The sequence below is a fragment of the Bradyrhizobium sp. SRS-191 genome, assembly GCF_024586915.1.
Taxonomy (GTDB): domain Bacteria; phylum Pseudomonadota; class Alphaproteobacteria; order Rhizobiales; family Xanthobacteraceae; genus Bradyrhizobium.
This window is the reverse complement of the sequence record NZ_JANBVS010000004.1, coordinates 228,295-285,280: the sequence shown is the minus strand read 5'-3', so window position 1 is coordinate 285,280 and position 56,986 is coordinate 228,295. Positions and strand designations below refer to the sequence as shown.

General features: G+C 65.8%; 53 protein-coding genes (2 of these 53 running past the window's edge). 20 read left to right on the top strand and 33 right to left on the bottom strand.

Going from position 1 to position 56,986, the window contains the following annotated elements; translation table 11 throughout:
- On the top strand, positions 1-1,509 hold the 3' portion of the coding sequence (locus NLR35_RS10090; RefSeq protein WP_257166408.1) for a feruloyl-CoA synthase. 354 nt of this gene lie to the left of the window's left edge; 1,509 of the gene's 1,863 nt are visible here — the last part of the coding sequence; its start codon lies off the left edge, out of view; it ends in the stop codon at positions 1,507-1,509.
- 181 nt (positions 1,510-1,690) lie between these two features.
- On the top strand, positions 1,691-3,676 hold the full coding sequence (locus NLR35_RS10085) for a cache domain-containing protein (RefSeq protein ID WP_257166407.1): 1,986 nt from the start codon (positions 1,691-1,693) through the stop codon (positions 3,674-3,676).
- 15 nt (positions 3,677-3,691) lie between these two features.
- Here the strand turns inward: NLR35_RS10085 and NLR35_RS10080 are convergent, their stop codons facing one another.
- The 7 genes from NLR35_RS10080 to NLR35_RS10050 form a co-directional block, all read right to left on the bottom strand.
- Entirely contained in the window at positions 3,692-4,690 is a 999-nt protein-coding gene (locus tag NLR35_RS10080; RefSeq protein WP_257166406.1) for an ABC transporter ATP-binding protein, read from the bottom strand.
- Positions 4,690-5,700 (bottom strand): ABC transporter ATP-binding protein, encoded by a 1,011-nt coding sequence (locus NLR35_RS10075; protein ID WP_257166405.1) that lies wholly within the window; start codon positions 5,698-5,700, stop codon positions 4,690-4,692. Before NLR35_RS10075 ends, NLR35_RS10080 begins: the two co-directional genes overlap by 1 nt.
- Positions 5,700-6,641, bottom strand: a complete 942-nt coding sequence (locus NLR35_RS10070) for an ABC transporter permease (RefSeq protein ID WP_257166404.1) — start codon at positions 6,639-6,641, stop codon at positions 5,700-5,702. Before NLR35_RS10070 ends, NLR35_RS10075 begins: the two co-directional genes overlap by 1 nt.
- On the bottom strand, positions 6,607-7,566 hold the full coding sequence (locus NLR35_RS10065) for an ABC transporter permease (protein WP_257166403.1): 960 nt from the start codon (positions 7,564-7,566) through the stop codon (positions 6,607-6,609). Before NLR35_RS10065 ends, NLR35_RS10070 begins: the two co-directional genes overlap by 35 nt.
- A gap of 41 nt (positions 7,567-7,607) precedes the next feature.
- On the bottom strand, positions 7,608-9,401 hold the full coding sequence (locus NLR35_RS10060; protein WP_257166402.1) for a peptide ABC transporter substrate-binding protein: 1,794 nt from the start codon (positions 9,399-9,401) through the stop codon (positions 7,608-7,610).
- Between the two features lie 259 nt (positions 9,402-9,660).
- Entirely contained in the window at positions 9,661-11,454 is a 1,794-nt protein-coding gene (locus tag NLR35_RS10055; RefSeq protein ID WP_257166401.1) for a peptide ABC transporter substrate-binding protein, read from the bottom strand.
- 137 nt (positions 11,455-11,591) lie between these two features.
- Entirely contained in the window at positions 11,592-11,849 is a 258-nt protein-coding gene (locus NLR35_RS10050; protein ID WP_257166400.1) for a hypothetical protein, read from the bottom strand.
- A 132-nt stretch (positions 11,850-11,981) separates the two neighbouring features.
- Here NLR35_RS10050 and NLR35_RS10045 point away from each other — a divergent pair, with 132 nt between their 5' ends.
- Positions 11,982-13,490 carry a diguanylate cyclase gene (locus NLR35_RS10045; RefSeq protein WP_257166399.1) on the top strand — a complete coding sequence of 503 codons (1,509 nt, stop codon included), beginning with the start codon at positions 11,982-11,984 and terminating at the stop codon, positions 13,488-13,490.
- 40 nt (positions 13,491-13,530) lie between these two features.
- Here the strand turns inward: NLR35_RS10045 and galU are convergent, their stop codons facing one another.
- Positions 13,531-14,412 (bottom strand): UTP--glucose-1-phosphate uridylyltransferase GalU, encoded by an 882-nt coding sequence (gene galU, locus NLR35_RS10040; protein WP_257166398.1) that lies wholly within the window; start codon positions 14,410-14,412, stop codon positions 13,531-13,533.
- Between the two features lie 217 nt (positions 14,413-14,629).
- Here galU and NLR35_RS10035 point away from each other — a divergent pair, with 217 nt between their 5' ends.
- Together NLR35_RS10035 and NLR35_RS10030 are read left to right on the top strand one after the other, a co-directional pair.
- Complete coding sequence (locus NLR35_RS10035; protein ID WP_257166397.1) at positions 14,630-16,036, top strand: lytic murein transglycosylase; 1,407 nt, start codon at positions 14,630-14,632, stop codon at positions 16,034-16,036.
- A 148-nt stretch (positions 16,037-16,184) separates the two neighbouring features.
- A complete protein-coding gene (locus NLR35_RS10030; protein ID WP_257166396.1) occupies positions 16,185-17,999 on the top strand; it encodes a DUF459 domain-containing protein in 1,815 nt (604 codons plus the stop codon).
- A gap of 113 nt (positions 18,000-18,112) precedes the next feature.
- On the opposite strand, the gene NLR35_RS10025 is transcribed toward NLR35_RS10030, so the two are convergent.
- The 3 genes from NLR35_RS10025 to NLR35_RS10015 all read right to left on the bottom strand — a co-directional run bounded on the left by NLR35_RS10025 (position 18,113) and on the right by NLR35_RS10015 (position 20,554).
- Entirely contained in the window at positions 18,113-18,481 is a 369-nt protein-coding gene (locus NLR35_RS10025; protein WP_257166395.1) for a CsbD family protein, read from the bottom strand.
- 76 nt (positions 18,482-18,557) lie between these two features.
- Complete coding sequence (locus NLR35_RS10020; RefSeq protein WP_257166394.1) at positions 18,558-19,292, bottom strand: SDR family NAD(P)-dependent oxidoreductase; 735 nt, start codon at positions 19,290-19,292, stop codon at positions 18,558-18,560.
- Between the two features lie 122 nt (positions 19,293-19,414).
- Complete coding sequence (locus tag NLR35_RS10015) at positions 19,415-20,554, bottom strand: PQQ-dependent sugar dehydrogenase (protein ID WP_257166393.1); 1,140 nt, start codon at positions 20,552-20,554, stop codon at positions 19,415-19,417.
- A 136-nt stretch (positions 20,555-20,690) separates the two neighbouring features.
- Here NLR35_RS10015 and NLR35_RS10010 point away from each other — a divergent pair, with 136 nt between their 5' ends.
- Together NLR35_RS10010 and NLR35_RS10005 are read left to right on the top strand one after the other, a co-directional pair.
- Positions 20,691-21,470 (top strand): SDR family NAD(P)-dependent oxidoreductase, encoded by a 780-nt coding sequence (locus NLR35_RS10010; RefSeq protein WP_257166392.1) that lies wholly within the window; start codon positions 20,691-20,693, stop codon positions 21,468-21,470.
- 134 nt (positions 21,471-21,604) lie between these two features.
- Positions 21,605-22,492 (top strand): TauD/TfdA family dioxygenase, encoded by an 888-nt coding sequence (locus tag NLR35_RS10005; protein WP_257166391.1) that lies wholly within the window; start codon positions 21,605-21,607, stop codon positions 22,490-22,492.
- A 352-nt stretch (positions 22,493-22,844) separates the two neighbouring features.
- Here the strand turns inward: NLR35_RS10005 and NLR35_RS10000 are convergent, their stop codons facing one another.
- Positions 22,845-23,495 (bottom strand): YqgE/AlgH family protein, encoded by a 651-nt coding sequence (locus NLR35_RS10000; RefSeq protein WP_257166390.1) that lies wholly within the window; start codon positions 23,493-23,495, stop codon positions 22,845-22,847.
- 137 nt (positions 23,496-23,632) lie between these two features.
- Here NLR35_RS10000 and NLR35_RS09995 point away from each other — a divergent pair, with 137 nt between their 5' ends.
- The 3 genes from NLR35_RS09995 (at position 23,633) to NLR35_RS09985 (ending at position 26,778) form a co-directional block, all read left to right on the top strand.
- Positions 23,633-24,472, top strand: coding sequence for a protein-disulfide reductase DsbD domain-containing protein (locus NLR35_RS09995; RefSeq protein WP_257166389.1), 840 nt, complete (start codon positions 23,633-23,635; stop codon positions 24,470-24,472).
- 94 nt (positions 24,473-24,566) lie between these two features.
- Positions 24,567-25,943, top strand: a complete 1,377-nt coding sequence (locus NLR35_RS09990) for a lipopolysaccharide biosynthesis protein (RefSeq protein ID WP_257166388.1) — start codon at positions 24,567-24,569, stop codon at positions 25,941-25,943.
- A 175-nt stretch (positions 25,944-26,118) separates the two neighbouring features.
- Complete coding sequence (locus NLR35_RS09985; protein ID WP_257166387.1) at positions 26,119-26,778, top strand: L,D-transpeptidase; 660 nt, start codon at positions 26,119-26,121, stop codon at positions 26,776-26,778.
- A 46-nt stretch (positions 26,779-26,824) separates the two neighbouring features.
- Here NLR35_RS09985 and NLR35_RS09980 read toward each other — a convergent pair whose 3' ends face one another.
- The 14 genes from NLR35_RS09980 to cysG all read right to left on the bottom strand — a co-directional run bounded on the left by NLR35_RS09980 (position 26,825) and on the right by cysG (position 39,518).
- Entirely contained in the window at positions 26,825-27,376 is a 552-nt protein-coding gene (locus NLR35_RS09980; RefSeq protein ID WP_257166386.1) for an RNA 2'-phosphotransferase, read from the bottom strand.
- A gap of 9 nt (positions 27,377-27,385) precedes the next feature.
- Positions 27,386-27,637, bottom strand: coding sequence for a SemiSWEET transporter (locus tag NLR35_RS09975; protein WP_006614646.1), 252 nt, complete (start codon positions 27,635-27,637; stop codon positions 27,386-27,388).
- Positions 27,638-27,882: 245 nt separating this feature from the next.
- Positions 27,883-28,674, bottom strand: a complete 792-nt coding sequence (locus tag NLR35_RS09970) for a 3-hydroxybutyrate dehydrogenase (RefSeq protein WP_257166385.1) — start codon at positions 28,672-28,674, stop codon at positions 27,883-27,885.
- A 5-nt stretch (positions 28,675-28,679) separates the two neighbouring features.
- The gene (locus tag NLR35_RS09965; protein ID WP_257166384.1) at positions 28,680-29,855 is read right to left on the bottom strand and encodes a patatin-like phospholipase family protein; all 1,176 of its coding nucleotides are present in this window, start codon (positions 29,853-29,855) and stop codon (positions 28,680-28,682) included.
- Positions 29,856-29,968: 113 nt separating this feature from the next.
- Positions 29,969-30,484, bottom strand: coding sequence for a CAP domain-containing protein (locus NLR35_RS09960; RefSeq protein WP_257166537.1), 516 nt, complete (start codon positions 30,482-30,484; stop codon positions 29,969-29,971).
- A gap of 384 nt (positions 30,485-30,868) precedes the next feature.
- Positions 30,869-31,906, bottom strand: coding sequence for a sulfate/molybdate ABC transporter ATP-binding protein (locus tag NLR35_RS09955; protein ID WP_257166383.1), 1,038 nt, complete (start codon positions 31,904-31,906; stop codon positions 30,869-30,871).
- Positions 31,896-32,798, bottom strand: coding sequence for a sulfate ABC transporter permease subunit CysW (gene cysW, locus NLR35_RS09950; RefSeq protein WP_257166382.1), 903 nt, complete (start codon positions 32,796-32,798; stop codon positions 31,896-31,898). The genes NLR35_RS09955 and cysW overlap by 11 nt, the downstream gene beginning before the upstream one ends.
- A gap of 9 nt (positions 32,799-32,807) precedes the next feature.
- Positions 32,808-33,641 (bottom strand): sulfate ABC transporter permease subunit CysT, encoded by an 834-nt coding sequence (cysT, locus tag NLR35_RS09945; protein ID WP_257166381.1) that lies wholly within the window; start codon positions 33,639-33,641, stop codon positions 32,808-32,810.
- Between the two features lie 45 nt (positions 33,642-33,686).
- Positions 33,687-34,676, bottom strand: coding sequence for a sulfate ABC transporter substrate-binding protein (locus tag NLR35_RS09940; RefSeq protein ID WP_257166380.1), 990 nt, complete (start codon positions 34,674-34,676; stop codon positions 33,687-33,689).
- 203 nt (positions 34,677-34,879) lie between these two features.
- Entirely contained in the window at positions 34,880-35,605 is a 726-nt protein-coding gene (locus tag NLR35_RS09935) for a phosphoadenylyl-sulfate reductase (RefSeq protein WP_257166379.1), read from the bottom strand.
- The gene (locus NLR35_RS09930; protein WP_257166378.1) at positions 35,602-36,120 is read right to left on the bottom strand and encodes a DUF934 domain-containing protein; all 519 of its coding nucleotides are present in this window, start codon (positions 36,118-36,120) and stop codon (positions 35,602-35,604) included. The genes NLR35_RS09935 and NLR35_RS09930 overlap by 4 nt, the downstream gene beginning before the upstream one ends.
- On the bottom strand, positions 36,107-37,762 hold the full coding sequence (locus NLR35_RS09925) for a nitrite/sulfite reductase (protein WP_257166377.1): 1,656 nt from the start codon (positions 37,760-37,762) through the stop codon (positions 36,107-36,109). The genes NLR35_RS09930 and NLR35_RS09925 overlap by 14 nt, the downstream gene beginning before the upstream one ends.
- A gap of 10 nt (positions 37,763-37,772) precedes the next feature.
- Positions 37,773-38,087, bottom strand: a complete 315-nt coding sequence (locus NLR35_RS09920; protein ID WP_257166376.1) for a DUF2849 domain-containing protein — start codon at positions 38,085-38,087, stop codon at positions 37,773-37,775.
- On the bottom strand, positions 38,088-39,518 hold the full coding sequence (gene cysG, locus NLR35_RS09915; protein WP_257166375.1) for a siroheme synthase CysG: 1,431 nt from the start codon (positions 39,516-39,518) through the stop codon (positions 38,088-38,090). It abuts the gene before it with no gap.
- A 204-nt stretch (positions 39,519-39,722) separates the two neighbouring features.
- On the opposite strand from cysG, the gene cysD reads away from it, so the two are divergent.
- Positions 39,723-40,547, top strand: coding sequence for a sulfate adenylyltransferase subunit CysD (gene cysD / locus NLR35_RS09910; RefSeq protein WP_257166374.1), 825 nt, complete (start codon positions 39,723-39,725; stop codon positions 40,545-40,547).
- 16 nt (positions 40,548-40,563) lie between these two features.
- Entirely contained in the window at positions 40,564-42,480 is a 1,917-nt protein-coding gene (gene cysC, locus NLR35_RS09905; RefSeq protein WP_257166373.1) for an adenylyl-sulfate kinase, read from the top strand.
- 277 nt (positions 42,481-42,757) lie between these two features.
- Here cysC and NLR35_RS09900 read toward each other — a convergent pair whose 3' ends face one another.
- Positions 42,758-43,759 carry a cytochrome-c peroxidase gene (locus NLR35_RS09900; RefSeq protein ID WP_257166372.1) on the bottom strand — a complete coding sequence of 334 codons (1,002 nt, stop codon included), beginning with the start codon at positions 43,757-43,759 and terminating at the stop codon, positions 42,758-42,760.
- A 297-nt stretch (positions 43,760-44,056) separates the two neighbouring features.
- Between NLR35_RS09900 and NLR35_RS09895 the strand changes: the two genes are divergently transcribed.
- Together NLR35_RS09895 and NLR35_RS09890 are read left to right on the top strand one after the other, a co-directional pair.
- Positions 44,057-44,425 (top strand): hypothetical protein, encoded by a 369-nt coding sequence (locus tag NLR35_RS09895; RefSeq protein WP_257166371.1) that lies wholly within the window; start codon positions 44,057-44,059, stop codon positions 44,423-44,425.
- Positions 44,426-44,608: 183 nt separating this feature from the next.
- Positions 44,609-45,343 (top strand): hypothetical protein, encoded by a 735-nt coding sequence (locus tag NLR35_RS09890; protein ID WP_257166370.1) that lies wholly within the window; start codon positions 44,609-44,611, stop codon positions 45,341-45,343.
- A gap of 109 nt (positions 45,344-45,452) precedes the next feature.
- On the opposite strand, the gene NLR35_RS09885 is transcribed toward NLR35_RS09890, so the two are convergent.
- A complete protein-coding gene (locus NLR35_RS09885) occupies positions 45,453-45,938 on the bottom strand; it encodes a hypothetical protein (protein WP_257166369.1) in 486 nt (161 codons plus the stop codon).
- 105 nt (positions 45,939-46,043) lie between these two features.
- Here NLR35_RS09885 and NLR35_RS09880 point away from each other — a divergent pair, with 105 nt between their 5' ends.
- The gene (locus tag NLR35_RS09880; RefSeq protein ID WP_257166368.1) at positions 46,044-46,496 is read left to right on the top strand and encodes a hypothetical protein; all 453 of its coding nucleotides are present in this window, start codon (positions 46,044-46,046) and stop codon (positions 46,494-46,496) included.
- 146 nt (positions 46,497-46,642) lie between these two features.
- Here the strand turns inward: NLR35_RS09880 and NLR35_RS09875 are convergent, their stop codons facing one another.
- A complete protein-coding gene (locus NLR35_RS09875; protein ID WP_257166367.1) occupies positions 46,643-47,245 on the bottom strand; it encodes a Uma2 family endonuclease in 603 nt (200 codons plus the stop codon).
- 116 nt (positions 47,246-47,361) lie between these two features.
- Positions 47,362-47,661, bottom strand: a complete 300-nt coding sequence (locus NLR35_RS09870; protein WP_257166366.1) for a hypothetical protein — start codon at positions 47,659-47,661, stop codon at positions 47,362-47,364.
- Positions 47,662-48,633: 972 nt separating this feature from the next.
- On the opposite strand from NLR35_RS09870, the gene NLR35_RS09865 reads away from it, so the two are divergent.
- Entirely contained in the window at positions 48,634-50,796 is a 2,163-nt protein-coding gene (locus tag NLR35_RS09865; protein ID WP_257166365.1) for a malate synthase G, read from the top strand.
- A 67-nt stretch (positions 50,797-50,863) separates the two neighbouring features.
- Here the strand turns inward: NLR35_RS09865 and NLR35_RS09860 are convergent, their stop codons facing one another.
- On the bottom strand, positions 50,864-51,019 hold the full coding sequence (locus tag NLR35_RS09860; RefSeq protein ID WP_008960435.1) for a Thivi_2564 family membrane protein: 156 nt from the start codon (positions 51,017-51,019) through the stop codon (positions 50,864-50,866).
- Between the two features lie 175 nt (positions 51,020-51,194).
- On the opposite strand from NLR35_RS09860, the gene NLR35_RS09855 reads away from it, so the two are divergent.
- Positions 51,195-53,288 carry a methyl-accepting chemotaxis protein gene (locus tag NLR35_RS09855; RefSeq protein WP_257166364.1) on the top strand — a complete coding sequence of 698 codons (2,094 nt, stop codon included), beginning with the start codon at positions 51,195-51,197 and terminating at the stop codon, positions 53,286-53,288.
- A gap of 13 nt (positions 53,289-53,301) precedes the next feature.
- On the opposite strand, the gene NLR35_RS09850 is transcribed toward NLR35_RS09855, so the two are convergent.
- Positions 53,302-53,961, bottom strand: a complete 660-nt coding sequence (locus NLR35_RS09850; protein ID WP_257166363.1) for a DUF2865 domain-containing protein — start codon at positions 53,959-53,961, stop codon at positions 53,302-53,304.
- 15 nt (positions 53,962-53,976) lie between these two features.
- A complete protein-coding gene (locus tag NLR35_RS09845; protein WP_257166362.1) occupies positions 53,977-54,720 on the bottom strand; it encodes a L,D-transpeptidase in 744 nt (247 codons plus the stop codon).
- Positions 54,721-54,946: 226 nt separating this feature from the next.
- Here NLR35_RS09845 and NLR35_RS09840 point away from each other — a divergent pair, with 226 nt between their 5' ends.
- From NLR35_RS09840 to NLR35_RS09830, 3 genes are all read left to right on the top strand, one after another.
- The gene (locus NLR35_RS09840; RefSeq protein WP_257166536.1) at positions 54,947-56,065 is read left to right on the top strand and encodes an AI-2E family transporter; all 1,119 of its coding nucleotides are present in this window, start codon (positions 54,947-54,949) and stop codon (positions 56,063-56,065) included.
- A gap of 81 nt (positions 56,066-56,146) precedes the next feature.
- Entirely contained in the window at positions 56,147-56,518 is a 372-nt protein-coding gene (locus NLR35_RS09835; RefSeq protein WP_257166361.1) for a YqjD family protein, read from the top strand.
- A gap of 97 nt (positions 56,519-56,615) precedes the next feature.
- Positions 56,616-56,986, top strand: partial view of a hypothetical protein gene (locus tag NLR35_RS09830; RefSeq protein WP_257166360.1) — the 5' portion only. The gene runs 73 nt beyond the window's last position; 371 of the gene's 444 nt are visible here — the first part of the coding sequence; the start codon lies at positions 56,616-56,618; its stop codon lies beyond the right edge, outside the window.

Genomic DNA, 56,986 nt, shown 5'->3' with positions numbered 1-56,986 from the left:
CATGTCGGCATTCCCGTCTGCGCGATCTCGCCGGCCTACTCGCTGATGTCGACCGACCACGAGAAGATCAGGGCGATGATCCGCCTGCTCGATCCCGGCGCCATCTTCGTGGCTCGGCACGGCCCGTTCGCCCGCGCGCTGGCCGCGATCGAGGGCCTGCACCGCGCGGTGATCATCAGCGGGGATGGCGAGGGCACGAGCTCCGTGCCGTTGCAGGTCATGCTCAGCACGAAGCCCGGCCCGGAGGTCGACCGCGCCTTTGCCGCGGTCACGCCGGATACGATCGCAAAACTGCTGTTCACCTCGGGCTCGACCGGGCAGCCGAAGGCGGTGATCAACACGCACGGGATGCTGACCATGAGTCAGCAGGCCAAGGGCCAGCTATGGACCTTCCTGCGCGAGGTCGAAGGCGGCCCCGTCATCGTCGACTGGCTGCCCTGGAGCCACACCTTCGGCGCCAACCACAATTTCAACCTGGTACTCGCCCATGGCGGCTCGATCTATATCGACGGCGGCAAGCCGGCGCCCGGCCTGTTCGAGACCTCGCTCGCCAATCTCAGGAGCATGGTGCCGACGATCTACTTCAACGTTCCGCGCGGCTTCGACATGCTGGTCGCAGCGCTGAAGGCGGACGAGGATCTGCGAAAGAAGTTCTTCTCCGGCGTGACATGCATCCTCTATGCGGCCGCGGCGCTGCCGCAGAATCTGTGGGACGCGCTCAACGAGATGAGCCTGGCCTCGGTCGGCCGCCCTGCCCCGCTGGTCTCGGCCTGGGGCGCCACCGAGACGTCGCCGCTCGCGACCGACTGCCACTTCTTCGCCGAGCGCGCCGGCAATATCGGCGTGCCGATTCCCGGCACCGAGCTCAAGCTGGTGCCATCAGGCGAGAAGCTCGAGGTCCGCGTGCGCGGGCCGAATGTGATGCCGGGATATTGGAAAGCCCCCGAGATCACCGCCGTCGCCTTCGACGAGGAAGGTTTCTACAAGATCGGCGACGCCGTGAAGCTGGCCGACCCGGATCATCCGGAGCGCGGCCTGTTCTTCGACGGCCGCATCACCGAGGATTTCAAGCTCTCTTCCGGCACCTGGGTGAATGTCGGCGCGCTGCGCGTCGCCGGCATTGCCGCGCTGGCGCCGCTTGCGCAGGACATCGTGATATCAGGCCACGGCACCGACGAGGTGCATTTCCTGATCGTCCCGAACATCGCAGCCTGCCGCGTCACGGCCGGCTTGACCGACACCGCCACGGCCGGCGACGTGCTGGCGCATGCCTCCGTGCGCGGGGCCATCGCGCAAGGGCTTGCCAAGCTACGTGCCGAGGCCGTCGGCTCGTCGCGCTACGCGACGCGCGCGCTGCTCATGGCGGAGCCGCCGTCGCTCGATGCCGGCGAGATCACCGACAAGGGCTACATCAACCAGCGCGCGGTGCTGATGCGGCGCGCCAGCCTCGTCGCAAGACTGCAGGATGACACCGCGCCCGACGTGATCAGGCCAAGTGACGACGACTAATGAGTAGCCGCGCAGCGCATTTTGATGCAGAGATGCACCTGTTTTCCTACGAAATCCCGTAGAACTACGTGCCGGACAATCTGTATTCGGCATGATGCTACCACGGGCACTTAACCGGGCATCAACTGCGAAACCTTAAAATCATTCGCAATCAGCCCTCGTCTCGTGCCCAGGACCATCCATGGCTCAGCCGCGCTTCTCTCTCGCGCTCCGCATCTATGCGATCATCGGCTTGTCCTTCTGTGGACTCATCGGGCTCGCTGCAACGCAAAGCCAGAACCTCGAGACCGCACTGAAGGACCAGCGGCAGAGCGAGCTGATCCATCTGACGCAAACCGCCGTCAGCATCGCCCGCGAGGAATATGACGCGATCGCGCGCGACAAGGTGACGCCCGAGGTCGCGCAGAAGAAGGCGGCGGAACGGATCGGCAAGCTGCGCTACGGCAGCGGCGATTACTTCTGGATCAACGACATGGCTCCGAAGATGGTCATGCATCCGATCAAGCCGGAGCTGAACGGCCAGAGCCTCGCCGACAACAAGGACCCGACCGGCAAGCGGCTGTTCGTCGAGATGGTCGATGTCGTCAAGCGTCAGGGCGCCGGCGTCGTCGACTACATGTGGCCTAAGCCCGGCAAGGATGCGCCGCAGCCCAAGATGTCCTACGTCGCCGGCTTCGAGCCCTGGGGCTGGATCATCGGCACCGGCGTCTATGTCGACGATCTCGAGGCTCAGATGTGGGACAGCAAGCGCGCTGTGTTCATCGCCGCCATGCTGGTCATGCTCGTCATCGGATCGATCACGCTGATCATCGCGCGGCGGATGTCGTCCGCGCTGGCCGCGATGGGCGGCGCGCTGACCGAGCTGGGCCATGGCAATTTCGACATCAAGCTGCCCGGGCAGAACCGCAGCGACGAACTCGGTGACATGGCGCGCTCGATCGAGCAGTTCCGGCTGAAGACCGAGGAGAAGGCGCGGCAGACCGCGATGCTCGAGGACGAGCAGCGTCAGGTCGCCGAGCGCATCAAGTCCAAGGCGCTGCAGGAGATGGCGGAAGCGGTGGAGCAGGCCGCGAGCCAGGCCGTCGGCGAGGTCGCCGAAGGCACCGGCCAGATGGCCGGCAACGCCAAGTCGATGACCGACAGCGCCCTGACCCTGGAGCGGAATTCGAGCAGCGTCGCGGCTGCCGCCGAGCAGGCGCTCGCCACCACGCAGACGGTCGCCAAGGCATCGTCACAGCTCGCCGCCTCGATCTCGCAGATCTCCGGCCAGGTGAACTCATCGCGCGAGCTGACGCGCAAGGCCGTGGCCGCCTCGTCCGATGCGCAGGCGACGATTGCCAAACTGTCGGAGGCGGCGGACAAGGTCGGCGCCGTCACCAGCCTGATCAGCGAGATCGCCGGCCAGACCAACCTTCTGGCGCTCAACGCGACCATCGAGGCCGCCCGCGCCGGCGAGGCCGGCCGCGGCTTCGCCGTGGTCGCCTCCGAGGTGAAGTCGCTGGCCGAGCAGACGGCGAAAGCAACCAGCGAGATCGCGCAGCAGATCGCGGAGATCCAGGACTCGACGCGCGCCTCGGTGACATCGATCGGGGCGATCGGCGAGGTCATCCGCAACGTCGAAGCGGTATCCTCAGGTATCGCCGATGCGATCCAGGCCCAGAACAGCGTCACCGTCGAGATCTCCCGTACGGTCGAGGAGACTTCGGCGGCCGCGCGCGAGGTCGCGAGCCAGATCGCCGAGGTCTCGCGCGAGGCGAGCGAAGCCGGCCGCCGTTCGACCGACATCCGCGACGGCTCGACCACCGTCGCCGAGAAGGTGCAGCGCTTGCGCACCGAGCTGGTGCGCGTGATCCGGACCTCCACCGCCGACGTCGACCGCCGTCTCTCGACCCGGCTCAACATCAATCGTCCCGGCACGCTGCAGGCGAATGGCGAACAGATCAGCATGTCCGTGCGCAATTTGTCGCTCGGCGGCGCACTGCTCGAGCAGATTCCGGTCCGCCTGTCGGTCAACACACCGGTCATGCTCGCGATCGCCGGGATGATTTCCGACCTTCCGGGGACTGTCACACGCGTCGGCGATCGCACCGCGCTGGTGCAGTTCACGCTCAACCCGGAGCAGACCGCGCGCCTGACGGCCCTGATTTCGGACCGTCAGGCGGCGTGATCCGCCAAGTCGACCTCAGCGGAAATGGCAGGCGACGAGATGCCCCTCGTCGCTCGCCTTGAGCGGCGGCACTTCCTTGCTACAGACATCCTTCGCGATGGGGCAGCGGGTGTGGAAGTGACAGCCGGACGGCGGATTGATCGGGCTCGGCACCTCGCCCTTGAGCCGGACGCGCTTGCGCTTGACGCTGGGATCGGGGATCGGCACCGCCGATAGCAGCGCCTCGGTGTAGGGATGCTTCGGCGTCGAATAGAGCTGGCGTGACGGCGCGGTCTCGACGATGCGGCCGAGATACATCACGGCGACACGCCGGCTGATGTGCTCGACCACCGAGAGATCGTGCGCGACGAACAGATAGGCGATGCCGAACTTCTGCTGCAGGTCCTCAAGCAGGTTGATGACCTGAGCCTGGATCGAGACGTCGAGCGCCGACACCGGCTCGTCGCAGATGATCAGCTTGGGCTCGACCGCGATCGCCCTGGCAATGCCGATGCGCTGGCGCTGGCCGCCGGAGAATTCATGCGGATAGCGCGTCATGTGGTCGGCCTGCAGGCCGACGGTCTCCAGCAGATGGACGATACGCTCCTCGTAGTGCCGGCGCGATTTCGCGAGCCCGTGAATCGTCAGCGCCTCGCCGATGATGGCGCCGATCGTCATGCGCGGATTGAGCGAGGCGTAAGGGTCCTGGAAGATGATCTGGATGTCCCGGCGCAACGCACGCAGGCTCTCGCCTGACAACGAGATCACGTCCTTGCCTTCGAAGTTCAATTCGCCCGAGCTCGGCTCGATCAATCGGAGCACGCAGCGCCCGGTGGTCGACTTGCCGCAGCCGGACTCGCCGACCAGGCCGAAGGTTTCGCTCGGTTCGATGTGGAAGTTGACGCCGTCGACCGCGCGCACGCTGCCGATCTGGCGCTTCAACAAGCCGCCCTTGATCGGAAACGCCTTGGTCAGGTTGCGCACGGTGAGCAGCGGCGCCGGTGCGGTGGCGGGAGCAGCGACAGCTTCGGTCATCACGACAACGTCTCTTCGGCGCGGATGCACGCCACCTTGTGGCCGGGCTCGATCTCGCGCAGCTCCGGCTGCGCGCGCCGGCACTCGGGAATGGCAAAGCCGCAGCGCGACGCGAAGCGGCAGCCTTCGGGCGGATTGACCAGCTTCGGCACGCTGCCCGGGATGCTCTCCAGCCGGCTCTTCTTGACCGCGGCGAGATCGATGCGCGGGATCGAGCGGATCAGGCCCTGCGTGTAGGGATGGCGCGGATTGGCGAACAGCCGATCGACCGGCGCTTCCTCGGCGACCCGGCCGGCATACATCACGACGACGCGCTGCGCGACCTCGGCCACGACGCCCATGGCGTGGGTGATCAGCATGATCGACATGCCGAGCCGCTCCTTCATGTCGAGCAGCAGGTCGAGGATCTGCGCCTGGATCGTGACGTCGAGCGCGGTCGTCGGCTCGTCGGCGATCAGGAGCTTGGGATTGCACGACAGCGCCATCGCGATCATCACGCGCTGGCGCATGCCGCCGGAGAAATGATGCGGATAGTCGTGCACACGGGCTTTCGGATTCGGGATCTGCACCAGCGCCAGCATCTCCGCCGCGCGATCCATCGCCGCTTTCTTGGACAGGCCCTGATGCAGCCGGATCACCTCGGCGATCTGGTCGCCGACCGTGTAGACCGGATTGAGCGACGTCATCGGCTCCTGGAACACGATCGCGATCTCGCTGGCGCGGATGCGATTGAGCTCCGACGTCGGCAGCGGCACGAGATCGCGCCCCTGCCACAGGATCTGGCCGCCGGCGATGCGGCCGGGCGGCATCGCGATCAGCTTCAGCACCGACATCGCGGTGACGGTCTTGCCGGAGCCGGACTCGCCGACCACACACAGGGTCTCGCCACGGTTGATCGTGATGTCGACGCCGTCGACGGCCTGGACCTGGCCCTCGTCGCTGTTGAAATAGGTCTTCAGCCCCTTGATCTCGAGGAGCGGGGCCGCGTTGGCGTGCACTTGCGCGTCCATCACATCACCTTCCGCGGATCGAGCGCATCGCGCAGGCCGTCGCCGATGAAGTTGATCGCGATGACCGTGAGGAAGATCGCGCCGCCGGCGAACAGCGCCCAATGCGGCGCGATGTCGAGATAGTCCTTGGCGTCGAACAACAGCCGGCCCCAGGTCGGAATATCCGGCGGGAAGCCGAGGCCGAGGAACGACAGCGTCGACTCCGCGATGATCGCCGCCGCCACGTCGATGGTGCCCGCGACGATCACCGGTCCGAGCGCATTCGGCAGGATGTGACGGACGATGAGACGGATATTCGACGCGCCGAGCGCGCGTGCGGCCTCGACGAATTCCTTCTCGCGCAGCGACAGGAATTGCGCACGCACCAGACGCGCGACCGGCATCCAGCGGAAGCCGCCGATGACGAGCACGATCAGCACGAACACGCCGCCCTCCGGGCCGAGCCAGCCTTTGAGGAAGTCGCGGAACAGGTAGATGATCAGCAGCAGCAGCGGCAGTTGCGGCAGCGACAAGAACAGGTCGGTGAGCCACATCAGCGCGGCGTCGACCGGTCCCTTCGCGGTGCCGGCAAGCGCGCCGACGACGATGCCGACCAAGAGTGCCACGCCCATCGCGGCGAAGCCGACGGCGAGCGAGATACGGCCGCCATAGATCATGCGCGCCAAGAGGTCCTGGCCGAGATCGTCGGTGCCGAACGGGTGCTCCCAGGACGGCGGTGACAGCCGTGCGGTGAAGTCGATCTCGTTGATCGGAATGCGCCACAGGAACGGGCCGAGCACGATCGACAGCGCGAGCAGCAGCAGCACGACGATGCTGGCCGCCGCGAGGCGGTGACGAAGGAAGCGGCGCAGCGCGTCGCGGCCCGGCGAGAACCGCCGTTTCGGCGACGCGGCCGCCGACGCCGCCTCAACGGAAGGAGATGCGTGGGTCAAGCCAGCCATACAGAATGTCTGCGATGAGGTTGAAGAGGACGACGAGGCAGGCGAACACGAAGGTCACCGCCATGATGACCGGCGTATCATTGGCGAGGATCGCGCTGATCAGGAGCGAGCCGATGCCGGGAATGCGGAAGATCTGCTCGGTGACGATGGCGCCGCCGAACACGGTCGGCATCTGCAGCGCCACCAGGGTCACCACCGGGATCAGCGCGTTGCGCACGACGTGCTTGACGATGACCTTGCGCTCGTCGAGGCCCTTGGAGCGCGCGGTCGTGACGTAGTCGAGCTTGATGACGTCGAGCACGGCCGAGCGCACATAGCGCGTGTATGAAGCGGCCTGGTAAAGGCCCAGCACCGTGATCGGCATGATGGCCTGCTTGATACTCTCCCACCACCATTGCCATCCCGTCGCCTGCAGGTCGGCGCGATAGACGAACGGCAGCCAGCCGAGATTGACGCTGAAGATCAGGATCAGCAGCAGGCCGGTAAAGAAGGTCGGTAGCGAGAAGCCGATGAAGGCGAAGGTGTTGGCGATCTGGTCGAAGATCGAATAGGGCCGCCGCGCCGCCAGCACGCCGACCGGCAGCGCGACCGCGAGCGCGAGGATCTGCGCGGTGCCGACCACGTAGAGCGTGGTCGGGATCCGCTGCAGGATCAGCGTGTCGACGTTGACGCGGCTGGCGAACGAGAAGCCCCAATCGCCCTGGAACATGGCGACCAGCCAGCGCACATAGCGCACCAGCACGGGATCGTTCATCCCAAACTTGATGCGCAAGGCCTCGCGCACCTCGGGCGGCACGTTCGGATTGCTCGCGAGCTCGCCGAACGGATCGCCCGGCGCCAGCGCGAGCAGCACGAACAGGATGAGGCTGATGCCGAGCAGGCTCGGCAAAGCGACGATGAGGCGCCTGAGAAGGTAGTTTCCCATCGCTCCACCACTACGATGTCTGGCTGGTCATGCGGGCCGCGTCAGCTCGCCCGATGCCAGGTTGCGATGAACGCGAGGTCGTTGTCCCAGCCGCTCTTGTACAGGACCATGCCGTTCTTGACCCCGATCACATTGAGACGGTTGATCTCCGGCAGCACGTAATTGTCACGCACCACGAGGTCGTTGAGCTTGACGAAGTGCGCGGCGCGCTTGACGGGATCGAGCTCGCTCTGGGCCAGCTTGTAGGTCTCGTCATACTCTTTGTTCTGCCAGCGGCAGACGTTGCGGCCCTGCCACTTGTTCTCCTTGGTGGCGCATTCCCACGAGGTGAACTGGTTCATGAAGAACTGCGGGTCGGCCTGCGGCATCGTCGTCTGGTACATCTGCATGTCGCAGTAGAAGTGCGAATAGGTGTCGGGGTTGGCGACATCGGAGGAGAAGAACACCGAGGCCACGACCGACTTCAGCTCGACATCGATGCCGGCCTTCTGGCAGGCCTGCTTGATGATCGCCTGGTTCTTCTGGCGCGGGCCGTTGATCGAGGTCTGGAACACGAACTTCAGCTGCTTGCCGTCCTTCTCGCGAATGCCGGAGGAACCCTTTTTCCAGCCGGCGGCGTCGAGGATCTGGTTGGCCTTCTCGATCGAGAACTCGAAGGCGTTGTTCTTCGAGCGGAAGCGCTCGGGATTGTTGAGGAAGTTCGGGGTCGCGACGCCGGCACGGCCATAGATGAACTTCTGCACCGAGGCGCGGTCGATCAGGAGGTTGAGCGCCTTGCGCACCTCGGGATCGGAGAACAGCGGATGCTTGGTCTTGAGGCTGGCGCGCTCGCCGTCGACCTCGGTGTTCGGATCGGTGACGTTGAGGCCGATATATTCGATGTGGCCCGTCAGCGTGAGATCCGCCTTGCCCTGGCCGCCGGCTTCGAGCTTGACGAGGATCTCGTCCTCGACCTGCAGATTGTAGGCGTAGTCATACTCGCCGGTCTGCAGCACCGCGCGCGCCGCCGACACCGCATCGCCGCCGCCCTTGATCTCGACCGTGTCGAAATAAGGCTGCGTCGCAACGTGGTAGTCCGGGAAGCGCTTGCCGGCGACGGTGTCGCCCGGCTTGAAGTCGACGAACATGTACGGGCCGGTGCCGACCGGCTTCAGGTTCGCCGGCGCCTCGCGCGACTTCGCGCCGATATAGTCCGCGAAGTGATGCTTGGGAATGATGCAGCCGAACGAGGCCACGAAACCGTCGGCCCAGAACGGCGTCGGCTGCGGGAAGATCAGCTTGACGGTGAGATCGTCGATCTTCTCCATCGCCTTGATGTTCTTGTAGCTGCCGATCGAGACCGCCGAGGTCTCGGGATTGTTGGCGTATTCCCAGTTGAAGATCACGTCATCGGCGGTGAACGGCTTGCCGTCATGCCATTTCACGCCGGGCTTCAGCTTCCACGTCACGGACAGACCGTCCGCGGCGAGACCGCCGTTTTCCTTGCTGGGGATCTCGGCCGCCAGGATCGGAATGAGGTTGCCGTCCTTGTCCCAGCCGGCGAGCGGCTCATAGAACAGCCGGCAGGCTTCCTGGTCCTTGGTGCCGATGGCGAAATGCGGATTGAGCAGCGTCGGCGCCTGCCACAGCAGCAGCTTGAGCGGACCGCCGCCGCCGGCCTTGGTCGGCTTGTAGGGAATGGCGTCGGCGGCAACGGCGATGCCGGAATAAGAGAGCATCGCGCCGGCCATCGGCGCGGTGAGCCCCACGGCAATCATCCGCTGCACAAAATCGCGCCGCGACAGGCGCCCCGCTTTGACATCAGCGATCTGGTTACGGAGATCACGCTCGTTCATTCAATCGGCTCCAAGGTGGTGCTGATGCCAAAAAAACGCGCCCCGCGATGCATCAGCGCGGAGCTGCACAAAATTGGATCAGCCTTCGAAGCGACTGTCAAAGCAGAATCCGGGCCAATTTCGCAAGAAGGAATGGATGGATTGTCGCACCTTCGCGGTGCGACAATTTTTGCTGCAGAGCAGCCCCGGAAAATGGAACTACGCCACTACCGTAGCTCAGCATCAGCTCGCTGCGCGCGCCCACGGTGCGGGCGAGCGCTCAGCTTTCGCGATACCAGTTCGGCAACTGCCAGAGATCGTTGTCCCAGCCCGACGAATGAGTCTGCAATCCCTTGCGGACGCCGCTGACGCGGGGACGGTTGAGCTCCGGCAGCACATGACGGCCGGCGCAGACCAGATCGTTGAGCTTGATGTAGAGCGCGGCGCGCTTCACCGGATCGAGCTCGCGCAGCAGCTCATTGTAGAGATCGTCATACTCCTTGTTCTGCCAGCGCGAGACGTTGCGGCCCTGCCATTTGTTGGCCTTGGTCGCGGCCTCCCAGGAGACGTACTGGCTGAGGAAGGATTGCGGCTCCGGCGACGACATCGTCATCATCAGCATCTCCATGTCGCAATAGAAATGCGAGTAGGTGTCGGGATTGGCGACGTCGCTGGAGAAGAACACCGAGCCCACGACCGACTTCAGCTCGATCTCGATGCCCGCCTTCTGGCAGGCCTGCTTGATGATGGCCTGGTTCTTCTGCCGCGGTCCGTTGGTCGAGGTCTGGAATACGAACTTCAGCTGCTTGCCGTCCTTCTCGCGCAGCCCGCTCGCGCCCTTCTTCCAGCCGGCGTTCTCGAGAATCTGGTTGGCCTTCTCGATGTTGAACTCGAACGTCGTGTTCTTGGAGCGGTAGCGCTCGGGATTGTTGACGCAGTTCGACGTGGCGATGCCGCCGCGGCCATAGATGAACTTCTGGATCGAGGCGCGGTCGATCAAGAGATTGATCGCCTCGCGCACCGCCGGATCTGAGAACAGCGGGTGCTTGGTCTTGAGGCTCGCGCGCTCGCCGTCGACCTCGACATTGGGATCGGTCGCGTTGAGCATGATGAATTCGAGATTGCCGGTCGCCACGATCTCGGCGAACCCGGTGCCGCCGGCCTCGAGCTTCACCAGGATCTCGTCCTCGACCTGCAGGTTCCAGGCGTAGTCGTATTCCCCGGTCTGCAGCACCGCGCGCGCCGCCGACACGGCGTCGCCACCGCCCTTGATCTCCAGCGTGTCGAAATACGGCCGGTTCGGCACGTGGTAGTTGGGGTTGATCTTGCCGGTCAGCATGTCGCCCGGCTTGAAGTCGACGAACAGATAGGCGCCGGTGCCGACCGGCTTGAGATTGTTCGGCGCCTCGCGCGACTTCGCGCCGATATAGTCGCCGAACAGATGCTTCGGGATGATCGCGCCGCGACCGCCAACGAACGCCGTGAACCATAGCGGCGTCGGCTGGGCGAACACCAGGCGGACCGTGTGATCGTCGATCCGATCGATCGTCTTGATGTCCTTGTAGTCGGCGATGGTGACCGCCGACGTCTCCGGATTGGTGGCGAACTGCCAGTTGAAGATCACGTCGTCAGCGGTGAACGGCTGGCCGTCGTGCCATTTGACGCCCGGCTTGAGCTTCCAGATCACCCAGGTCCCGTCTGCGGCGATGGTGCCGTTGGCCACGCTGGGGATCTCCGCGGCGAGCACCGGCACGAGATTGCCGTCGGCATCCCATCCGGCCAGCGGCTCATAGAACGCGCGCGCGGATTCCTGGTCCTTGGCGCCGATGGCGAAATGCGGATTGAGCAGGGTCGGTGCCTGCCAGAACAGGAGCTTCAGCGGTCCGCCGCCGCCCGCCTTGGTCGGCTTGTAGGGAAAGTCCTGCGCCGCCATCGCGACCCCGGAATGCGCCAGCATCATGCCCGCAAGCGGCGCGGTGAGCCCGAGCGCGAGCATCCGCTGCACGAAATCGCGGCGCGAGAGCCGCCCATCCTTGACCGCAGCAATCTCGTGACGCAGGTCCTGTTCGTTCACTGTCGTTCTTCTCCAAAGCAGTAAAGTCTGTGATGCAGTTGAAGCGCGTGGGCGTCGTGCTTCGAGGTTCCGCGCCGCACGGCTATACGTCTGAGCCGATAGGCATGATCCGGGCCATTTGCCGCAGTCGCGGCGGCTCAGCGCGGCGGCTTCAGCTTGCGGAAGCGGACGCCGGTGCCGTCGGGCAGCCGGGTGGCGACATAGCCGGCCGCGAGGCAGGCCTCGCGTTGCGGCATCTTCTCCTGCGGACTCCGCAGGCTGTCCCACCACGAGGCGCGGTGCGACGCCCGCGGCAGGCTGTCGCCGATCAGCTCCTCGATCTCGTCGAGGCTGAGCACCAGCTCGGGACGGGTCTGCCGCTTGAGGTAGTCCCTTAGGGCGTCATAGTCGGGCAAATTGCAATTCCATCTCACTCGGCAGCCAGGGCGGGACGCAGCCACGACCGCCACCACTCGTTAACCTAACATGAGTTACTTCGAAGTATCCGTCAGTCTACGGACGGGACTCCACGGGGACGGGACGAGCCGATGCGCTGGACACGCCGAACAGGCCGGGCAAAGCCGCCTTGGCGTCTCTCGGCGCGCACGCTCGTCACCTGCTCCATCTCCACCATCATCGGCTTCTCCGCCATCTGCGCCAGCGTCATGATCGACCTGCGCCGCGGCGAGGAGGTGCGCGCCCGGCAGGCGCTGGAAAACCTTGCCGCCGGCATCGGCGCCGACATCAGCCGCAACATCGAGCTGTACGATCTCTCGCTGCGCGCCGTCGCCGCCAACATGTTGCTGCCCGAAATCGACGAGGTCAGCAAGCCGATCCGTCACCTGATCCTGTTCGACCGCGCCTCCACGGCGAAGAATTTCGGCGCCATCCAGGTGTTCGACGCGAAAGGCCGCCTAGCCATCGACTCGGCCACGCTCGATCCTTTGCCTGACGATCACAGCGACGCCGCGTTCTTCCAGGTTCATCGCGACCGCGCCGACGCCGGCCTGTATGTCAGCCGCCCCGCCGAGCATCAGGGCCGCACCGCCATCGTGCTGAGCCGCCGCATTTCCGCGCCCGACGGCCGCTTCGCCGGCGTCGTCGCCGGCTCGATCCGGCTGAGCTATTTCCGTGACCTGTTCAGCCAGCTCTCGCTCGGACCGGGCGTCGGCATCACGGTGTTCGGACGCGACGGCACCATCATCGTGACGGCGCCCTTCGATCAAGCCGCCATCGGCCGCAACCTCGCACGCGCGCCGGACGTGACCCGCACCTTGAGCGAGCCGAGCGGCTGGTCGAGCAGCTCCGGCGCGTTGGACGACGTGCCGCGCCTCCTGGTCTGGCGCAATGCCGGCGGCCCGCTGGTCGTGGTTGCCAGCCGGTCATGGGATAGCGTGTACGCCGTCTGGCGCAACGAGGCGGCGCAGATCGGCGCCCTGATGCTGGCGCTCATCGTCTTCGTGCTCGCGGCCACGCAGGTCGCCGCACGCGAGATTCAGCTGCGCGCGAAGGTCGAATCCAGGCTCGAGCGGCTCGCGACCACCGATCCGCTCACCGGGCTGAAGAACCGGCGCAAGTTCGACGAGACGATCGAGATCGAGTGGCGGCGCGCACTCCGTGCCGAAACGCCGCTGGCTTTGCTGATGATCGATGCCGATCACTTCAAGTGCTACAACGACACCCACGGCCATCAGGCCGGCGACCAGGTGCTGGTCGGCATCGCCGTCTGCATCTCGGATTCGGTGCGGCGGGCCGGCGATTGCGCGGCGCGCTATGGCGGCGAGGAGTTCGCGGTGCTGCTGCCGGGGACCGCGGAGGCCGACGCGTTGCACGTCGCCGAGACGATCCGCAACAAGGTCGCCTTGTGGGCGGGCGAGGCGACCAACACCTCGATCAGCATCGGCGTCGCCAGCGTGACGCCGTCGCGCGGGACGGACTGGACCGCCCTGATGAATGCCGCCGACAAGGCGCTCTATGTGGCCAAGGCGGCGGGCCGCAACCGCTGCATCACCGTGCCCGTGCCAAGGCCACAGCCCGCGGCCGCGCTGGCGGCGTGAGGCCGCCAGCCGCCTGGCGAGACCTGCGCAAGCGCCGGTCTCAGCCTTTGCTCTCGAGATACTTCTTCATGTCTTCGCGCAGGCTATCCCGCAGGTCGGACCGCGCCATGGCGAAGGCGATGTTGGCCTTGAGGAAGCCGGACTTCGAACCGCAATCATGCCGCTCGCCGTCGAAATCGACGCCGTAGAATTTCTGCGTCTTCGACAGGCCGATCATCGCATCGGTGAGCTGGATCTCGCCGCCGGCGCCGCGCTCCTGCGTCGCCAGGATCTTGAAGATCTCCGGCTGCAGGATGTAGCGGCCGGTGATCGAGAAGTTCGACGGCGCCGTGCCCTTGGCCGGCTTCTCGACCATGCCGTCGACCTCGAAGATCTTGCCGTCGCGCGGGCCTACGCCGCAGATGCCGTATTGATGGGTCTGGTCGGCCGGCACCTCCTGCACCGCGAGCACGTTGCTCTTCTCCGGCAGCTTGTTGGCGGCGGCGATCATCTGCGCCAGGCACCCCGGCGTGTTCAGCACCAGTTCGTCCGGCAGCACCACCGCGAACGGCTCGTCACCGACGATGTCGCGCGCGCACCACACCGCGTGGCCGAGGCCGAGCGGCGCCTGCTGACGGGTGAAGCTGACGGCGCCCGCCTCCGGCTGGTCGCGGGCCAGGATATCCATTTCGGTTTTCTTGCCGCGCGCCGCGAGCGTCGCGTCGAGCTCATACATGCGGTCGAAATGGTCTTCGATCGAGGTCTTGTTGCGCCCGGTGACGAACACGAAATGCTCGATGCCGGCTTCCTTCGCTTCGTCGAAGACATATTGGATGAGCGGCTTGTCGACGATCGTCAGCATCTCCTTCGGCATCGCCTTGGTGGCGGGAAGGACGCGGGTGCCGAGACCGGCGACCGGAAAAACGGCTTTGCGGATCTTCATGGGGCCTGATTAAACCTTGTGACGAATGAATGCGAAACCGATCGCATGTTGGTAGCTGGTTTGCAGCCGAGAACAAAGGCGGATGTTGGTCCGGTGTTCCCCTCGACACGGACGGAAGGGCTAAATTTCGCTGCGGAAATCCTTAACCTTGTTAATCTCCCGTTAAGCAGGACCGGGCCTCGTGAAGGCTGGTCTTCCCGGCGATCTGGATCGAGACATGGCGCGACGGAACGTAATGCTGGCAGCTCTCAAGGCCGGCGCCACTGCGGCGGCCGTCGTGACGGTGGTCACGATGGTGTCCGGTTCCGCATCGGCGCAGTCCACCGGCGGCGGGCCGCTGAACTTTCTCGACAGCCTGTTCACGGGCACGCTGACCAAGGGCAACCCGAGCCCGGGCCAGCCTGCGCAAGCCCCCTCTCCCGGCGGGCCGCAGCCGTGGAGCGGCGAGGACGGCGCCTCCGGCCACCCGCTGATGACGGCGGCGGCGATTCGCGAGGCAGCCGGCAATTTCGACGCCTGCGTCGCAGGCATGTGGCCAGATGCCGCACGGCGCAACATCACCCAGGACAATTTCCAGCGCTTCACCGCCGGGCTGTCGCCTGACCTGCGCATCATGGACCTGCTCGATGCGCAGCCGGAGTTCACCAAGTCGATCTGGGACTATCTCGACATCCTGGTGAACGACAATCGGCTGGCCAAGGGCCGCGAGGTGCTGGCGAAGTACAAGGCGCAGTTCGATGCGACCGAGCGCGCCTATGGCGTCGACCGCTACATCATCGCTGCGATCTGGGGCATTGAATCCAACTACTCGACGCAGATCGGCGACCGCAGCGTGCTGCAATCCACCGCGACGCTGGCCTGCATCGGCCGCCGCCAGGCCTATTTCAAGGACGAGTTCCTGTCGGCGCTTGAGATCCTCAATCGCGGCGATCTCAGGCCTGAGCAGATGCGCGGCTCCTGGGCCGGCGCGTTCGGCCCGACCCAGTTCATGCCGACCGCGTTCAAGCGCTTCGCCGTCGATGCCGACGGCGACGGCCGCCGCGACGTCGTCGACAATCCGGCCGACCTGATCGCCTCGACCGCCAACAACCTCAAGAAGGACGGCTGGCAGAGCGGCCAGAGCTGGGGCTACGAGGTCGCCGTGCCCCAGGGCTTCAACTACATGCTGGCCGACCGCGCCAAGAGCATGAGCTTCGGCCAATGGGAACAGCTCGGCCTGAAGCGCGCCAACGGTCAGCCCTTCCCGGCGACGAACGAGAAGGCCTACCTGCTGGCGCCGGCGGGCGCCCAGGGCCCCGGCTTCCTGATGCTGCAGAATTTCCGCGTGATCATGAAATACAATCCGGCCGAGGCCTATGCGCTGGCGATCGGACATTTCGCCGACCGGCTGCGCGGCGCGCCGCCGTTCGTGCAGGCCTGGCCCCGCGAGGAGCGCACCTTGTCGCGCGCCGAGCGGCTGGAATTGCAGCAATTGCTGGCCGACCGCGGATTCTACCGCGGAACGCCCGACGGTCAGTTCGGCGGCCAGACCCGCGAGGCCCTGCGGAACTTCCAGGCATCGATCGGGGCGCCGGCCGATGGCTTCGCCACCTCCGACGTGCTGGAACGGCTGCGCGGGCGCTGACACGTCTCCCCCGCCCCTGCCGGTAACCTTTTGGGGCGATTGCCGGCGGACATCAACACCATCCGGTGAATGCCCGTTTGCGGCCTGATTCGGGTCCTATTATATGGATTGTCACGATTTCGCCGCGCGGCGCTGCGGACGGGTGCGCATGTCAAAGCTGAAGTTCCTCCTCAAGCTGTTGAACGAGCCCGGCCCGGCGGTCGTTTTGGCCGTCGTGATTGCCATGCTGGTCGGAATCACCGGCCCGGCCTCGGCCCAGTTCTTCAACTTCAACCCGTTCTCATCGCCCCCGCCCCGGGCGGCGCCGCAGCGCGGCGGCGGTGGTGGTGGCTGGTTCGGCAGCGACTTCTTCGCGCCCTTCCAGCCGCAGCAGCCGAAGCGGGTGCAGCAGGATTATTCCAAGGCGCCGCCGCCGGAGAGGCGCGACAACGCCAACGCGCCCGAGCGCTACGTGCTGGTGCTTGGCGACGGCATGGCCGACTGGCTGGCCTATGGCCTCGAAGATGCCTATTCCGAGCAGCCGGACATGGGCATCACCCGCCGGATCAGGACCAACTCGGGCCTGATTAAATACCAGCCGAAGGGCGAGCCGGCCGACTGGGCCGCCGCCGCCAAGGGGATCCTGGCGACCGAGCGGGTAGACGCGATCGTCATCATGCTCGGCCTCAACGACCGTCTCCCGATCCGCGAGCCGGCCGTGGAGAAGACCGAAAAGCCCGACGACAAGAAGGCGGATAAAGCCAAGAAGGATGCCAAGGCCAAGCCGGGTGAAGCCAAGCCGGCTGACGGCAAGCCGGGTGACCCCAAGTCCGGCGAGGCCAAGCCGGACGCCAAGCCCGATGCAAAGACGGATACGGCCGCTAAACCGGCCGACAGCGAGCTGCCGCAGGACGAGGCCGACAACGACACGCCCGCCGTCGCGGCGCCGGAAAAGACCGCGCGAGCCCCGGGCGCCCTCTACGAATTCCGCGACGAGCGCTGGGTCGAGCTCTACACCAAGAAGATCGAGGAGATGATCGCGGTCGCCAAGAGCAAGGGCGTGCCGGTGCTCTGGGTCGGCCTGCCCGCGGTGCGCGGCCCGAAAGGCACCGCCGACACCCTGTTCCTCGATTCGCTCTATCGCGACGCCGCCGGCAAGGCCGGAATCACCTATGTCGACGTCTGGGACGGCTTCGTCGACGAAGCCGGCCGCTTCCTGCAGAAGGGCCCGGACTTCGAGGGCCAGATCCGCCAGCTGCGCTCCTATGACGGCGTCTATTTCACCAAGCCCGGCGCCCGCAAGCTCGCGCACTATGCCGAGCGCGAGATCAACCGCCTGCTCGCAGCCCGCTCCGCCCCGCTGGAGCTGCCGACCGAGCCGGCGACACCCGACGCCAATGCCGTGCCTGGTCAGCCTGCGCCGCGCCCCGTGGCCGGACCGATCCTGCCGCTGGTGGCCTCGTCGGTCGGCACCGACCAATTGCTCGGCGGTCCCGGCTCGCGTCCCGCCGCCGTCGACGCGCTGGCGGCGCGCACCCTGGTCAAGGGTGAGGCGCTCAGCCCTCCGGCCGGGCGCGCCGATGATTTCGTCTGGCCGCGCCGCGAGGTCGGCCGCGAACAGGCCAAGGAGCCACCGAAGGAGCTGAGCAAGCCGGATACGCCCGTCGCGGCGACCTCACCCACGGAGGCCGCGCCGGCGGCAGCCGGTCAGCTTCCCCAGCAGCAACGGCCGAAGCGGCTGACGACCCCGGCCACCCCCGGCCAGACGGCGCCCAGCCAGGGCCAACAGCCGAACCCCAACGGCCAAGCGAACCAGAACGGCAACCAGAACGGCCTGCGCGACTTCTTCGGCTTCGGCGCGCCACAGCAGCAGCAACAGCCGGCACAGCCGCGACCACCCACCGTCCGCAATCCCAATGCGCCGCCGCGGCCGCCAGGCTCCGTGGGCCGCTCGGCGGCGGTGCTGGAGGCACCTGCGCGCTGAGCGCGAATCGCGAGGCGAGAGCGAACGCGATCCATCAATGCCAATCGGCCCGCATTCCCAGGGGAATGCGGGCCGATTGTCGTTCAGCCGTCGCCTGACGTGCTGTCGTTGTCTCAGTAGCGCCAGCGCCGCGGCTGTGGCTGGCTCGACGGACGCATCAGCATCGCGAGCAGGAAGCCGATGCCGCCGGCCACGAGCAACGCGCCCATCGGATTGTCCTGCACCCGCTTGGTGAGCGCCTGGGTGCCGTCACGCAGGCTGTCGGTGCTGCTGCCGAACGTGTCCTTGGCGTAGTCCATCGCGGCATCGCCGGCCTCGCGGGCGGCGTCCTTGGCCTGGCCATACAGGTTCTGCACCACGCCTGAAGCCTCGCGCGCACGACCAGAGGCCTGCGTGCTCTTGTCGCCGGTCATCTCGCCGATTCCGCTCTCGACCTTGCCTGCGACATCCTTCGCCGTACCGGTCAAACGATCCGTATCCATTGCCGCCTCTCCTTGTCTCGCGTTTGCGGGGCTTTCCGCTCAGCTAACCGGCTGGGGCGGCGACAGTTCCGGCGGACTACAAAATCAGCCCGCCATCGACGACGATGGTCTGGCCGATGATGTAGGACGACAGCGGCGAGGCGAGGAACAGCGCCGCACCGGCCATGTCCTGCGGCGTGCCGAGCCGCTTCAGCGGAATGCGCTGCAGGGCGCCTTCGAGACGCTGCGGATTGGCTGTCGTGACCTTGGTCATCTTGGTATCGACGAGACCCGGCGCGATGCCGTTGACGCGGATGCCATCACCGGCCCAGGCCTCCGCCAGGGTCCGCGTCAGGCCGACCGCCCCGGTCTTGGAGGCATTGTAGGCGGGGTTGCCCATCGTCGAATGATAGGCCGCGGTCGACGACACGATGATCAGCGCGCCATTGGCCTCGCTCAGCATGCCGTGAAACTTCGTCGCACAGGCCATCAGGCTGATGAGATTGACCTCCAGCACCTTGCGGAAGCCGTCCATCGCGAACTCACCGCGCCGATACAGCACCGCGCCCTGCGCCAGCACCAGCACGTCGAGCCGGTCGAAGCGCGGCGCGAACGCCTCGATCGCGGCGGCATTGCCGACGTCGAGCTGATGATAGTCGAGCCCCGCGAGATCTGAGCCGTCTTCGGCGCGATAATCGGCCGCACCGGCGCGCGTGCCGCAGACCGCGACCCGAGCGCCCTGCGTGCGAAACGCCTGCGCGATGCCGTTGCCGATGCCGCTGGATCCGCCGATCACAAGCACCTGCCGCCCCGAGAAATCGAGCGCGCTCATCTCCCTGCACTCCCCTTGTTGTTTGTTCGCCACGGCTTACGCCATGGGTTTCGCTATGTGTGGAGAGCGCCGGTGGTGCTGTCAACGTGACGGCAGGTCAGCGCTGCGAACGCGATGCGAGCCTACTTCGCCGGCGTCAGCCGCCTGAGCCGGCCCGGCGAGTCGTCTTCGATGATCCAGACCGCGCCATCCGGCGCCACCGCGACATCGCGGATGCGCTCGCCCATGTCCCAGCGTTCGGCCTCGTCGGGCTGGCCGTCGGCACGAAACGCCACGCGCACCAGCGCCTGAGCCCTGAGGCCGCCGATCAGCGCCGATCCCTTCCATTGTGGAAACATCGCGCCGTCATAGAAGGCGAGGCCGGCCGGCGCGATCACCGGGTCCCAATACAGCGGCGGCGCCGCAAGATCGGGGCGCGTCGTATGCCGCGGGATCGGCGTGCCGTCGTAATTGTCGCCGTTCGAGACCAGCGGCCAGCCGTAGTTCTTGCCCGGCTCGATCAGGTTGAGCTCGTCGCCGCCGCGCGGGCCCATCTCGTGCAGCCACAGCTTTCCGTCGGGCGCGAAGGCAAGGCCGTAGGGATTACGGTGACCGGTGGTCCAGGTCTGCGCCGGTACGCCCTTGTCCTCGGCCATCGGATTGTCCGACGGCGTCGAGCCGTCGAGATTGAGCCTGAGCACCTTGCCGCGAGCCTGGCGCGGGTCCTGCGCGCTGGTCGGCTGCATCCGGTCGCCGACCGTCAGGAACAGGTGCGTTCCCTGCGGATCGAACGCGATGATGCCGCCCGGCTGGCCACCGCCGCCCGCCGGCGTCTGGCGCCAGATGACGGTGAGATTCGCGAGGCTGGCGCGGCCGTCCGCCAGCGACAGAACGGCACGGGCGAGCGCGAGGCGGCTGCCCTCGGCATTCGGCTCGGTGTAGCTGATATAGACCTGCGACGACGTCGCAAAGTCCGGCGCGACCGCGATGTCCAGGAGGCCGTTCTGTCCGCGCGCGGCAACCGCGGGCACATTGCCGACCTCTGTCTTCTGCCCGCTCTGGGTGACGACGAAGATCCGGCCCGGCTTCTCGGTGATCAGCATCCGCCCATCCGGCAGGAACGCGATCGCCCAGGGCGTGTCGAATTCCGCCACCGTCTTGGCATCGAAGGGCTGGACCGAACTCGCTTTGCGCCCCCCGGCGTTGATGCTGTCCGCGCCTGCGGCGTCGGCAGCAAACAATCCCGCAGCCAAAGCCAGGCCGATGACTGTCTTGAGCACCATGATCACTCCGGTTCGTTGGTCCGTGCCGTCAGCAACGTGCACGCGGCCATGCCAGATCGGTGCTGACCAAATGCGTCTGATTGGTGATAATCCTCGGGGTCGAGAGATGATGTGCATTTTTCCGTGAGCCGCAAATATGCAGGAACATAGGCAACTCAGCCGAACAGTCCGGGGATCGACCGTGCTGATCACGGGCGCGGCATCCGGCATGGGGCGTGCGACCGCGCGGGTGTTCGCCGATGACGGCGCGCGGGTCGCCGTCACGGATATCGATGAGACCGGCGCCCGCGCCGTGGCCGCCGAGATCGCAGCGTCCGGCGGAACTGCGCGCGCCTGGCGGCTCGATCTGACCGATCGCGAGGCGATCAGCACGGTGGTGAACGAGGCGGCCGCGCAGTTCGGCGGGCTCGACATCGTCGTCAATAATGCCGGCATCTCGGTGCGCGTCGCCATCGACGACGAGGCCTATGACGACGCATGGGCCAAGGGCATCGCCGTGATGCTCACCGCGCAGCAGCGCGTCATCCGCGCCGCATTGCCGCACCTACGCCGGTCAAATAGCCCGCGCATCGTCAACATCGCCTCCACCGAAGCGCTCGGCGCCACCGCGCTGCACAGCGCCTATTCGGCGGCGAAAGCGGGCGTGACCGGACTGACGCGCTCGCTCGCCGTCGAGCTCGGACGCGACGGCATCACCGTCAACTGCATCTGCCCCGGGCCGATCACGACCGCGATGACCGCGCGCATTCCCGACGAGCAGAAGGCGATCTACGCCAAGCGCCGCACCGCGCTGGGCCGCTACGGCGATCCGGAGGAAGTGGCGCACATGACCTTGAGCCTGTGCCTACCGGCCGCGTCGTTCATCACCGGCGCCGTGATTCCGGTCGACGGCGGGCTGATGGCACGCAACGCGTGATGCTCTCCTGCGCCGGCATGACAGCCGTGCGCGTCGGGCTCCGTGCTTCGCGTTGACTTCGCGGAGCGCGGGCGTAGCCTCGAATCAGAAGCGGGCACGAGTCCGCCATGATGAGGACACGCAAGGAGAACGCCATGGCCATCGCCATCCGGCAGCTTCATCCCCATTTCGTCGGCGAAGTCTCAGGCATCGACCTGCGCGCGCCTCTCGCACGCGACGAGGTCGCACAGCTGCAGGCCGCGATCGATCACTACGCGGTTCTGGTGTTCCATGATCAGGACCTCACCGACGAGCAGCAGCTCGCTTTCGCGCTGAACTTCGGCGAGCGCGAGCAGGCGCGCGGCGGCACGGTGACCAAGAAAGAGGATTATCGCCTCGGCACCGGACTGAACGACGTGTCCAATCTCGGCAAGGACGGCAAGCCGCTGCCGTCGGATCACCGCACGCATCTGTTCAATCTCGGCAACTGCCTGTGGCACTCCGACAGCTCATTCCGGCCGATCCCGGCGAAGTACTCGATCCTGTCGGCGCGCATCGTCAATCCGAAAGGCGGCAACACGGAGTTCGCCGACATGCGCGCCGCCTATGATGCGCTGGACCAGGACAGCAAGGCCGAGATCGACAGTCTCGTCTGCGAACATTCGCTGATGTATTCACGCGGCTCGCTCGGCTTCCTGGACTACACCGATGAGGAAAAGGCCATGTTCAAGCCGGTGCTGCAGCGCCTGGTGCGAACGCATCCCGCGCATGGCCGCAAGTCGCTCTATCTGTCGTCGCATGCCGGCGCCGTCGTCGGCATGAGCATCCCCGAAGGACGGCTGCTGCTGCGCGACCTCACCGAGCACGCCACGCAGCCCGAGTTCGTCTACGTCCACAAATGGCGGCTGCACGATCTGATCATGTGGGACAATCGCCAGACCATGCACCGCGTGCGCCGCTACGATCAGTCCCAACCGCGCGACATGCGCCGCGCGACGGTCGCCGGCACCGAGCCAACCGTGGCACAGCAGGCGGCGGAGTAGCGGGAGCTGCAGCGACTGTTGTTCGAGAGACATCGTCATTGGCGACGCGACGAGGCAATACGCAGTCGCGAGCGGACTCCGGCGAGGTGTGCAGCAGCTTGAAACACCGGTGTCGTCCCGAACAAGCCCGGCAACGCGCTAGCGTTGTCGGGCGCCGATCCGGGACCCATACTCCGTGACGTCTATTGTTGAGCCCACTCGATCGGCATGGTGCGCCACCACACCCGCAGCAGCGTATGGGTCCCGGCGCGGAGGCCGGGACGACATGGAGGCGGACGACATGGAGGCGAGAGGGTCTTAGAACAACTTGTTGCGCTGTCAGAGAGCAGCAGGACCAGAGGCGCGATCGCGCCTACGCATGTCCCGCGGCGTTGGACAGCATGCCCGGATCAATGCCGATCTTGCGCAGCGCCAGGTCATATTTGCTGTCGACATTGTCGCCGAAGATCAGGTCCGGGTCGGCGTCGCAATGCAGCCAGCCATTGTCCTGGATCTCTTCCTCGAGCTGGCCGGCGCGCCAGCCGGCATAGCCGAGCGCGAGGATCGCATGCTTCGGACCATTGCCCTTGGCGATCGCCTTGAGGATGTCGATGGTCGTCGTCAGGCAGACGCCGTCGTTGATCTTCAATGTGGCATTGGCGATGAAGTAGTCGCTCGAATGCAGCACGAAGCCGCGGCCGGTGTCGACGGGGCCGCCGCTCAGCACCTTCATGGTCTCGGCGCTGTCGGGCAGGCTGATCTGATTGCCCTTCTCGATGATATTCAGTTGCATCAAGAGCTGCGGAAAATCGATGCTGCCCGCCGGCCGGTTCACCATGATACCCATGGCGCCCTCGGCCGAGTGCGCGCAGAGATAGATCACCGAGCGCTCGAAGCGGGAATCGCCCATCACAGGCATCGCAACCAGCAGCTGGCCATCGAGGTAGCCGCCGTGAGAGGCGTGATCGCCGATCCCCGTTACCTTGCGGCGAATGTCGCCCAGCCTTTTTGCTTCAGGATTCATCCGCGAGGACTCTCATGATCGTTGATATCCTGATATTGGGATGCGCATCTGTCAATCAAGGTTCAGGTCCCCGCGACGAAATCTGCCTCACAAGCAATTCAATGGTTTGCGCCTGAACAGCACTCTAAAGACGTCTCATGTCCGCCTTGGTTCCTCATCACTCCGCCACACTGCTCGTCGCCGCCCTGGTGTCGTCCTGCCTCGTATCCGGCGCACGGGCGCAGGACTCCTCGCCCTGGCAGCGCGACAGCCACTCCGCGATGCGCCTGCTCGCGGGCTCGCGCAGCGGGCCGGTGATGCTGGGCGGCATCGCATTCCAGCTGCAACCGGGATGGAAGACCTATTGGCGTACGCCCGGCGATTCAGGCGTGCCGCCGCGGTTCGACTTTTCCAAGTCGGAGAACGTCGAAGCAGTGACGGTTCTGTGGCCGGCACCGACCAAATTCGACGACGGCGCCGGCGGCCATTCGCTCGGCTATCACGACCAGGTCGTGCTGCCGCTGCGCATCGTCGCCAAGAGCCCGGACAAGCCGATGACCTTGCGCGCCGACATCAGCTACGCGGTCTGCGAGAAGATCTGCATCCCGGTGGAAGCGAAGGCCGAACTCGCCTTCACCAGCGTCGCGAGCACCGAAGACACCGCGCTGTCGGCGGCGCTCGACACGGTGCCGAAGCCGGTCAATGTCGGCGATGCCGGTCCGCTGACGATCCACAGTATCAAGCGCGACGGCAAGAAGGACGTCATCGTCGATGTCGCCGTCGCGGATCCGCACGACGTCCATCTCTATGTCGAGGGGCCGACGCCGGACTGGGCGTTGCCGATCCCGACCGCACGCGACAGCGGCACGCCCGGCATCAAGCGCTTCGCCTTCGAGCTCGACGGCGTGCCGCCGGGCGTCAAGCCTGACGGCGCGGCGCTGAAGCTCACGGTCGTCGGACCGGACAAGGCCTACGAGTTCAACGTCAATCTGCCGTGACGCCCTCACGGATCTCCCGTCCAACCGATTCTTAACGATGCGTTGATAGGAGAGGATCCTCAGCCGCGATCCGCGCGGACGTGGAGCCTCTGCCTTGGCCGTGATCGACGCCCGCAACGACACGACATCGACGCGCCTCGCAGCGCGGCTGAAGGCGCGCCTGGCCGCGCTCGGCGGCACTGGCGAGGCCTCGCTGACGCGGCGGCTCGCCGGCACCATCTTCGTGATCCGCGTGCTCAGCGCCGGCCTTGCTTATCTCAGCCAGATCCTGCTGGCGCGCTGGATGGGCGGCTCGGACTACGGCACCTACGTCTATGTCTGGACCTGGGTGCTGCTGCTCGGCAGCATGCTGGATTTCGGCATCGCGTCGTCGGCGCAGAAGATCATCCCGGACTACCGCACGTCCGGCCGGCAGGCGCTGCTGCGCGGCTTTCTGTCCGGCGGTCGCTGGCTCACGCTGGCGACCTCCACGATCGCCGCGCTGCTGCTCGCCGGCCTGATCGCCCTGCTCTCGCTCTGGATCGATGCGGCCGAGCGCATGCCGCTCTATATCGGCTGTCTCACCTTGCCCGCCTTCGTCGTCGCCAACACCCAGGACGGCATCGCGCGCTCGCACGACTGGATGAGCCTCGGCCTGATGCCGCAATTCATCATCCGCCAGACGCTCATCATCGGCTTCACCGCGGGCGCCTTCGTGCTTGGCTTCGATCTCGGCGCCACCGCCGCGATGGCCGCGAGCGCGGCCGCCGTGTGGATCGCGATGCTCGGCCAGATGCTGGTGCTCAATCGCAGGCTCGATCGTCACATCGAGAACGGACCGAAGCAGTACGATGTCCGAGGCTGGCTCGCGATCTCGCTGCCGATCCTGCTGGTCGAGAGCTTCTATCTGCTGTTGTCCTACACCGACGTGCTGGTGCTGCAGCAGTTCCGCTCGTCCGAAGAGGTCGGCATCTACTTTGCTGTCGTGAAGACGCTGGCGCTGGTGTCGTTCATCCACTACGCGATGTCGGCGACGACGGCGCATCGCTTCGCCGAATATCATGCCCTCGGCGACAAGGCGCGGCTGTCGGCCTATGTCGCCTACGCGATCAAATGGACATTCTGGCCCTCGCTCGCGGCGACGCTCGTGCTGCTTGCGCTCGGCAAACCGCTGCTCTGGCTGTTCGGCGCGCAGTTCACCGCGGGCTACGACATCATGTTCATCGCCGCCATCGGCCTCGTGGTGCGCGCGGCCATCGGCCCGGTGGAGCGGCTCCTGAACATGCTAGGTCAGCAGCGCGCCTGCGCGATGGCCTATGCCGCGGCCTTCGTCATGAACCTCGTGCTGTGCATCCTGCTGGTGCCGCATTTCGGCGGCCATGGCGCCGCCGCCGCGACGTCGCTGTCGCTGGCGTTCGAGACCGTGCTGCTGTTCCGCATCGTCAAGCAGCGGCTCGGACTGCATGTCCTCGCCTTCGGCAAGGCATCGTGAAGGAACCATGGTGACGCATCTGTTGCGTCATCTTGTCCTCGCCTTGACGGAACTGAGAGCAGCGCACGCCGCGAGCCTCCCTCGCGCGGCGATCACGCAAGTGTTGGGTGAAACGCCTTGATATTGGCGCGATCCTCCGGGCACATGATTTGATCGTGCGCTGGGGGAGAATGAGATGTCGAGACTGGGGGTCGCGCTATCGCTGGCCGCAACGTTCATGCTGGCCGGCTGCATGGAAGCGACGCTGTCGCCGACGACCGATGCCGCGCTGACGCCGCGCGATCGCCAGCTGCTGTCCCGCGCGCCCTACGCGGAGGCGCAGATCCCGCAGCAGTTCCAGCGTCACATCGTCGAGTATACCGGGCAGGAACAGCCGGGCACCATCGTCGTCGATACCGATGCGCGACTGCTGTACTACGTCATGCCGGACCGCAAGGCGATCCGCTACGGCGTGGCCGTCGGCGAGGAGGCCATGGCGTTCTCCGGCGTCGCCACCGTCGGCAAGCTTGCGGAATGGCCGGACTGGGTTCCCACAGCCGACATCCAGGCGCGCCTCGGACCGTATCCGAAGCGCGTCGCCGGCGGCCCGGCCAATCCGCTCGGCGCCCGCGCGATCTATCTCTACGAGGGCAACAAGGACACGCTGTACCGCATCCACGGCACCAACCAGCCCGAATATATCGGCCAGGCGATCTCGTCGGGCTGCATCCGCATGACCAACACCGACGTTGCCGATCTCTACAGCCATGTCCAGCTCGGCTCGACCGTCGTCGTGCTGCCGCCGGGCCAGAGCGTCGCGTCGACCAACACCAACATCTTCGCACGCCGGAGCTGATAGCTGGGGCCCCCTGGCCGCCCGCGAGCAGAGACCTGGGCGGCGATCACTGCGCGGCTTGGACGGCCAGATACTCTGGCGGCACGTGGTCGGTCAGCCAGACGCCATTATCGGCGATGAAGAACTTCAGTCCTGCACGATGCATCGCTGCGCTATCGACCTGCAGGACGATCGGTTTGCCGTGCCGGCGCCCGACGTTGGTCGCAGTTGCCACGTCGGCAGACAGATGTACCTGCTGGCGCGACTGCGGCTTCAAGCCTTCCGCCATGATCGCATCGACAAATCGCGTCGCGGTGCCGTGATAGAGCACGGCAGGCGGCTCGCGCGACGTCAGGCCGAGCTCGACGGCCACCGAATGGCCCTGCGCGGCCCGAATGCGCTGCCCATCCTCCGAGACGGTAAAGCGCTTCTTGTCGCTTGTCGCAACCACGTGATCCAGATCCGCGCGACTGAACGCAGTCCCCGCCGCAACGGCGCGCGCGATCAGATCATCAATGACGGCCCAGCCCTGAGAGTCGAGCACGAGGCCGATCGCCTCGGGCTGGTGCCGCAGCACGAGACTGAGGAATTTGCTCAGTCGGACCGGATCGGGAGCCATCGTCGGATCCTAGCCGTAGCGCAGCTTCAGGCCGAGGATCGCCGCGACCAGGCCGAGCGTGATGGCATTGGCGACGACCAGCGGCAGGTCGCTGATCAGCGCGCCGTAGAGCAGCCACATCGAATTGCCGGTGGTCTGCAGCACGAACATGCCCATCGAGATGTCATGGGTCGAGCGCGAGCGCCAGGCCTTGATGACCTGGGGCAGGAACGAGCATGTGGTGCAGGTGGCGGCGCCGAGGCCGATGATCGTGGTCAGCAAGATGAACGTCCGTGCGCTGGTCGTGGAAACGCACGCTTGTAGAATGACGCGCGCCGAAGCGAAACCCGCTTCGGCGCGAAATTGATTCCTTGGCGGCTGGGCGTACGATCTCGGCCCACCCAAGGTCATTCCCCGCGAAGGCGGGGAATCCAGTACGCCGCGGCGTGTCGGTCAGTCACAGCTGCCGGTGATGACTGGATCGCCCGGTCAGGCCGGGCGATGACAGCGGAATGATTGGCGACGGCTTACGCCGCGGTCCAGCCGCCGTCGATCGACAGGTTGGTGCCGGTGATCTGCGCCGCCTCGTCGCTGCACAGGAACAGCGCCAGCGCCGCGACCTGGTCGACGGTGACGAACTCCTTGGTGGGCTGCGCGGCGAGCAGCACGTCGTTGATGACCTGCTCCTTGGTGAGGTTGCGCGCCTTCATCGTGTCCGGGATCTGCTTCTCCACCAGCGGCGTCCAGACATAGCCGGGCGAGATGCAGTTGCAGGTGATCTTGAAGGTCGCGAGCTCGAGCGCCACGGTCTTGGTAAGGCCCGCGATGCCGTGCTTGGCCGACACATAGGCCGACTTGAACGGCGAGGCGACCAGCGAATGCGCGGAGGCCGTGTTGATGATGCGGCCCCAGCCGCGCTTCTTCATGCCGGGCACGGCAGCGTGGATGCCGTAGAATGCCGAGGAGAGATTGATCGCGATGATCTGCTCCCACTTCTCGGGCGGAAAATCCTCGACCGGCGAGACGAACTGGATGCCGGCATTGTTGACGAGAATGTCGACGCCGCCGAAGGTGCTCTCGCCGAGCGCGATCATGCCGGCGATCTCGGCCGGCTTGCTCATGTCCGCCGGCGAATGCACGGCCTTCACCTTGAACTCGCTCTCGATGCCGGCGCGCTCCTTCTCGATGTCGGCGGGCGCGCCGAAGCCGTTCAGCACGATGTTGGCGCCGGCCGCGGCGAAGCCGCGGGCGATCGCGAGACCGATGCCGCTGGTCGAGCCGGTGACCACGGCGGTCTTGCCCTTGAGATTCGTCGTCATGTGCTTCACTCCTTCTTGGCGGCAGCTTCGCTGCCGTCCTGCGTGAGATCGTAGGTGACCATGGTCTCGCCGGACTGCGGCCGCTCCAGCCAGTCCTTGTGGCTCATCGACTGGTGCACGTCGCGCACGCCCGCCTCCCAATGCTCGACCATCGCGACGTGGGAGAAGTCGTAGTCCTTCGATGACGTCTCGTAGTTCTTGCTGCGGTAGATCAGGTGCACCACCGTCACGGTGTTCTCCTGCGCTGCCTTGCACAGGATCTCCAGCGACGGATCGTTGCGCAGCTCGTCCGGCAGCTTGGCGTAGAGCTCGCGGAACGCCTTGCGCGTGTTGTGGATCATCCGGTTCTTGTCGGTGTTCATCCGCGTCCGGCTGGAATAGCGGATGTCCTTCTCGCGCTCGGCCGCCTCCAGCAAAGTCCGCGGCAGGTCGCCGCGCGCGGAGAACAGGTCGACCTGGAAGATCAGCAGGTCTCGGTCGGTCTCGGTGTCGAGCACGTAGTCGAGCGGCGTGTTGGAGGCGATGCCGCCGTCCCAATAATGCTCTCCGTCGATCTCGACCGGCGGAAAGCCCGGCGGCAGCGCGCCGGAAGCCATGATGTGCTCGGGGCCGATGCGCTTGCCCTGCCGCTTGAATTCGACATTGTCGAAATAGGTGAAGTTGCCGGTGGTGACGCCGACGGCGCCGACCGACAACCGCGTCTTGAGATCGTTGATGCGGTCGAAATCGACCAACCGTTCCAGCGTGCGCTTGAGCGGCGCCGTGTCATAGTAGCTGACGGATTGCAGGCTGCCGGCGGGCCACAGCGGCGCCGGCGGAAAACGCGGCGTGAAGAAGCCGGGAACGCCGAACGCCGCGATCAGCGCAGCGCTGGCCTCGTTGAACGCCGAGCGGTGATGGTCGCCATCGAGCAGCGGCTTCCACGGCACCGGCGAGGACACCATCTCCCAGAATTCCTTCAGCCGGCCGACGCGCTTGTCGCGGTCGTTGCCGGCGATGATCGCGGCGTTGATGGCGCCGATCGAGATGCCGGCGACCCACTCCGGCTCGAAGTCGAAGTGACACAGCGCCTGGTAGGCGCCGGCCTGGTAGGAGCCGAGCGCGCCGCCGCCCTGCAGGACGAGGACACGTTGCGACTGGGTGGGGGTTGCCGGCTGCGGGGGAAATGGATGTTGCGTCATTACGGCGGTCATTAGCAAAGCATGGCGCCACCGTGGCGTCACTTCGCGGTGACGTCAATCCGTCCCGCGAGGCGCGCGCAATCCGCTGCGTAAGACGGCAGCAACCGTGCTCGTCAGGACGGCTTTTTACCGTCGGGCGCAGCCAGGATCATGGTCCAGAAGACCTTGTACTTGGTATTCGGGGCATAGCTCGCGGCGATGCCTATTTTTGTGACACCGGTCTTCAGCATGTTGGCCCGATGCGGCGGCGAGTCGCGCCAGCCCGAGAAAGCTTCCGCCAGCGTATGATACCCGGCCGATACGTTCTCGACGGCCACCGTCGCATCGTAGCCTGCGCCGTTCAGGCGCTTGGCCAGCGGCGCGCGCACGTCGTGATCCAGCTTGTTCTTGTCGGCCATCGCATTGGACTGCGATTCCGCGAGCCGCATCAGCTCGGGATCGACCTCGACCATGCCGAGCCCGTTGTTCTGGCGGTATTGCGAGATCATCGTCGCGGCAGCGACGGCATCGAGCTTCGCGCCCGCGACCGCCATGTCGGCATACATGGTCGGCGCCTGCACGACGGGCGCCTCCGCCGCGCAACCAGCGAGCAGGAATGCGATGGAGAAAGCGAGTGCCCGATGCTTCAATGAACCAGTCCCTTTGCCGAGAAGAGAGGCGGGTTGTTGCACATCAACCGTGGCTGAAAGGTGAATCGACGGTAAGTTCCATCCGCGCAATTGCAGCCATTTCGGCCGGCAACGGTTCGTTCACCATAACGTCGACGAGGTCAAGCCACCGACGGGGCCATACATTCGGTGTCGTCCCGGCCTTGAGCCGGGACCCATACTCCGCGGCGGCTGTGGCGAGACGCGATGCCGCACCAGCACGACCCAATCAGACTTCACGGAGTATGGATCCCGGATCGGCGCCCAGCAACGCTGCGCGTTGCCGGGCTTGTCCGGGACGACACCATTTTCCGGGTGCAAGGCCTGGGACTAACTATCTGTCATGCAGGTCCAAGTAAGACCCACCTACCCGCCGGCGAAGATCCGATAGTGCCGCGGCTTCAGCCCGACCCGGTCGCCGATGCGGAGGTCGCGGTCGCGGGGGGCGTCGATCTCGATGGTGGAGCCTTCGGTCAGCGCGATCTCGGCGCGCTGTACCGGGCCGAAGCTGCGGACGTGGGTGACGGCGCCATGCAGCGTGCCGCTGTCGGCGGGTCCGACCAGCATGTCGTGACGGCGCACGAACAGGGTCGACGCACCGGGAGCCACGCCCTCGGCGACGATATCCAGCGGCCGGCCGTTGAGATGCACGGCGCCGCCGGTGACTTCCACCGGCAGCATGATCGACTCGCCGATGAAGCCGTGCACGAAGGCGGTCGCCGGACTGTCATAGACGTCGCCGGGCGAGCCGACCTGCTCGATGCGGCCCTTGTCCATGACGACGACGCGATGCGCGACCTCGAGCGCCTCCTCCTGGTCATGCGTGACGAAGATCGAGGTGACGTTGATCGAATGATGCAAGGTGCGCAGCCATTGCCGGAGCTCCTTGCGCACCTTGGCGTCGAGCGCACCGAACGGCTCGTCGAGCAGCAGGATGCGCGGCTCGATGGCCAGCGCGCGCGCGAGCGCGATGCGCTGGCGCTGGCCGCCGGAGAGCTGGCTCGGATAGCGGTCGGCGAGCCAGTCGAGCTGCACGAGGTCGAGCAGCTCCTTCACACGCGCGCGGATCTGCGCCTCGCTCTTGCGGATGCGGCGGGGCTGCACGCGCAGGCCGAAGGCGACGTTCTCGAACACGCTCATGTGCCGGAACAGCGCGTAGTGCTGGAACACGAATCCGACATGGCGCTCGCGCGCGCCGCGGTCGAGCGCGTTCTCGCCGTCGAACAGGATCTCGCCGGCATCGGGCCATTCCAGCCCGGCAATGATGCGCAACAGCGTCGTCTTGCCGGAGCCGGATGGACCGAGCAGCGCCAGCAGCTCGCCATTGGCGACCTTGAGGTCGACGCCGTCGAGCGCCTTGAACGCGCCGAAGGTCTTGACGACGCCCCTTGCTTCAATCGTCATGAGGCATGTCCCCGTCGATGTTGCGTTCGAGAATGGTCTTGGCGATCAGCGTGATCAGCGCGAGCATGGCGAGCAGCGAGGCGATCGCGAACGAGGCCACCATCTGGTACTCGTTGTAGAGAATCTCGACCAGCAGCGGCATCGTGTTGGTCTCGCCGCGAACGTGGCCTGAGACCACCGACACTGCGCCGAACTCACCCATCGCGCGCGCGTTGCACAGCAGGACGCCGTACAGCACGCCCCATTTGATATTGGGAAGCGTGACGCGGAAGAAGGTCTGCAATCCGGAGGCGCCGAGCGAGATCGCCGCCTCCTCCTCCTGCGTGCCCTGCTCCTGCATCAGCGGGATCAGCGCGCGCGCCACGAACGGGAAGGTCACGAAGATCGTGGCCAGCGCGATCCCGGGGAAGGCGAACAGGATCTGCAGATCGTGCGCCTGCAGCCAGGGCCCGAAGAAGCCCTGCGCGCCGAACAGCAGCACGAAGACGAGGCCCGAGATCACCGGGCTGACCGAGAACGGCAGGTCGATCAGCGTGATCAGGAAGGTCTTGCCGGGGAAGTCGAATTTGGCGATCGCCCAGGCGGCGGCGAGGCCGAATACCAGGTTGGTGCCGACCGACACGGCCGCGACGCCGAGCGTGAGGCGGATGGCGGACCACGCCTCGGGATCGGCCAGCGCGGAGAAATAGGCCGCGATGCCCTTGCCGAACGCCTCGACGAACACCACCACCAGCGGCAGCACGACGAAAATCGAGAGGAAGCCGACCGCGAGCGTGATGATGGCGTAGCGGACGACCGTCGGCTCGGCGCGCGGATCGCGTCGGGCGGCGCTCTCGGCCAGGCTGCGCGCCGAAGTGTCCGGCGTCCGTTGCAGGGTCATCTCGATGCTCATGTCGCGGCCTCAGGTGGACGCCTGGGCCTGGGCCCAGCGCTGCAGGCGATTCACCGCGAAGATGATCACGAATGCCACCACGAGCATCACCACCGCAATGGCGGTGGCATCGGCATAGCGGAACTCGGACAGGCGGATCACGATCAGGAGGGGGGCAATCTCGGACACATTCGGGAGATTGCCAGCGATGAAGATCACCGAGCCGTATTCGCCGACGGCCCGCGCAAAGGCGAGCGCGAAGCCCGTGAGCAGCGCCGGCGTCAGGCTCGGCAGGATCACCTTGGTGACGATGTGCCAGCGGCTGGCGCCGAGGCTGGCGGCCGCCTCCTCGATCTCCGGATCGAGGTCGATCAGCACCGGCTGCACGGTCCGGACGACGAACGGGATGCCGATGAAGATCATCGCGATGAAGATGCCGAGCGGCGTGAACGCCACCTTGATGCCGGCAGCGGCCAGCGGCGCGCCGAGCCAGCCCTTCTGCGCGAACAATGCCGTCAGCGCCACGCCCGCCACCGCCGTCGGCAGCGCGAAAGGCACGTCGACGATGGCGTCAAACAAACGGCGGCCCGGGAAACGGTAGCGCACCAGCGCCCAGACCACGATCGTGCCCATCACCAGGTTGACGCAGGCCGCGGCGAAGGACAGTCCGAACGAGATCTTGAGCGCGCTCAAGGTACGCCGGCTGGTGACGATATCCCAGAACTGCACCAGGCTGAGATCCGTCGAGCGGACGAACAGCCCGGCCAGGGGAATGAGGACGATCAGGGACAGCCAGGTCAGCGTCAGTCCCATGGTGAGACCGAAGCCCGGCAAGGTGCTGCGTCGGGGTGCAAGTACGCTCAAGAAGCCACCTGGCTCATTCCGATGTCCCTATTCCCTGCCGGATCATCAGTTCTTGTAGATCTGGTCGAACACGCCACCTTCGCCGAAGTGATCCTTCTGCGCCTTGGTCCAGCCGCCGAACACGTCGTCGATCGTGAACAATTCGACCTTGGCGAACGACTCGGCGTATGTCTTGGCCACCTCAGGATCGCGCGGACGATAAAAGTTGCGTGCGGCGATTTCCTGGCCTTCCTTCGTATACCAGTACTTCAGATAGGCTTCAGCCGCAGCCTGCGTGCCCTTCTTGGCCACGACCTTGTCCACGACGGCAACTGGCGGTTCTGCCAGGATCGAGAGCGACGGCGAGATGATCTCGAACTTTTCCTTACCGAACTCTTTCAATGCCAGGTAGGCCTCGTTCTCCCAGGCCAGCAGCACGTCGCCGACGCCGCGTTCCACGAAGGTGACGGTCGCGCCGCGAGCGCCGGTGTCGAGCACAGGAACGTGCTTATAGAGATCGGCGACGAACTGCTTGGCCTTGTCGGCCGAACCAGTCTTCTTCAGCGCATAGCCCCAGGCGGCGAGATAGTTCCAGCGGGCGCCGCCGGAGGTCTTCGGGTTCGGCGTGATGACGTCGACGCCCGATTTGAGCAGGTCGTCCCAGTCCTTGATGCCCTTCGGGTTGCCCTTGCGCACCAGGAACACGATCGTCGAGGTGTAGGGCGAGGCGTTCTGCGGCAAACGCTTCTGCCACTCCTTGTCGAGCAGACCCTTGCCCGCGATGGCGTCGATGTCATAGGCCAGCGCCAGGGTGACCACGTCGGCCTGCAGGCCGTCGATCACGCTCCGCGCCTGCGCGCCCGAGCCGCCATGCGACTGCTTGATCTCGACGCTCTTGCCGGTGTCCTTCTGGTAGCTCGCCGCGAACGCCTTGTTGAACTCGACATAGAGTTCGCGGGTCGGATCGTAGGACACGTTGAGCAGATTCACGTCGGCAGCAACGGCCGACCCCGCCCACGCCAGACCCGCGACCACAGCCAGAACACGCCGCATCATCGAAGCTCTCCATTTCCAGGCCTGCAATGTTGCAGGCGCGCACGTCAGATCGCCGGATGTGCACGTCAGAGTCAACGGAACCGGATTTTCTTGTTCCCGGCCGGACATCAGCATTTTGCTACGATGCGCTCGGCACTGGCATGGCTATTCTTTGCCGCGACAGAATGTCGTCTTCGCCGGCGAACAGCCGACAATGGTTCCAACTAAACTGCCGAGGTCGCGACGGTGTGGATGCCGCATTCCGTCTTGTCACGGCCACGCCACCGTCCGGCGCGCTCGCCCTCGCTTGTATCCGAGCGACTCGTGCAGGGCATGCAACCGATCGAGCGGAATCCGGAAGCGACCAGCGGATGCTGCGGCAAATTGGCCGAGCGATAGATCGCCGCGATGTCCTCGCGGCTGACATTGGCGAACGGGTTGAACTTCACCCGCGCACCGTCCTGCTCGACGACGGGAATCGCGGCGCGCAGGCCGCCCTGGAAGCGCTTCCGGCCATTGATCCAGGCGGTGAAGGGCGCGAGCGCCCGCGCCAGCGGCTCCACTTTCCGAATGCGGCAGCAGGCGTCGGGATCGGAGAACCAGAGGTCGTTGTCGGCATCCTCGCGCGCCAGCGCCGCGGCATCCGGCTTGATCGAGCGCACGTCGCGCAGGCCGAGACTCTCGATCAGTTGGTCGCGATAGGCCAAAGTCTCCGCGAACATGTGCCCGGTATCGAGAAACACGACTGGGATTGACGGATCGACATCGGCGGTCACTTTCAGCAAGGCCGCCGACTCAGAGCCGAACGACGACACCACCGCGAGCCGCTCGCGGCCGATCGCCTGCAGCGCGGCGGCGATGACCTCGTGCGGCGTCGCGTTGCGCAGCGCGGCGTCGAGCGCCGCGACCGGCGCCTCCGCGACCTCAGTGGATGCAGCCAAATTGCTCACAGCCCGGCACTCTCCGAATGGCGCAGCTGCAGGCGCTGATGCAGCGCCGAGATGCGGCCGTCGCCGGCGGGCTGGTAGAACACCGAATAGCGCTTCACGGTCTCGGTGAAGGCCTCGGCGTCGGCCTGCTTCTTGACCTCGAACGCATCGAAGCCGGCGCGCAGCATGAACACGAACTGATCGCGCAGCACCTGTCCGGTCGCGCGCAGCTCGCCGCGATAGCCGTAGCGCTCGCGCAGCAGCCTGGCCTGGGTATAGGCGCGGCCATCGCGAAAACTCGGGAACACCAGCGCGACCAGCGCGAGCCGGTCGAGATAGGGCACGAGATCGTCGACGTCGCGGTTGTTCGGCCAGATCACGCCGAGCTTGCCACCGGCGCGGCCGACCAGCGCATCGGGTCCGGCGAGGAAGCGCGTCTCGGAGACGAGGATCGCGCCTTGCGCCGGCAGCTCGGCATCGTCGGTGACGCGGACGTACTCGTCCGCAATGATGTGTCCGCCCTTAACGAGTGGCATAAACCCGCTCCCTGAATGGTTCGACCCCGAGCCGCTTCACCGTGTCGACGAACAGCTCTTCGGGACGCGCGCGCAGCGCAAGATAGGCTTCGACGATGTCCTCGACGACATCGGCCACTTCGGCATAGGGCACCGCGGGGCCGATCAGGGTGCCGAGCTCGGCGCCCTCGTCGGCGCGGCCGCCGATCGTGATCTGGTAGAATTCCTCGTTGTTCTTCTCGACGCCGAGGATGCCGATATGGCCGACATGATGATGGCCGCAGGCATTGATGCAACCGGAGATGTTGATGTGCAGCCGGCCGATCAAATTCGCCGTGTCGTGGTTGGCGAAGCGGCGCGTGATCTCCTGCGCGATCGGGATCGAGCGCGCATTGGCCAGCGAGCAGTAGTCGAGCCCCGGGCAGGCGATGATGTCGGAGACGAGGTTGACATTGGGGATGGCGAGCCCGATCGCCTCGAGCGCCTTCCACACCGCCGGCAGGTCGCGCTTCTTGACATGCGGAAGCGCCAGGTTCTGCTCATGGCCGACGCGGATTTCTCCGAACGAGTACTTGTCGGCGATGTCGGCGAGCGCATCCATCTGGTCGGCGGTCGCATCGCCCGGCGGCTTTCCGACCGGCTTCAGCGACACCACGGCGATCGCGTAACCCTGCTGCTTGTGCGGGAACACCGAGTTCTTGCGCCACGCCTCGAACTTCGGATCGTGCGCGGCCTGCTTGAGCTCGTCCGGCATCGCCGGCTGCGTCTCATAGGCCGGATAGAAGAAGCGCGAGCGGATATCCTCGACGATGCCCTCGTCCAGCTTGAGCACGCCCTCGCGGATCTGCTGCCACTCCTCCTCGACCTCGGCCGCGAACTTCTCGATGCCGAGCTCGTGGACCAGGATCTTGATGCGCGCCTTGTAGATGTTGTCGCGGCGGCCGTACTGATTGTAGACGCGCAGGATCGCCTCGACATAGCTCAGGATGTCGTGGCCGTGGACGAACGGCTTGATGGTCTTGGCGATGAACGGCGAGCGGCCCAGGCCGCCGCCGACCAGCACCTCGAAGCCGGTCTCGCCTTGCTCGTTCTTCAACAGACGCAGGCCGATGTCGTGGATCTTGATCGCGGCGCGATCGTGCTCCGAGGCCGTGATCGCGATCTTGAACTTGCGCGGCAGGAACGAGAATTCCGGGTGAAGCGTCGTGAACTGGCGCAGCAGCTCGGCCCAGATGCGGGGGTCCTCGACCTCGCCGGGCGCCACGCCGGCCCACTGGTCGGCGGTGACGTTGCGCATGTTGTTGCCGGAGGTCTGCATCGACTGGATGCCGACTTCGGCCAGATCAGCCATCGCATCCGGCAGCTCGGCGAGCTTGATCCAGTTGAACTGGATGTTCTGCCGGGTCGTGAAGTGGCCGTAGCCGCGATCGTAGCGGCGCGCGACATGCGCCAGCCGGCGCAACTGGTTCGACGCCAGCGTGCCGTAGGGAATCGCGATGCGGTACATGTAGGCGTGCAGCTGTAGATACACGCCGTTCTGCAGCCGCAGCATCTTGAACTCATCCTCGGACAGTTCGCCCGAGAGCCGGCGCTTCACCTGGTCGCGGAATTCGGCGACGCGCTCGTTGACCAGGGTACGGTCGATGTCATCATAAGCGTACATGAGAGGGCCTTCAGGCTTGAGCCGGGAGCGCGATGGTGGCGCCCGTCAGCCGGATGTGTTCGCGCATATTGCCGGGCTTCACCGCGCCATCGGCTGCGACCTCGACCGGAGCGATATAAGGACCGATCGCGTTGAGATCATCGGCGACCGCTTCGGTCAGCAGCGCCCGCGCCTCGTCGGCGGTGCGCACGATCGCGGCTTCCGCAAGCTCGTCCGACCAGCTCTTCGAACCGGTGCGGTAGATCACCGCGCCGTCCCACGTGCGGTTAGCGGTGACGATCGAGGGACCGGTGATCTTGATCTTCTGTTGCAGCGGAGAGGTCATTCAGACGGGTTCCAGGAGTTGTGCAATCACGCCACTGAGATTCTGCTGACGCCACGGCGCCGAATGCGCCACGACGTCACCGATGATGAGGATGGCCGGGCCGCCATCGATCTTTCCGACGAGGTCCGGCAGCTGATCGAGCGTGCCGACCGCCGCCTGCGCATCCGGCCGTGTCACCCGCGCGAACACGCCAACAGGGGTCTGCGGCGAGCGGCCTGCCGCGAGCAGGCCTGAGCGCACCGCCGGCGCCGCTGTCATGCCCATGTAGACGACGACGGTCATCTTGGTGTCGGTCAGAACGGACCAGTCGACCGCCTCGGCATCGCGCTCCTTGTGCGCGGTGAGGAAGGTGATGCGCAGCGCCTTGCTGCGGAACGTCAGCGGCACCTCGAACTGCGCGGCGGCACCGATGCCTGCGGTGATGCCGGGCACGATGGTGTAGGACACGCCGGCATGGCGCAGCGCGTCGACTTCCTCGCCGCCGCGTCCGAACACGTAGGAGTCGCCGCCCTTCAGGCGTACCGCGCGCTTGCCCTCGCGTGCCGCCTCGATCAGCAGCTTGTTGACCGCGTCCTGGCCGATGCCGGGCTTGCCGACGCGGCGGCCAACCGGCACGCGCGAGGCATCGCGGCGGATACGGTCGAGAATCTCGGGCGTGACCAGTTCGTCGTAGTAGACAATGTCGGCGTCCTGCAGCGCTCGCAGCGCCTTGATGGTGAGCAGATCGGGATCGCCGGGACCGGCGCCCACCAACGTCACATGCCCTTCGCTGCGGCCGGCGTGATCGGCGCCCGCGAATGCCGTGGGATCGGCGATGCCGTGCAGCGCTGCCTCGGCTTCCTGCTTGCGCCCCGCCAGCACCAGCGCGCCGATCGGGCCGTCGACGATGCGCTCCCAGAACCGGCGGCGCAGCGGCATTTCCGCGATCCGCGGATTGATGGTCTTGCGGAAGTCGCCGATGAAGCCCGCGAGCTCGCCGATCCGAGCCGGCAGCAGCGCCTCGATGCGCTCGCGGACGCGGCGCGCCACCACCGGCGACGAGCCGCCGGTGCCGATCGCCACCACGACGTCGCCGCGATCGACGATTGCCGGGAAAATGAAAGTGGAATGCGCGAGGTCGTCCATCACGTTCACGGGCAGTCCGACGCTGCGCGCCCGCGCCGACATCGCGACGCCGATGTCTCCGGCGCCCGCGCAAAGCACCGCGATGACGCCGGCGAGATCGGCGCTCAGCGGATCGCCGTCAGCGGGTTCGATCTGGCCGTGATCGTCCTTCAGACCGCCGAGATCGAAATCGCCATCGGTCGCGTACCAACGTATCTGCGCGCCCGCCGACAACAACACCCGAAGCTTGGCGCGCACCAGCTCTCCCGCGCCGATCAGCAGCACGGGTCCGGTCTTCAGATCGAGAAACACCGGAAGATATTGCATTGCGCTCGCTGACTTCGACTCTTCGGGGTTGACTGGAATTATTTTCTATATAAGTGTCACGCCGCGGACGTAAAGAGAAAATTTTTTCCTGGCTTCGCCATAGAATTTTCTCCCAAGCAGGCGATGGCTAGCAGCATGCACATTCTCACCAACGACGTTTCCAGAGACCGGTTGCCCTCTTCCGAGCTCGAGCAAGCATCTTCCATGCCGCGCGTGCTGAGCGCCGCGCCGACGATGGATCATCTCGACCAGCTGGAGGCGCAGAGCATTTACATTCTCCGCGAGGCCTTTGCACGGCTGAAGAAGCTGGCGCTGCTGTGGTCGCTGGGAAAAGATTCCAACGTGATGATCTGGCTCGCGCGCAAGGCCTTCTTCGGCCGCGTGCCGTTTCCGGCCATGCATGTCGATACGGCCAAGAAGTTTCCGGAGATGTACGCCTTCCGCGATACCTACGCGCAGGAATGGGGACTTGATCTGCGCGTCGAGCCGTGCCCGCCGATCGATGCCGTCGATCCCACGCTGCCGCCCGCCGCGCGCTCCGCGGCGCGCAAGACCGAGGGCCTGAAGATGGCGCTCGCCAAGCACGGCTTCGACGGCCTGATCGCCGGCATCCGCCGCGACGAGGAGGCAACGCGCGCCAAGGAGCGCGTGTTCTCGCCGCGCGGCGCCGAGGGCCATTGGGACGTCCGCGACCAGCCGCCGGAGTTCTGGGATCACTTCAACGCCTCGCCGCCGCAGGGCGCTCACTTGCGCATCCATCCGATCCTGCATTGGACCGAGGCCGACATCTGGGCCTACACCGCGCGCGAGAACATCCCGATCATCCCGCTGTATCTCTCCAGGAACGGCAAGCGCTATCGCTCTCTCGGCGACCAGGACATCACTTTCCCCGTGGCGTCGAACGCGTCGAACATTCCGGAAATTCTCGCCGAGCTCGAAAGCACCAAGGTGCCGGAGCGTGCGGGTCGCGCGCTCGACCACGAGACCGAGGACGCCTTCGAGCGTCTGCGCGTCGCCGGCTATCTCTGAAGCGGAGCGCGAGGTCATGAACATGAGAGTCCCGTCCGCTGCTCCCGCCACGCCGAACGGCACCACCCGTCCGCAGGTCAGCATCGTCATCGTCGGCCATGTCGACCACGGCAAATCGACCCTGGTTGGTCGCCTCTTGCATGAGACCGGCAGCCTGCCCGACGGCAAGCTGGAGATGCTGCAGGCCGTCTCGGCCCGCCGCGGCATGCCGTTCGAATGGTCGTTCCTGCTCGACGCGCTGCAGACCGAGCGCGACCAGGGCATCACCATCGACACCACCCAGATCCGCTTCCGCACCAATGCGCGCGAGGTCGTGCTGATCGACGCGCCCGGCCATGCCGAGTTCCTGCGCAACATGATCACCGGCGCCTCGCAGGCCGACGGCGCGGTGCTGATCATCGACGCACTCGAAGGCGTGCGCGACCAGACCCGCCGCCACGGCTATCTCCTGCATCTGCTCGGCGTCCGCCAAGTCGCCGTGGTCGTCAACAAGATGGACCGCGTCGATTTCGGCGAAGCGCGTTTCAACGACATCAAGGCCGAGATCTCGGCACACCTCGAGGGCCTCGGCGTGAAACCCGTCGCGGTCATTCCGATCTCCGCCCGCGACGGCGACGGCGTGGCAGCGCTCACCTCACGCATCGGCTGGTACAAGGGCCCGACGGTGGTCGAGGCGCTCGACGGCCTCGAGCCGGCGAAGCCGCTGTCCAGCTTGCCGCTGCGCCTGCCGGTGCAGGCGATCTACAAGTTCGACGACCGCCGCATCGTTGCCGGCCGCGTCGAGGCCGGCGAGCTGCGCACCGGCGACGAGATCGTGATCATGCCGGCCGGCAAGATCGCGAAGATCAGGACCGTCGAGGGCTGGCCGCAGACGCCGGTGACCACGGCGCAAGGCGCCGGCCGCTCGGTCGGCATCACGCTCGACCGCGAGCTGTTCATCGAGCGCGGCGACGTCATCGCCCATGTCGGCCGCGAGCCGCAGGCGGCGCGCCGGCTGCACGCCCGCATCTTCTGGCTGCACGACCAGCCGCTCGCCAAGGGGGACAGCATTCTGGTCCGGCTCGGCACCCGCGAGGCGCGCGGCAGCGTGGTCGCGATCGAGAAGGCGGTCGATCCGGGCTCGCTGTCGAACGAAGAGAACGCCTCCATCGCGCGCAACCATGTCGGCGAGATCGAGATCGCGCTGACCCAGCCGGTCGCCGTCGATCCCTACACCGAGAACGCGCGCACCGGCCGCCTCGTCATCGAGGTGCAGGGCCGCATCGCCGGCGGCGGTCTGGTACTGTCGATCGCGGCCGGCAAGCGCGCCGCTCCCGTCGACATCATGCCGGTGGAATCCGCGCTGCAGCCGCAGGAGCGCGCCGACCGCTATCGCCACAAGGGCGCGGTGGTCTGGATGACCGGCCTGCCCGGCGCCGGCAAGTCGACGCTCGCCCGTGCCTTGGAACGGCGGCTGTTCAGCCGCGGCGGCGCGCCCGTGCTGCTCGACGGCGACACCGTGCGGGCCGGCCTCAACAAGGATCTCGGATTCACGCCGGAAGACCGCGCCGAGAACATCCGCCGCCTCGCCGAGGTCGCGACCCATCTCGCCCGCAACGGCCACATCGCGATCGTCGCCGCGGTGTCGCCGGCGCGCGAGGACCGTGCCGCCGCGCGCCGCGTCGCCGGCGATCTGTTCCGCGAGATCTACGTCGCCACCGCGGCCGAGATCTGCGAGAGCCGCGATCCCAAGGGCCACTACGCCAAGGCCCGCGCCGGCAACTTGCAGAACTTCACCGGCATCGGCACCGACTACGAGCCGCCGCTGGACGCCGAGCTGGTGCTCGACACCGCCACCCGCGGCATCGCCGACGCCACCGACGAGCTGGAAGCACTGCTGGCGAAGACCGGCGTGCTGTTCGACGACATCGCCGACCTCGGCGCGAATATCTGACGTCTGCCGCTTCAGGCTCCCAACGCCTGGAGCGACAGTCTGACCCAAACCGTCCTTCATACCCAATTTGCAGCTCCGGCTTCGGAGCTGACCCTCATGGTGAGGAGCCCGCCCAAAGGCGGGCGTCTCGAACCACGAGGCCCCACTGTGGCCTCGCCCTTCGAGACGCTCGCCTTCGGCGAGCTCCTCAGGGTGAGGGGAACCGACATTCCGTGAAAACGAGGAGCGCCGTCTTCGACGAGGCATCGCCGCGGCGACGATTGGAGCTCAAGCCGCGTCACAGCGCGCCGACATAGGCGGTGAGATCGTCGAGCTCGGCCTCGGTCGGCAGCCGCGACTCCATCTTCTTGGCGTAGAACTCCCACATCAGCTTGACTGCGTCGCGCAGCGAGGCCGTGCGGCCGTCGTGGAAATACGGCGCGGTCGATGCCGCCGCGTGCAGGGTCGGCACCTTGAACTTGCCGCCGGTGCCGATGTCGTCCTTGCTCTTCTTGTCGAAGCTCGGCAGCTGGTGGCAGGTGCCGCAGCCGCCGTCGCCAACGTACAGATCGAAGCCGCGCTTGACCGCGGCGCTCGCATCCGGCCGCGGCGTGCCGTCCTCCTTGACCTGCCAATTCGCCGGATAGTTCAGGGTGCGGACATAGGCAACCAGCGCCGCCAGCGTCTCCGGCGACGGCTCCGGCCCCTTCATGCGGTTGACGATGATGCCGCGGATGCTGTCCTCGAGCGTCGCCGCCTGGCCCTGCCAGCCGAACACCGAGCGCTCGCCGACGCCCCACAAGGTCGGCGTATTCCGGCCATTCGGATCGCCGTCGGCGACGACGTCGAGCCCGACATAGGTCTTGTTGTTGGTGTGCCCGGTCGAGAAATGACAAGTGGCGCAGGACGCCTTGCTGCCGCCCGACAGGCTCGCATCGTTGAACAGCAGCAGCCCCTTGGCCGCGAGCTCGACCTCCGAGAGCTGTGCCGGCGGCGTCGCGGCCGCACCGACGGTCACCGGCTGCGCGACCGGCGTCTCCGGCGCCGCCGTAGCAGCGGGCGGAGCCTTCGGCTTGCGCGGCGCCGCGGCCGCATGCCGGGTCCTCGCTGTCTGCGCCGGCGTCGGCGCCGCAGCGGCATGCACGGATTTCGGCCTCCACGCAGCCGCCAGCATCTGCAGCAGCGACGGCTTCTTCTCGACCGCGCGGATGTAGGGAGCGGTCGACAGATCGGCTGCGAGCGCCGGCAGCGCGAGCAGGCTCAAACACAGGACGACCGACTTGAGCCCAGTGAACGCCATCACCCGTCTCCCCCCCCCCGCACCCCATAGATGCAAGTCGTTATCGATAGCCTTTACGTCTGAAGTGGGACTGAGCGGGGGCAATGAGTCGGCGCAAGCAGAGCGCGAGTGCTGCGCAGGTGTGTCGCGATTGGGAACGGCAGGCCGCACTTGCGTGACCGCGGTCACGGTGGTCCTCGGCACGCGCTCCTACACATCAGCGCATCACCGCCGCGAAGTCCGACGCGGAGCGCGGCGGAAACCCATTCACACACCGGCCATCGACCACACCTCGTTCAAACATTCACGGAGATCATCATGTCGCGCTCCATCCTCACGACCATCGGCTTCGCCCTGTCCCTGATCATCTCCGGCCTCGGCGCGATGTCCCAGGCCCAGGCCGGCGGCGCCTACGGCCCCGACACCTGCAAGATCGGCTACGTCTGGCGTGAGGCCTATCCCGGCGACCACACCTGCGTGACGCCGGACCAGCGCGCCCGCGCCGCGCTCGACAACCGCCAGGCCGGCAACCGCGTCAGCGCCACCGATCGCACCTACGGCAGCAGGACCTGCCGCCCAGGCTACGTCTGGCGCGAGGCCTATGACGGCGACACCACCTGCGTCACCCCCGAGCAGCGCGCCCGCGTGAAATACGACAACGCGCGCGCCAACGGGCGTTATCAGTAAGATCGTTGAAGCGGACGGCAGTGGCGGGCGACACAATGTCGTTCGCCAATTGCATTCTCGCCTTCCTCAAGCACGTGCACGCCACCCCTTGCACGACCACGCCCCCGCGGCGACAATCGCGGCGGGGATGCTGGGGGAAGGCCGATGGCCGCGCGACCGTTTCGAACAATGTTGATTGTCGCGATGACGATGGTCATCGCGAGTCCATCAAAAGCTCAGCCGTCAACCACGCCACCGGCGCCGATCGCCGAATTTGGCGCGCTGCCTGATGCGATGATCTTCTACGTTGCGCATGGTCCGCGCGACGCCTGCGGTCCGGGCTGCGCCGACTGGATCGCGGCCGAAGGCACGATCCGGTTCGACACGTTCAAGCGCCTGATCGCGATCCTCGACCGCCAGTCCGGCCGCAAGCTTCCCGTGATCATCCACTCTCGCGGAGACGCCGATCTCGACGTCGCTGTCAGCATGGGTCGCATCCTGCGCAGCCGCGGCATCGATGCCGGCGTCGGCCGCACGCAGGTGGAGGCCTGCCGCGACAAGTCGAGAACCGATTGCCTGGCGCTGAAGCGCGCGGGCGGCCCCTTCGACGCCACGCTCGATGCCTCGCGGATGCTGTGCGAGATGTCCTGCTTTCTGATGCTGGCCGGCGGCGTCCACCGCAGCCTGCCGCCCGACGCGAGTGTCGAACTGGTCGGCACGGAGATCCGCAACCGGCTCGCGCCCAATGTCTCCGCCGAGCACCGCGCTGGCCTGACCACCTATTACAGTGGGCAGGCTCGACTCTATCTGCGCGAGATGGGCATCGACCCAGGAATCCTGGACATCGTCGACCGCAATTGGGCCGACCGCAAACGCCCGACCGACGTGCCGCCCTCGGCGTGGCTGAAATTCGGCCTGGTGACGTCGGGGGCGCTGTAGCGCGCGACGCTCGCGGGACACGCAAGATCCGCAGGTTGCACAATGCGACGCCGAAGGCGGCGCGTTCCCACGGTCAGATATCGCTCGAGCGCGATCAGCGACAGCGGCCTCAAAGTTCGGCGTTCAGTCCTTTCTGCAAATACGAGACGATATTGGGACCGGATTTGTTCGCCAGGACATCGGCAATCCAGGCTTGGCGCTCATGCGCCTGCACCGCGAGCTCCCAGACGCAAGGGCCATAGTGATCGGAGCTGACGTCCAAGAACCGCGTGGGATCGTCCAATGAGGCTTTGAAGTGATGATGACGGAGGATGTCGCCATCCTCCCAGCGGTCGATGAGCAGCCACACGCCGGCAAGGCCGACATGCAGCGTGATGAAGCCGATATTGGTATCGACGTCGGTCTCGGGCAGGTCGCGCAGAACGGAAGCGCTCTTGCTCCAGCCGGCTTCCACGATGTCCACGAGCCCCGGCACATCGCGAACGATGGTGATGACGTGGATCTTGACCGACCAACGGCCGCTCGTTCGTGCGCCAAGAAACGAAATGATGCGGGGTCGATACGTGTAAGCAGCAAGACGGTCGATCGTTTGCATCGCGCCCAAGTGATCCAGGTGGTGTAGCGTGCGACGGACGTCACAGTCGATTCATGCTATCATGCGCTGCGAACCTGCGCGATGGGGATGAATCGGGAGCCCGGGATGTGGAAGTCGCTGTGGCGAACCTGGACGATCGACAAGCCTGCCCTGCTGGGCCACTGGCTGTGGGAGGTGCTGGTTGTGCAACTCGCAGCGCTGCTGGACCGCCTGACGCTGCGCAGGATCATCGCTCTCATCCCCGTCGTCATTCTCATCATCGCCTATTATCATCGCATTCCGATCCCTCCCGAGTTGATGCTCGTCGGCGACATCGTGGCCTATATCGACATCTTCTCGGTGCTGGTGCTGATCGGCATCCTCAGCCGTGTCACCACGATCCTGTTCGTCGTCAGGCAGACCGCCCATCGGATCGTACAGCTCCCTCACGCTCTGATGTCGTCGATCCGTGGCGTCCGCCGTCGGCGCGAGCACGTCACCGCGAAGCGACTAGGCGCTGACGCGATCCAGGGCAGCGACGACGAGCGAGCCGCCGCGTGCAGCCTGGCCTGGGCCTAGCGCGCTGTTTCCACTCGTCCAGTCAGCTCATGCCGCGTTGAATCATCCACATTCGTGCGGAGGCCAGACGTCAAATACAAGCGCGCTGCCCATGACTGCGCCCTCTCCCCTTGTGGGATTCTAGCGACAGGGCGCAAGTCTACGACCTAGTTGCGCGACACGGGCGTTCGTTCGTAGAGATCGGCGACGCGACAGATCAGACCAAATCCCGGCAACGACAGATCGTCCGCGGCGTCGAGCGTGGTCGACGTCCATCCGCCTTCGCTGCGGAGGTCGAGGGAGACCCCCATCCGGTCCTGGGCGATGACGAGCACGGCGAGACAATGCGGATGCGCGCGATACAGCTCGCGCTTGACTTCGATCCAGCGCCGGTCGGTGCCTGGCACGATCACCTCGTCGGTGTCGGAGATTACCTCCGCGAGCAGATAAGCCTTGTCGACGAAACGCTGACCGGGATCATACTCGGCGTCGATCACGCCGACGTCCGGCTCAGGCCTGAAATCACCTGTGCCGAGATCGAGCCTGGGCCGTTGAGTGGGAAGCCACGCAGGCGCATGCCGCGCCAGCGTATCGTTCAGCAGTCGTTCGAGATTGCTGGCGATCCGGTTGTGCGCGATGGTCGGCGGGGTCATCATCATGGCCACGCCTCCGACCAACTCCCAGCGCTCGTGATCCGGCCGCCGCGCCTGGAAGCTGCGGAACTCCGAGGCTGACATCCGGCCTGCGCGGTCATGAACTGCAATCTGCATCGACGCGATCCGATGGTTGGGCGAATTCTAGCATTGGACACGTTCAGAGGGGGAGTCGGCCCGTAGACGCCCCCGACGCTGCGCGGGGACCGGGGCGCCTCCTCCTTGAGGAATCATCAACTGCGCGAACCAGACGATCTGGCCTTCAATAGCTCGGTCCATCGTCCAGGCTGCGCCTCAAGCGAACCTTCAAGAGGCCAACCTGGGGCGGTTTCGATGAGGTGAACAAGCGTCCATGCCAAGCCAAAGCAGTCGTCGGGCCCCAATAAGCTGACCAGAGCTTCTGCATCCTCCTCGCAGATCGGCTGCTCGACCTTCAGCAGCAATCCCTCGATTTTCTTCAGAGTCTCGACATCCGCAACATGCGAATGCGGCAGAGCACCCAGTGCCAGAAGCTCCCTCACGGCCGCCTGCATCCTGCCTACCTCCTTGTATCGGTCTCGCCCTGCAACGTCGCGCCAGCACCCTCAAATCTGCTGCTCAGCAAACCCGAATTCACCTGGCACCTCAACCTGATTTGCCCCGTCCAGTCCCCGCCGAAGAAATATTTATCTTTCATTTTTTCCGAAATCATGCTTATCTCTCCCCATCCCGTCCCACACGAGGGACGTTTCGCGACCGTCACGGACGTCGGGTGCGGGATGCGGTGGGCGTTTCGGGCTGCGGCGTGTTCATTCATGTCGACGGACAGTCCCGGGGCGCACGGCCAAGCCGTGGGGTTCTGGCATCCCGATGCTGATGCCACGCCGGCGATGACGCCAACGCGTCGCGCGGGCAACGGTGACCACAAGCCCGGGCACCGGGGAGACCACGGAGCAACCGTCAATCCATCGCGCAGGGAAGGCCGGATGTCCGGCTCGTACCTGTGGTGACTGCCGCCTGCATTCTTTTTCTGCAGGCGGGCCATGGGTGCAGCCTGCACCCGGCCTTCCCTGCGCCTCTCGTTTCGAGGGGCGAGCCACTTGCAAAGCTCGGACGCGAACGCGCGCCGCGAGGACGCGGACAGCTGTCCGCAAATGCACGTTCCAAATAGGCAGCAAGATGTATCCTCAGGCGTCATTGCGAGCGAAGCGAAGCAATCCAGACTGTCTCCGCGGCGGCAGCCCGGATTGCTTCGTCGCTTCGCTCCTCGCAATGACGGCGGTGCCTGGTGATGACGGCGAAGAGGATGGCGGCAGGATCAAATGCGGCGGCCGACGGTTGTTGGCTGTTCCCAGAGCGCCCCGGTCCACCCGCCCTGCCCCTCCCCCGACCAACTGCGATACCCCTCCCCCCTTCCTTGGCCCCCGCTTTGGCGCTAAATGCACTGCACAAGCCGCCTCAGAGGCGGCCATTTCAGCATTCCGGACACGCGCAACGTCGCCCTTATTCGAGAGAAACGTCTCATCATGACCCGTATCGACGCCCATGGACTGAAGATCGCCCCCGTTCTGTTCGACTTCATCGCCAAGGAGGCGGCGCCGAAGACCGGGATCGATCCGGACGCGTTCTGGGCCGGCGTGGCGGCGATCCTGCGCGATCTCGGCCCCAGGAATCGCGAGCTGCTCGCTTTTCGCGATGCCCTGCAGGACAAGGTCGACGCCTGGCACCTCGCCAACAAGGGCAAGGCCTTCGATCTCGGCGCCTACACGGCGTTCCTGAAGGAGATCGGCTACCTGCTGCCCGAGCCGGCGACCCACAAGGTCGAGACCGCCAATGTCGACGACGAGATCGGCAAGATCTGCGGCCCGCAGCTGGTGGTGCCGCTGACCAACGCCCGCTACGCCCTGAACGCGGCGAACGCGCGCTGGGGCTCGCTGTACGACGCTTTCTACGGCACTGACGCCATCCCGCATGATCCGGGCGAGGCCGGCCGTGGCTACAACAAGGGCCGCGGCGACAAGGTGATTGCCAAGGCCAAGGCCTTCCTCGACGCCGCCGCGCCGCTCGCCACCGGCAGCCACACCGACGTGACCGCCTACAGCGTCATCGCCGGACAACTTTCAGCCAAGCTGAAGAGCGGCAACGCCACCGCGCTGAAGGATGCCGCGCAGTTCGCCGGCTACCAGGGTTCGGCCGAGGCGCCCTCCGTGATCCTGCTGGCCAACAACGGCCTGCACATCGAGGTCGTGATCGACCGCAGCCACGTCATCGGCAAGGACGATCCGGCCGGCGTCTCCGACATGATCCTGGAGGCCGCGGTCTCGACCATCCTCGACATGGAGGACTCGGTCGCCGCCGTCGACGCCGAGGACAAGGTGCTGGTCTATCGCAACACGCTCGGCCTGATGAACGGCACGCTGTCTGCCGATTTCGAGAAGGGCGGCAAGACGCTGACCCGCGCTCTCAACAGCGATCGCAGCTACACGACGCCGTCCGGCGGCACGCTCACTTTGCACGGCCGCAGCCTGCTGCTGATCAGGAATTGCGGACACCACATGTTCACCGACGCCGTGCTCGGCGCTGACGGCGAAGAGATTCCGGAGGGCATCCTCGACGCCGCGGTGACCGGCCTGCTGGCGATCCACGACCTCAAGGGCAGCTCAAAGACCAAGAACAGCCGCACCGGCTCGATCTACATCGTCAAGCCGAAGATGCACGGCCCCGACGAGGTGGCGCTGACGGTCGAGCTGTTCGCCCGCGTCGAGAAGCTGCTCGGCCTGCCCGAGAACAGCATGAAAGTCGGCATCATGGACGAGGAGCGCCGCACCACGGTCAACCTCAAGGCCTGCATCCAGCAAGCCTCCAAGCGCATCGTGTTCATCAACACCGGCTTCCTCGACCGCACCGGCGACGAGATCCACACCTCGATGGAAGCGGGTCCGATGATCCGCAAGAACGAGATGAAGGCGCAGCCCTGGATCAAGGCCTATGAGGACTGGAACGTCGACATGGGCCTGATCGACGGTCTCCCCGGCCATGCCCAGATCGGCAAGGGCATGTGGGCGGCGCCGGACAAGATGGCGGACATGCTGGCGCAGAAGATCGGCCATCCGCAGGCGGGCGCCACCACGGCCTGGGTGCCGTCGCCGACGGCGGCGACCCTGCACGCCCTGCACTATCACCAGGTCAACGTGAAGGCCCGCCAGGACGAGCTCACCAAGGGCGGCCCGCGCGCCAAGCTCGGCGACATTCTCACCATCCCCGTCTCGAACTCGAACTGGGCGCCGGACGACGTCCGCCAGGAGATCGACAACAATTGCCAGGGCATCCTCGGCTATGTCGTGCGCTGGATCGACCAGGGCGTCGGCTGCTCCAAGGTGCCGGACATCCATGATGTCGGCCTGATGGAGGACCGCGCGACCCTGCGCATCTCCAGCCAGCACCTCGCCAACTGGCTGCACCACGGCGTGGTCAGCAAGGAGCAGGTGATGGATTCGCTGAAGCGCATGGCTGTCGTGGTCGACAAGCAGAATGCCGGCGACCCGCTGTACCAGCCGATGGCGCCGTCATTCGACGGCGTCGCGTTCAAGGCGGCCTGCGACCTCGTGTTCGAAGGTCGCACGCAGCCGAACGGCTACACTGAGTACATTCTCACCGCTCGCCGGCGCGAGGCGAAAGCGAAGGCCTGATGACAAGAAAGCCCCGGCCATCCGCCGGGGCTTTTTTTTAGTCTGAGGGAGGTAACATGAAACCCGACTAGAACACCGCGATGTATTTCAGCAGCGAGATCACGCCGAGCACGATGACGATGACCCGGCAGATCTGCTTGGCCCGGCCATCCAGCGGCAGCAGGTTGATCAGATACAGGATCAGGATGACGACGAGGAAGGTGACGAGAGCACTGACGATCATGGCTGGGCCCCTGGGAGACATGGATGCGCTGGTTCTGCCGAGCTAACCCGTTCGAACGCCTGAAGTTCCCAAACCGGAACTGAGACACAATCCCGTTTCCCCGTAGTTCCACGGAGCGAATGATCATCCAGTTTTTTACTGCTTTCCGATCGAATGAGGTGAATCGGAGATAAAAATGCTCAATCGCCTGACCATTTCTGCGCTGCTCAAGACCGTGATCGCGCTCACCGCCTTGGTGGTCGTGGCCGTCTTTTCGCTGAGCGCCTGGAGCTCGTGGGGACGGCTGCAAACGGCCAGCCGCATGGCGGCGGTCGCCGATGCGTCTTCCGAGATCTTCATGGTGATGACCAATCTGCGCGCCGATCGCACGACGACGCCCCGCACCCTGAATGCGGACGCCATGCTGGACGCAGATACGGAGAAGTATTTGCGCGGCCTGCGCGACGCGATGATGCCGGCCGCGGCACGCGCGATCGAAATTCTGTCGACGCTCGAATTTCCGCGGCGAGCCGAGTTGATGCCCGAGTTCGTTCGCCTGAACAAGCTGCAGCTCGCGCAGCAGATGGAGTACTGGACCGAGATCGCCAAGCCGAAGGCGTCGCGCCGCCTCGCCTTGGCCAAGGAATACGTCGAGGCGCAGGACGCAGTCCTGGCCTTGACCGAAAATCTCGCCAACGTGCTCACGTCGAGCGTCAACCACCAGAGCGCAACTGTCGATCAGTTGCTGGCGATCAAGCAAACGGCGTGGCTGCTCCGCAGCACCACCGGCGACGCCTCGGCCGCCGTCGGCAGCATGCTGTTGGCCGGCAAGGTCACGCCGGAAGCGCAGACCGCCTACACCAAGCTGGTGGGCGGCGCCGAAGCGGCGTGGAAGGCGCTTGAGCTTGCAACGTCGGGCATGGAGCTGCCGACTGCGCTCGCCGCCGCCATGGCGGAGACGAAGACGTCCTACTTCGATGGCCAGTACACCGGCGCCCGCGATCGCATGGTGGCAGCCATCGCCAAGGGCGAGAAGCCGGAAATGACCGGCAATCAGTGGAGCGCCTTCTCCGTCTCGCGCATGACCAGCGCGGTGAAGGTCGCAGAATCGGCGCTGCAGACGGCGAAGGAGTTTACCCAGGCCGAGCGCAGCGCCGCGACCCGTTCGTTGATCGTCCAGTTGTCGCTGCTCTTTGCCGCCGTCGCGGCGGGCATCGGCGCAATGGCGGGCCTCAGCCGCCGGGTGATCCAGCCGCTCAATCGCATGCGCGATGCCATGCTGGCTGTCGCGGGCGGCGATCTCGGCGTCGACACCGGCTACTCCGGGCGCCAGGACGAGATCGGGGCGCTTGCCAAGGCGCTCGAGACGTTCAAGCAGCAGGCCACCGAGAAGCTCGCAATCGAGGCCCAGGAGCGCGAGCGTAACGCGGCCGCAACGGCGCGACAGCGCTTGATCGAAACCTATGTGGCGGAGTTCGAAGGGCTGGTGCGTGGCTCGCTGGAGCAGCTTGGCCGCGCGTCGTCCGACATGCAGGCGACGTCGGCGGGCCTGACCAACGTTTCGCGGCAGACCAATACCCGCGCCGAGGTGGCCTCGAAGGCCTCGAATGACGCCTCGATGAGCGTGCAGACGGTGGCCTCGGCGGCGGAGGAGCTCAACGCCTCGATCGCCGACATCTCCAAGCAGGCCTCGCATGCCGCTGGGATCGCCAGCCGCGCCGTCGAGCAGGCGCGCATGACCGACGGCACCGTGCAGGGTCTGTCGCAATCGGCCAACCGCATCGGCGAGGTCGTCGGCCTGATCAACAGCATCGCCTCGCAGACCAATCTGCTGGCGCTCAACGCGACCATCGAGGCGGCGCGCGCCGGCGAGGCCGGCAAGGGCTTTGCGGTCGTCGCGTCCGAGGTCAAGACCTTGGCGAGCCAGACGGCGAAGGCGACCGACGAAATCTCGGAGCAGATCGCCGACATCCAGCGCGTCGCCAATGACGCGATCGATGCCATCCAGCGCATCGGCGGCATCATCGGCGAAGTCAACGAGGTCGCGACCGCCATTGCCGCCGCCGTCCAGGAGCAAGGCGCCGCGACGCAGGAAATTTCACGTAGCACCCAGTTTGCGGCTGACGGCACCAAGAACGTCTCCGACAACATCACCGGCGTAAAGTCGGACGCCGATGCCGCGGCGGCCGCGGCCGAGAACGTGCGCAACGCGTCGGAGACGCTGGAGCACCAGAGCAGAAACCTTGGTCATCAGGTCACGGATTTCCTCGGCAAGATCCGCGCGGCGTAAGCGCGTCGCCGGATCAGTCCGAGGCCATCACGGGGGCGCGCTCATATTTCGCGCGCAGCGCCGCCGGCGCCGGCGAGAAGTTCAGCTCGGCGCTCTTGCGCCCGGCGCTGCGATTGGCGACCTTGAGGCCGTCATCGCTGGCGACCACGTCGCCCTTGCGCAAGGTCGGATCGTTGTCGATCGACACCTTGGCAAGGCCGAAATGGTCCTTGCCGTTGCAGGTGCAGCCGTCGACGATCTCGGTCCGATACTTGAAGGCGTTGGGCAGCGCCGAATACGACTTGCCGCCTTCGGTCTCGGCATTGTCGATCGAACTGCCATAGACGACCTCCGTCTTGGACGCCGGGCAGAAGCTGTTGCACGTCGCTTCCTTGCTCTGGTCGCCGGTCGCGCCGAGCGGGAAGTAGCGCCCGTCGCAGGTGCGGACGCACCAGGCGACGCTGCTGCTGCCGCCGCTGCGGTAGGTCACCTCGCCGCGCGGGGCCGACCGCGGCGCCGGCGCCTCGTCGGCGAACGGCATGCGGACGTAGGGCTGCGACCGCTGCGGCGCGTTGAAGCCGCCGAACAGCGCGGAGAAGAAATCCTGCGCGCTTGCGGCGCTCGGCCCGGCCATCACGCCGGCCCCGGCTGCGGTTGCCATCGCAATGGCCAGGAGGATCCGTGGGCTATTCATGATCAGGGTCCTCGATCAGTTGGCGACGGCGACGGGCAGCGACATCGCCTGCCGCCCGGACGTCATCGACGTCACGCGCGGCGTAACGGTGCGAGCTTGCAGCGATCCTCCCTTCGGCAGCACGACGACCTTGGTGCCGACCTGCACGCGGCTGAACAGGTCGGACACGTCTTCATTGGTCAGGCGAATACAGCCGGACGACACGAACTTGCCGATCGTTGTCGGATCGTTGGTGCCATGAATGCGGTACTCGCTGGAGCCGAGATACATCGCGCGCGCGCCCAGCGGGTTGCCGGGGCCGCCGGCCATGAAGCGCGGCAGATAGGGCTGGCGCGCGATCATCTGCGCCGGCGGATGCCAGTCCGGCCACTCCGCCTTGCGCGTGACGGTCTGCACGCCCGCCCAGGTGAAGCCTTCGCGGCCGACGCCGACGCCATAGCGCAGCGCGCGGCCGCCACCGAGCACGTAGTACAGATAGGTGTTGGCAGTATCGATGATGATCGTGCCCGGCGCCTCGCGCGTATCGAGATTGACGATCGTGCGGCGGAGTCGATCCGGCAGCTGACTGTCTTCGTCCTGCGCAACGTCCGGAGCAGCCGTATCGTCCGGCGGAAAGGCCTGCTGCTCGACCGGTGCGTAGCCCAGACTCTGCGCATGCGCGACCGTGGCGCCCGGAGCGAGCACGAGCGCCGCGGCGATCGCGATCATCGATGCAGTCCGCTGCAGCAGGCAGCGCTGGCCGGAGACGAGCTTGGTCATGATATCCCCCTGTCGGACGAGCATCGCGGTGCGATGCGTGATTGCCTCCTCAAACGCGAGACAGGTCGCCGCGGTTCCGGGCCTGATGTGGCTCCTCTGTGTCAGTCAAGCGCCGTCGCACTCACGTTCGCGCGACGGAACCTGAACCTCTCCCCGTCGTTATCAGCAAGTAGCAAACGTCACGAACGCGGGACGACACGCGTCGATTCCTTCGGGGGAAATCATGGTGCGCGTCCTTCCCACCGAGCGGCTGCTGGAAGGCGGCCATGACGGCTCTGCCCTCAGCGAGAGCCGCAACGAACAGCCCCCTGTCATCAAGCGCGCAGAGATCGTCGCGATCACGCTGGTCATCCTCGCTGCGATCTGCATGACGGGCGTGCTGTATGTCGCGAGAGGCTTCTTCCTCCCCATCGTGATGGCGTTCGTGGTCGGCACCATGCTGTCGCCGGCGGCCAACTTCCTGGAGCGCTATCGCGTCCCGCGCGGCGTCGGCGCGGTGCTGATCGTGGTCGCGGTGGCGGCCGGTCTCGCCTTCATCATCGGGCTGATTTCGGCGCCGGTGCTCGACTGGACCAACCGGCTGCCGGAGCTCGCCACACAGCTCAAGGCCAAGCTGCACGTCTTCGACAGGCCGCTCGCATTGTGGCACGAGATGCAGACGGCGATCGGCGGCGGCAGCACTGCGAGTTCGGCCTCCATCGAGCTTCCGAAGTTCGACTGGGTGCAGCCGACGATCGAATTTCTAACCCCGACCTTCACCGAATTCCTGCTGTTTTTCGCAACGCTGGTCCTGTTCATCGCCAGCTGGCGCGACCTGCGGCGCACGCTGATCATGACGTTCGGCGATCACGAGGCGCGGCTGCGGACGCTGCGCATCCTGAACGAACTCGAGCTGCATCTCGGCAACTACCTGCTGACCGTCACACTGATCAACACCGGGGTCGGAATCGCAACCGGCCTCACCTGCGCGCTCACGGGCATGCCCAACCCCGCAGGCCTCGGCGCGCTTGCGGCGACGCTCAACTTCATCCCGATCATCGGACCGATCGCGATGTTCGTCGTGCTGGTCCTGGTCGGCGCGATCGCATTTCCGACCTTGAGCGGCGGCATGGCCGCACCTGCCATCTTTGCCGTGATCACCTTCATGGAAGGCCATTTCGTCACGCCGCTGATCATCGGCAGGCGACTCGCGCTGAATGCCTTGGCCGTGTTCATCGCGCTGGCGTTCTGGACCTGGCTGTGGGGCCCGATGGGCGCCTTCCTCGCCTCACCGCTGCTGATCGTCGGTCTGATCGTGAAGGAGCATCTGCTGCCGGACACTTCGCCGCAACTGCCGGCGGACTAATTCGGTTTCATCCAAGGAACTTCCCTCAGCGCCTCGCGTTTGTCGAGCAGACCCACATCACCTTGCTACGGAGCCCTGCCGATGCCGCCGACCGATGGTGAGGCCGCGATGAGAGATCTCGCCGACAAAGCCAACTATGAACGCCTGCAGAAGGATGTCCACGCCGTGAAGAACGATATCGCAGCTCTCACCGACCAGATCACCGACGCGCTCAACGCCTTCGCCGGCCAGGCCAGCAAGCAGGCGCGCAGCGGCTATCGCCAGGCCCGCGACAACATGGATCAGACCTTCGACGACATGTCGGAGCGCGGCGGCGCAATGCTGGGGGCAGCACAGGACGCGGCCAATTCCCTGGAAGAGCGCCTGGAAGACGTGATCTCGCAGCGTCCCCTGGCGACCGTGGGCCTTGCACTGGGCCTTGGCTTCCTGATCGGTGTCACCTGGAAGCGCTAGGATCAGGGCGCAAATATCGAACCATGACCGATCGGCGCCACTTCGGCGCCGATTGAGTTTGTCGGACGCGGTAACGAGATCAATGGGAAGAAGACAGATGCTTCAGCGCATGATTGCCGAGGTCAAGGAGTCCACCAGTCACACCGTCCGACTGACCACTTTGGCGCTTGCCGCTGCCGTCGGATTGTTCATCACCACTTGCTTCCTATGTGCGGCGGCGTTCGTCGCCGTTTTCCAGCGTTACGGCCTGGTCGCAGCGTGTCTCACCGGCGCTGCAATTTTCTTCGTCGCGACCCTGATTGCGGCGGCGAGCTACATGGCCCGAAAGCGCGCGCTCGCAAGGCGAGCGGCACGTGCGGCAGAAGCCACGCGTTCAGCTGCCCAGTCCCTGTTTGCTGATCCGATGCTGCTGGCGAGCGGCCTCCAGGTCGTCAGGATGATTGGCGTCAAGCGCCTCGTTCCTCTTCT

Excerpts from the sequence above, each read along its gene's own strand:
- NLR35_RS09850 (WP_257166363.1), bottom strand. The coding sequence starts at position 53,961 with ATGAATAGCCCACGGATCCTCCTGGCCATTGCGATGGCAACCGCAGCC.
- NLR35_RS09855 (WP_257166364.1), top strand. The coding sequence starts at position 51,195 with ATGCTCAATCGCCTGACCATTTCTGCGCTGCTCAAGACCGTGATCGCG.
- NLR35_RS09995 (WP_257166389.1), top strand. The coding sequence starts at position 23,633 with ATGTCCGCCTTGGTTCCTCATCACTCCGCCACACTGCTCGTCGCCGCC.
- galU (WP_257166398.1), bottom strand. The coding sequence starts at position 14,412 with ATGAAGATCCGCAAAGCCGTTTTTCCGGTCGCCGGTCTCGGCACCCGC.
- cysW (WP_257166382.1), bottom strand. The coding sequence starts at position 32,798 with ATGAGCATCGAGATGACCCTGCAACGGACGCCGGACACTTCGGCGCGC.
- NLR35_RS09955 (WP_257166383.1), bottom strand. The coding sequence starts at position 31,906 with ATGACGATTGAAGCAAGGGGCGTCGTCAAGACCTTCGGCGCGTTCAAG.
- NLR35_RS09980 (WP_257166386.1), bottom strand. The coding sequence starts at position 27,376 with ATGGCTCCCGATCCGGTCCGACTGAGCAAATTCCTCAGTCTCGTGCTG.
- NLR35_RS09875 (WP_257166367.1), bottom strand. The coding sequence starts at position 47,245 with ATGCAGATTGCAGTTCATGACCGCGCAGGCCGGATGTCAGCCTCGGAG.
- NLR35_RS09925 (WP_257166377.1), bottom strand. The coding sequence starts at position 37,762 with ATGTACGCTTATGATGACATCGACCGTACCCTGGTCAACGAGCGCGTC.
- NLR35_RS09860 (WP_008960435.1), bottom strand. The coding sequence starts at position 51,019 with ATGATCGTCAGTGCTCTCGTCACCTTCCTCGTCGTCATCCTGATCCTG.
- NLR35_RS09880 (WP_257166368.1), top strand. The coding sequence starts at position 46,044 with ATGTGGAAGTCGCTGTGGCGAACCTGGACGATCGACAAGCCTGCCCTG.
- NLR35_RS10005 (WP_257166391.1), top strand. The coding sequence starts at position 21,605 with ATGGCCATCGCCATCCGGCAGCTTCATCCCCATTTCGTCGGCGAAGTC.
- NLR35_RS09885 (WP_257166369.1), bottom strand. The coding sequence starts at position 45,938 with ATGCAAACGATCGACCGTCTTGCTGCTTACACGTATCGACCCCGCATC.
- NLR35_RS09965 (WP_257166384.1), bottom strand. The coding sequence starts at position 29,855 with ATGACGCAACATCCATTTCCCCCGCAGCCGGCAACCCCCACCCAGTCG.
- cysC (WP_257166373.1), top strand. The coding sequence starts at position 40,564 with ATGAACATGAGAGTCCCGTCCGCTGCTCCCGCCACGCCGAACGGCACC.
- NLR35_RS09895 (WP_257166371.1), top strand. The coding sequence starts at position 44,057 with ATGTCGCGCTCCATCCTCACGACCATCGGCTTCGCCCTGTCCCTGATC.
- NLR35_RS09985 (WP_257166387.1), top strand. The coding sequence starts at position 26,119 with ATGTCGAGACTGGGGGTCGCGCTATCGCTGGCCGCAACGTTCATGCTG.
- NLR35_RS10045 (WP_257166399.1), top strand. The coding sequence starts at position 11,982 with ATGCGCTGGACACGCCGAACAGGCCGGGCAAAGCCGCCTTGGCGTCTC.
- NLR35_RS09920 (WP_257166376.1), bottom strand. The coding sequence starts at position 38,087 with ATGACCTCTCCGCTGCAACAGAAGATCAAGATCACCGGTCCCTCGATC.
- NLR35_RS09940 (WP_257166380.1), bottom strand. The coding sequence starts at position 34,676 with ATGATGCGGCGTGTTCTGGCTGTGGTCGCGGGTCTGGCGTGGGCGGGG.
- NLR35_RS10080 (WP_257166406.1), bottom strand. The coding sequence starts at position 4,690 with ATGACCGAAGCTGTCGCTGCTCCCGCCACCGCACCGGCGCCGCTGCTC.
- NLR35_RS10035 (WP_257166397.1), top strand. The coding sequence starts at position 14,630 with ATGGCGCGACGGAACGTAATGCTGGCAGCTCTCAAGGCCGGCGCCACT.
- NLR35_RS10000 (WP_257166390.1), bottom strand. The coding sequence starts at position 23,495 with ATGAATCCTGAAGCAAAAAGGCTGGGCGACATTCGCCGCAAGGTAACG.
- cysD (WP_257166374.1), top strand. The coding sequence starts at position 39,723 with ATGCCGCGCGTGCTGAGCGCCGCGCCGACGATGGATCATCTCGACCAG.
- NLR35_RS10025 (WP_257166395.1), bottom strand. The coding sequence starts at position 18,481 with ATGGATACGGATCGTTTGACCGGTACGGCGAAGGATGTCGCAGGCAAG.
- NLR35_RS09900 (WP_257166372.1), bottom strand. The coding sequence starts at position 43,759 with ATGGCGTTCACTGGGCTCAAGTCGGTCGTCCTGTGTTTGAGCCTGCTC.
- NLR35_RS10060 (WP_257166402.1), bottom strand. The coding sequence starts at position 9,401 with ATGAACGAGCGTGATCTCCGTAACCAGATCGCTGATGTCAAAGCGGGG.
- NLR35_RS10075 (WP_257166405.1), bottom strand. The coding sequence starts at position 5,700 with ATGGACGCGCAAGTGCACGCCAACGCGGCCCCGCTCCTCGAGATCAAG.
- NLR35_RS10065 (WP_257166403.1), bottom strand. The coding sequence starts at position 7,566 with ATGGGAAACTACCTTCTCAGGCGCCTCATCGTCGCTTTGCCGAGCCTG.
- NLR35_RS10020 (WP_257166394.1), bottom strand. The coding sequence starts at position 19,292 with ATGAGCGCGCTCGATTTCTCGGGGCGGCAGGTGCTTGTGATCGGCGGA.
- NLR35_RS09870 (WP_257166366.1), bottom strand. The coding sequence starts at position 47,661 with ATGCAGGCGGCCGTGAGGGAGCTTCTGGCACTGGGTGCTCTGCCGCAT.
- NLR35_RS09890 (WP_257166370.1), top strand. The coding sequence starts at position 44,609 with ATGACGATGGTCATCGCGAGTCCATCAAAAGCTCAGCCGTCAACCACG.
- NLR35_RS09865 (WP_257166365.1), top strand. The coding sequence starts at position 48,634 with ATGACCCGTATCGACGCCCATGGACTGAAGATCGCCCCCGTTCTGTTC.
- NLR35_RS10010 (WP_257166392.1), top strand. The coding sequence starts at position 20,691 with ATGCAGGAACATAGGCAACTCAGCCGAACAGTCCGGGGATCGACCGTG.
- cysG (WP_257166375.1), bottom strand. The coding sequence starts at position 39,518 with ATGCAATATCTTCCGGTGTTTCTCGATCTGAAGACCGGACCCGTGCTG.
- NLR35_RS09930 (WP_257166378.1), bottom strand. The coding sequence starts at position 36,120 with ATGCCACTCGTTAAGGGCGGACACATCATTGCGGACGAGTACGTCCGC.
- NLR35_RS09835 (WP_257166361.1), top strand. The coding sequence starts at position 56,147 with ATGCCGCCGACCGATGGTGAGGCCGCGATGAGAGATCTCGCCGACAAA.
- NLR35_RS10015 (WP_257166393.1), bottom strand. The coding sequence starts at position 20,554 with ATGGTGCTCAAGACAGTCATCGGCCTGGCTTTGGCTGCGGGATTGTTT.
- NLR35_RS10085 (WP_257166407.1), top strand. The coding sequence starts at position 1,691 with ATGGCTCAGCCGCGCTTCTCTCTCGCGCTCCGCATCTATGCGATCATC.
- NLR35_RS10070 (WP_257166404.1), bottom strand. The coding sequence starts at position 6,641 with ATGGCTGGCTTGACCCACGCATCTCCTTCCGTTGAGGCGGCGTCGGCG.
- NLR35_RS09845 (WP_257166362.1), bottom strand. The coding sequence starts at position 54,720 with ATGACCAAGCTCGTCTCCGGCCAGCGCTGCCTGCTGCAGCGGACTGCA.
- NLR35_RS10030 (WP_257166396.1), top strand. The coding sequence starts at position 16,185 with ATGTCAAAGCTGAAGTTCCTCCTCAAGCTGTTGAACGAGCCCGGCCCG.
- NLR35_RS09970 (WP_257166385.1), bottom strand. The coding sequence starts at position 28,674 with ATGACGACGAATCTCAAGGGCAAGACCGCCGTGGTCACCGGCTCGACC.